Here is a 47,407-nt window from a genome sequence, read left to right on the forward strand (position 1 = left end):
GGCGGCGGCCCACGGATCAATGCCGGAGTTCGGGCATGCCGAGCCTAGGCGAGGCACCGAGTGGAGGGGCAGGAGCCTTTGGTTACTTTGGGCTTTTCAAAGTGACTCGCTGTAAGAGCGAAACCGCCAGCAGCCGCACCCGCAGGAATGGATATGAACTCAAACCCGCCGCTGTAAAAGCGGAACCACCAATTGCACACCCAACTCCAACTACGCACCGCCTCTCTTTCGCAGCCTCTACTCAACCGAAAATGATGAGAAGCAAAACGACAACTTATTATCTTCAAGATCAACCAACTGATAACGCATCCGGTCAAAACCCGAATCCAACTGACTCACGCTCATATGCATCAACTGAGTCAACCCGCCGCCAATATCACGGGACGTAAAATGGCTGATATCAAAATATCTGATACGCACGACATCAGCCCCTGCCTTTTCAGAGACTGAAATCGATAGGGATAAATCATAAGCCCCCCCATCTTCGCTCAACTGAATCTCAATGGCGCGCAAGCAGTTGTGAGCAACAAGCAGCTCATTCAACTGCGACACTGTACTCATAAACTACCCTCGCCCCTTTAACCTTGGCCCCATAGCCAGGCCCCTATTTGCAGCTATGCGAATGTTCCTCGACTGCTCGCTGTCAGGTAGTGCGAGCGCCGACCATTCGAAAACCCATGAGAGAAATCGTTATCTGGACAACCAGAACCAGACACAGCAATACCGCTGCCATTCCCCAGTCACCGTGGTCGGCGATAACCCCCAACGTCGCGATCATTATCGTGGCGCCAATATTGCCGACTAACCAGAAAATTGAGGTCGCCGTCCCAGACCTGGAGAGTCCGGCAGTGTCGGCTATCAGTTGCAGCAGAAGAGGCAGCGGAGATAACAGCGCGGCACCGATCACGATCCCTGCCAGACTCAATATCCAAGGGGAACCCGAGGTGAACAGCAGTACCGTGCCTCCCCCTGCCAACAATGAAACCCCGGACAGAATGCCCCCCACGGTTGCACCGCTACGCACCAGTAAAGGCATGAACGTCATACCCGCGATACCACCGGCCAACATCAGAACAACGATAAACCCTGAAACCTGGGCATCGATCCCCTGACGCAACAGGATCGGCTCCAGCCATGTCGTAATGGCGGAGAAATAGCCGTTGGTTAAAAAAATCATCAGCAAAACAGCCGTGAACGGAGCCGTGCGCAATAAATCGATACCCTCCGCCAGTAAACGGCCGCCGGACTGGGTCGGAGCGGACGTTGTTTGCACAAGAGGGCCATCTCGCGGGACATAAATGAAGGTCAATAGCGCAATCAGCCCCAGGATCGCGACGTCAATCAACAACGAACTGCTGATGTTCCCCTCCTCCGTCAACGGGACAATCATGAACGCGGAGCCTATACCCAGGAAAATCACCGTACTGAACAGCGTCGTGACCCGCACATGTTCATCTTCAGAAAACCAGGTGATCATCAACTTGACGAGCAGCGACATGGTCAAGGGTTGAACAAACCCGAACAACAGTTGGCCGGCAAGCAGGTATTCATAATGGGGTTGTAACACCCGGATCAATGCCGCCAACAACATGGCAATGGCGGTGATACGCAACGCTGTTTGCACCGATATCCGGTCAATCAGGCCACCACTGGGAAGTGCCAGCGGTAATGCAAGTGCCGTCACAGCCAAAGACAATGAACCGACTTCCCCATAAGTAATACCGTACTGGGTGGACACCTGATCCGTGATAGGTGCAAAGCGCATCCATTCATACTGGGTCAACGCCAGCATGCCGGAGTAAATACAAAGAATACGGTAACGTACTGGGATCACTTTAATCTCCCGCAAGAAGACACAAGTGAAGTCCGGGGCGAATGCGCCGGACCTTGAGTTCACACTGTGCAATCAAAACGCCCTCACAGGGCATTGGTTGTCAGCAACCTTAATACTTGATTCCGGTTGCCAGGCTCCAGTCACCGTATTGCGTGCGGGAAACTGTAATATCGCGAAAACCGGCAATCGTCAGCAGCTCCCTTATCTCGGTCTCTGACAATTGCTGACCCTGGGTCCAAAGCAACATGTTCGCGTTATAAGCCGCGACATTATGTGGGCCGGTCTTATCTTTATTAAAAAACATCTCATGAAGAATGATACGGCCGCCGCTGGGCAGTGCATCAAAACTCTTTTTGGCCAGAAACAGACACTTGTCCAGCGGCCAATCATGAAAAATATCACTGTAAAGATGCACATCGGCGGCTGGATACTCAGACGCCCAGATGTCTCCTTTATGGGTTGTGATGCGCCCCGCCATCCGGTATTGCTCGACGTAGGTATCGGCAATGTCGCAGACATAGGGAAGATCAAAGATCACGGCATTCAGTTCAGGCCATTTCTCCAGCGCACAAATAGAGTGAACACCCGAACCACCGCCTACATCCAGAAGACAGGTATACCCGGACAGATCAATCCGACCCGACCAGGCCCGAGCCGGTCCTTTACTTTTACTGTGCATCGCCTTGGTGAAAATTTCGCTGTGTAACTGGTCCTGCGCATTGTTCTCAAACAGATCAGTCTCACCGAACAACCCGGACTCTCCACTGAGCATCGACTCTTTGAAGAATGCATAAGAGAACGCATCTTCTTTGTGGCGTGCGGATTGCAGGACCCCACTGAACGAGGTCTCCGACTTGCGGGTCAGAAACGCTTGCGCCAAAGACGTCAGGCCATAGCACTCCCCACGCTTCTCAAGCAGCCCCTGACTGGTGCACATAGCCACAAGCGCCTGTGCGGCCCGAGGTGCCAGTTCCAATGCCGAGCCGATTTCCCCCAGCTTCAGCGCTTTGCCCTCAAGCAGATCAAACAGTTTTACTTCATCGGCAAAAAACAAGGTGTAGGTATTGATAAACCCGAAGTAGATATCAAATATCTGTTTATCACTGTGATGCTCCGTGTGCACTGTACTGTCCATGTAGATGCCTATCCCATTTCAAAAATGCCGTTGAAGACCATCAACGATGCCATGACAATAGAAACCCTCAACAACACGATCAAACGCCTGCCTGGCCTCATGCGAAGCGTTGCCCACCAGGTAACCATGTGAACAGGCCTTCAACATCTCGATGTCATTGCAACTGTCCCCGAAGGAGATGACCCTGGCGGGGGAAATCTCATGTTTCTTGACGATGAAATCGACCCCCTGCTTCTTTCCGCACCCCGGGTGCATGATGGCGACATCGTAGACATTCTCAGGGTCGCCGGCGGCGGCACTGGCGTAGGTAATTGAGGCCTCAAGGCCCACCTGCAAACAGAGTCTATGAATGTGCTCGATGGCGGTTGCTTCATTGCCATCGGCATTCAAGTAATAACCCCGAATGCGCTTTTGCTGAAAAGCCTCCGACTGCAACGTCAACTCAATACCCTCTCGCTCGAACAGGGTGCTCAGCCTCATGACCCGCTCTGGAAAGGTTCCTGCGCCTTGTAACGGCCAACCCTCATCCTCCAGAACACTGTCCGGGTGATTCCAGTACAACTCGGTTCCCAGACTGGTCAGTGCAAAGTCCCAGGGAAACTCGGGGTATCTCTTCATCTTGTCCAGGACCACCGCTTGACTGTTTCCCGTGGCCCAGCCAAATAACAGGTGGTGCTTGCGTTTGAGTTGATTCAAACAGCTTTCCAGTTTGTCTATCCCGGCATCCGCCTCTCGAGACGACAAGACCGGCATAAACGTCTCGTCAAAATCAGAAACTATCAACCAGGTGTCTTTGCTCGTCATACCTGCTCACTCTCTGATGAGTCCCATGGACTGTGAGGATATTTCAATCCGGGAAAACTCCCCGACCGCTCCCTCGGAAAAGGGCGACTGCACACTAAACCCGACGCGCACTTCATCCGGGCAGTTGCTCACATAGAACGCCCGATGAAAAACCACGGCACCCTCAGAGCCACTCAGATAACACGAGAACACATCCCCACTTCGCGAAATGAACAGCCGCACAGGCTCATCGTTTACCTCGATGCCATTGACTTCATCGCTATAGGGCGATGAATGCACCGATACGATCTTCTTGTTGCTGCCGTACTCTTCAACACCGAACTTCAGCTTGTGCAGCCCGACGTGAAGAAAGAGCCCTGCAGCATCAAACTTGGCCAGGCTGAATAACTTGATGTCAGCGCCAAGGGCAAACTCTCCCGTCACCGACGTGAGCAAAGTGCCCAAGCTGTCCACCGTATGAAGCCCTGGAATATTGAACGAATCGCTACCGGGTTCGCTTCGCAGTTTCAGAACCGGCGCAACATAACGCAGCTGCGCGCAATGCTCGGCACCGAACACACGATCACTGATCCTCAGTACGGTGTTCGGGTCTTCGCGCAAAAGAGGTGTAGTGCCAACGGAGTCATCCATACAGGTTCATTCCGCCATCGACCGACAGGGATTGAGCCGTGATGTCTTCGTTCTCAAGCACCGCCAGACAGAACCGAGCAATGTTTTCCGGGATCTGCGTACGCCCCAGCGGGATCAGGCCCTCCATGCGAGCCCACAAGTCATCCAGCGACTCGTTGGGCTCGATGAGGCGGTTCTCCAGGTACTTCCACATATTGGTTTTGACGATGCCGGGGCAAACGCAGTTGACCCGGATATTGTGAGTGGCCAACTCCAGCGCCAAGGCGCCAGAGAAGCCCTGCAACCCGGCTTTCGCGGCGCAGTAGGAAGATATTCCAGGAAAGGCGACTTTTGCGGCAATGGAGCTGATGTTCAGGATCGCGCCGCCCTTGCCTCTCTGGATCAGTGCGCGGGCAGCCTCACGCGACGTCAAGTAAGGTGCTGTAAGGTTGGTTTGCACGATCGCGTCAAACTCGCTCAGCGATGATTCAACCGTGTTGATCAGATGGCTGCTGCCAATGGCGTTGACCAGGCCGTAAAAGTGCTCTGACTCATGGACAACGCCACCTACGGCTTCTATGACCTGGGCTTCAGACGTTGCGTCGACCGCAATGGCCTTTACCGAAAGCCCTTGCTCCATAAGATCCGCCGCCAGCGTGCGAGCCGCCTGATAACCACTGACCTCCTGAGTTTGATAGTGGTTGATTGCATTGGGTGTCCGGTCGGTATCAAAGATGTAGACATGAATACCTTCTTTGGCCAGTACTTCAACAATCGCGGCGCCGATGCCTCTGGCACCGCCCACAACGATCATGGTTTTACCGGACAACTTGCCTTGCGCTTTATTTCCCTGCGTCATGAACCACTGCTCCTGAATCCATAGAAGGCCTGCCGAACCCTATACAGGGCTCAGAAAACCAATAAATAGTTGAAACGGTATTTAAACGTGTGAAGTCTAATTAACTAATGCGTACGGCGGGTCAGCCAACAATGCACCCAGTACTTGAGGTGCAACTTTTGCCTGGAAAGGCTCGATGGTCGGCCACTCATAGGCATCACTGAAGACCTTGCGAACTCGAATCAGCAAACTGGACTCAATGTATTCAGCCAGGTTGAAGCGACCACTGTTATGTTCTACGATAATAATTTCGGCACATTGGCTCAGCATCTGTTTAACCAGCTCAAGATCCGGCCGAACGGACAGAAACCGGATATGCGTGCATCTTTTTGTCGTGGCGACCTGAAAGGCTTCGTATGCCATCGACTCCGATGACACTATCAATGAACCGGCGGCAAACTCGGGCTGAAAAATATAGATATCTTCAGACAGCTTCCGGTACTTCTCCCTCAGGGCACACACTCTTTCCATGGGCTGGTCGTACATTAAGTACAGGCCGTTTCCACCCTTTGCTTTCTGCCGATGAATACAGGCCAACAGATCGAGAGGGTCTGTCAGTTCGTATACGGTTTCTTCCGTCAGCAAGCTGAATACGGTTGAGGCGTACGTAGCGCCGCCCCACACACCGTTCTTCCGAGCGCCAATGACATGCAAATTACGACAGGCAATCAAAGCAGAGTGCAGTACATCTATTGCGTTGAGGTAATACTTGTCATCGGTCAGGACAAACTTCAGTTCATCATCCGGGCACCCCATCGCGCAGGTCAGCAACGCTGACTCGGCCAGGCCGGTGTTGCAATAACCGGACAATGACTTAAGGCCAAACCGAGCGGCCAGATCCGCGGTGAATACATGGACAGGTGCCCCTGACCGAACTTCTTCGATAATGTCGGCCGTCCGACTGCAACTGGAAGCTTTCCTCAGATCATTCTTCTGCTGATCGTCCGTTGACGTCATCAAACTCTGATGACTGGCACGTTTGAAGGAGTGAACGCCTTTTTCGGTATGACAGATGATCGCGGTCGACCGATGGTCCTTCTCTGCCTGGCGAATGTGTTCACTGATCGCCTGGGTGTCGTGTCCATCCACTTCATAAACATCAGAAAAGTAGGCGGCCAAATACTCCGGCTTCAACTTCCCGGGAAGTGGGTCAATCCCTCTGCCATTGTTGTCCACTATCAACGTCAGGTTCTTGACCTCAAGTTCGCCAACCAAGCGAATCGCCTCGAAAGACACCCCTTCGTTCAACTCACCGTCACCCGCCACACAGATAACACGTGCATCACGGTTGGTATTGGCCCGCCCCAACGCAATGCCCACTCCCTCGCCCAGGCTATGCCGCATGCTGTAGGCAAAACCGTAGTGTTTATTGACAACGGCCGGAACCTTGTCGTGAACCGCAGCTAAAAAAGCCAAAGGCATACCGTTGAGCACGTGACGATGAGCATAAAACAATGGCGCAATATGCCCCCTGCCAATTACCAGATCCTGATTGGCCACCCCTGCCGCATTGCAGAACTCCAATGCAAACAGTGCTTCGGCAATGTTCAGTGACGACAGGCAAGATGCCAGGGTTCCGTAACCGGCAATTTCATGAATCCGCTCCAGGCACACCCTGACGTCTGAGTAGAAAGGCGTAAATTGTCTGGCGATGGCTACCGACAGTTCGTTGATCGTCTGGCACTTCGACGCCTCGGCAATACCGACTTCAACTTCCTCATTGGCACGCACATACTCATCGGCCGTCAGGTACGCCTTGCGTTTATGCACGCTTTGACGAATGCCATGTAACGGCGTCAACAGGCTGGCAACTGGCTCGAGGTCATAACTGACTAATTGATTCATTCAACACCTCGAACACGTCACTTAGCGTTTCCTCTGACATGATGTAGGCGGGCGCCAGGCAAGCCCAATCTTCCTCACCTCGGATAATCAACTTCCTTTCAAAGCACAGCCCAGCCAATTGCTTGCCTGCCTGCTCCCCAAGGCTTGAGTCCAGGGTTATGCCGATCAGCAAGCCGTGGGATTCAATCCGGGCGATACGCTCATTCCCGGCGATTTCCTGACACAACGCCTGGGTCTTTGTAATGAGTTTTTGTAACTGCCCTGCGGCCTCTATCTGTTCCAGCACGCGCATCGACGCATTGATGGCCGCAATCGAAACCGAGTTGCTTGCATAGGTATGCGAATAGGAAAACGGGATCCACGGCTCTGGCTTGTCAAACACCGAGGCGATTTTATGGGATGTCACCATAGCGGATGCCGGGTAATAACCACCGCTGATGCCTTTACCGAGCGCGACGATATCGGCAGAAACCCCAAACTGATGGGTATTCAAGAACTCTCCGGTTCGAGAGGCGCCGGTCACGATTTCATCGGTAATCATCACAATATCGTAACGGTCACACAGTTCACGAATACCGATCAGATACTCGCGGGGAGTTTGCCGCATCCCTTTCAAATGGTTGACCGGCTCGAAAATAATGCAAGCGATCTGCTCCGCACCATAATGAAGAATAATATTCTCCACATCCGCCACGCTGTGCATTTCCAACGCCTGACCTTCGTGAACGACAGGGAATGGCGGGTTGATCCGAATAGTGTCGTAACCGCTGCAACGCAGGTCCTTGAAATCGTTCCTGCCGGTAATACTGTGGGCCCCCAAGGTGGCGCCGTGATAGGAGTGCTTGCGGCAGATCACTTTCTTCTTGAACGTATTGCCTTTGCGCTGGTGATACTCCAAGGCCATGGCAATCGACGACTCGATGGCTTCCGAGCCGCTGTTGACATACAGCACGCCGCCATCTTCCATCTTGGCGCGTTTGAGCAGCTGCTCTGAAGTTTCAAACAGCTCGGACGAATAGAAATGATCCTTGGGGTGGAAAGGCAGATCCGTCAACGTTTTGGAAATATGCTGCTTGATGGGGTCGCACGAATACCCGAACGGTACGTTAAACATGCCCGAAATCGCATCCGTGTAAATGCCACCCTCTGCATGAACACTGACATCTTTAACAGAACCAACAATTTGGTCTTTCACGCGTGACTGATAGACAAACATCCCTTTATGCCTTCTATTAATTAGATCGGATAAACCTGAGAACCAGCGCCCAGCACTTTACTGTGTGGCGGAACCGACTTTGCCACGACAGCACCCGCACCGATAATTGACCCTTTACCCACTGTGACGCCCGGCAAGATTGTTGCGCCGCCGCCAATCCACACATCATCTTCAATGACTACAGGTGCACCCGACTCTATATAACGACGCCGCTGCTCAAGATCCTTGGCATGGTTAGAGGTATAGATACCGACATGAGGCCCGATAAACACACGGTTCCCGATGTTTATTTCAAACGCATCGAGGAACACCCCATTGGCATTAATAAAAACACCATCACCAATGTTTATGTTCGAACCAAACTCACAAAAGAAATTGCCCCACTGTTCAAACCCCTCACCCACTGATCCGAACAGGAGTTTATAAAGCGGCTCCCGACCATCAGGGTTATTGCTGATGGAGGAACACAACGCACGGGCGGTGCGCCTACGGGCAACTAAAGCAGGTTCCGCCGCATCGAATGTCATGAACTCACGCATACGCCACCCTGTACACACGAGCGTAACAGAGAGCACTCATGCCGTGCTGATCGGCAAGTAAACGGGTGCAAACAAGACGATCATTAGTTCCGCGCCCGCCACTACCACCCACAAATAACGCCCACACTTCCCCAATAGCCTGATTCCCTTCAGCCATCATCATCTCCATCTACTATTTATTTTTTAAATATACTTCGGCACTTCTTGAAATTTTTCCACCTTCTACACTCGCCACCAGCGCCTTGCAAGTTTGTTATTACGTCAGTCGTATTGTCATGTCACTGTTTTCAGGGCCTATTGCTTCCGTTCTGGATTGAGTGTGACGACGCCGATGGGCTGCCCATTACGCGTCGCACCTGACCAGCGATGCGCAGGTTGATAAAGGACTTGCTGCTACAGCGCATGACGCTCGGCCAGCACCTCTTGATCCTCGCCGCGATAACGCTGCGCAAGGGGATACGAAGCGGATGCGGCGGTAATGATGTTCCGCTGCCGATACTTTGGACGATCAAAGAGCCGAGGCTTGCGTGGCATAGCCCGCAGTGGGATCACCGGCTGCATTCGATGCCGGTCGCAGTAGTGGGTCACAGATCATGTGAATCTTGGTAGCAAGGCCGCCTCGACTAGGCCCAAAGCATGATCTAGCGGTTCTTCAGTCCCCCTTTTTCCCGATTCCTGAAGAGGCTCGGGTTGCACGTACCGCAGTGGAGTCGATCATCTAGGTGTCCAGATCGATCAGCCCCTCCCGGTTCAATTGGATGTGCAAGCGCTCCAGTATCCGCTCAAACGTACCGTCGTCGCGCCAGGCAGCGCCCGAGCACAGAACCTAGGGAAAGCGGACACTCGATCCAGAGGCTGCTGCCGACATGACCGCGTTACGCACGGGTAAAGGGGCTTGCTCGGGGTGTTGCTGCAAAAAATGCTTGATCGCTTGATCCTGGCGATCCACCACGCATACGTTCACGTTAGGGCTAGGGACGGTGCATTCGCCAAGCGCGAGGGCCCCGCAGTTCAATACGCCGTACACCGCAGCCGGTTGCGCGACGGCCGAGCAACCGTAGACCATCTCGCCAAGGTAATTGAGCTGCCCTTGGGTGACGGTGAAACGCAGCGGTTTGGAGTAAGCCCCCATGGCCCCGCGACGGTGACCCAGGCGGCTCACTTCATAATCACCGGCAGGTAGCCATGCCGAGTAATCATCCTTGGGTCCCCAGCCATAAGTCTTGCCGCTCTTGATATCGCGAAACTCAAGGTAGGTTCCGTAGGGGCCGCCTTCCAGCAGCGCGCCGACCACTAGACCCGCGTTTTGCGCGTTGTAAACGGGTGAATTCAACGCCATTTCAGCTGGCATTGACGAACAACCGGCCAGTAATCCGATCAGGCCAATTGCAAAGATGTTGCGCGAGCCAAACATTCCGCTACCTCGGTGGAAGACAAAGAAAAACCCCAGAAAAATTCAGGGACGACAGGCGCGCTAGACGGCGGCGACTGCCTTCTTTAGCATGATGGCCTTTCGCCCATTCGTGCATCAAGGACGATCTATCAACATGTTCTGTTTTTCACAATGGCACGTGCGTGGCGCTGTAAGCATTGCCGCGCTGTTACTTGGCGGGTGCAGTTTCAACGGCTCCTACCCGGACGCCAGTGCACCCGATGCGGCGAAGCTGCGCTTTATCAGCAGCAGTGACAGCTCGACGCTCGACTTGTTCGATGCCGAACACTGCGGCGGCCAAACCACGGGGCTGCTCAATAACCTGTTCAGCGCCAATACCCGGCGACGGGCCGCCATGAGTGCCGCTGCCCCCGAGGATGCCAAGGCCTATCTGGAAGTGCGGCTGCAACCGAGTCATGAGCTGTTCGCGCGCGCCAATACCTTGAGCACCGGCAGCGTGTGCACCGTGGGGTTCAACTTTACCCCGCAGAGCGGCGGCGAGTATGAAGCGGACTTCCGCCGAGTAGGTCGCACTTGCCAGGTCACCCTTAGCCGTCTGCGCCAGATCGATGGCAAGACTGTGCGCTCGCCGATCGTGCTGACCAACAAAGGCCTGCCCGCCTGCGCCGGCCACAACCCTATTTTCCCCAAGCCCACCGAAGCACAACCGCAGTCAGCGGAGCGTGCAGCGCTGATCGCGCAGATCGTCGACGCGAGTGTCATCGCGAAAATGAAGCCCGACGCCGAGGATGCCCCTTCAGTCCAGAAAACACTGCTCGACAAATCCATAGCGGAGCGCAAAGAGCGCCTCGACTTCAGCCTGCCCGATGTCTATTGGACTGAATATCGGCAGAATCTGGAGCAGTTCGCCAATGAGATGAGGGGCACCAAGGCTCGTTCATTGCAGCTGTACAAGGATGACTACAGCAACCGTCTGGGCCTGCTCGACACCCCTGCGATCAAGGAACTGCTGCCCGACAGCGAAGCGGCCGACCGTAGCAAGGCAATGTCGACCAATAATGCAATGCTGGAGCACTACTACCGAGCCCAGCAAGCACTGCTGAAGGAAACACTGAGCGCACATCAGGCACGCATGGCCGACCTGGATCAGCGCTTTGAGGTGTGCAAGCGTTTCGCGGCCTGCTGGCAACGTTGAATCGGGGTCCGGCTTGAGAATACCGAGCGCCGCACGTACGCCGCCTTAGTACTGACTGGCCGAGGAAGCCCGCTATCTTGAGAATGGCGGGGATTTTCCGAGGGTTTGAAGAACAAAAGCGGAGTAACGGCCATGGAATACGACGATAAACTGATCGAAGACGCAGTGCTTGCCCTGTTGGCAGCCTACAGCTCCGACCAAGGTAATGCGTGGAAAGGGTTCGACTTCCAGATCATGAATCGACTGCATGAACAGGGTTTCATCAGTAATCCAGTTAACACAAACAAATCCATCTGGTTGACCGCGCAAGGACTGGAGCGAGGTCGGCAGCTAGCCGACCGGTTGTTCGGGTCAAGGACGCATGCGGGGCAGGTATCCGACTCGAATACCTGACATCTTCCCGCGTCATAAAATAGCTGAGTTTGTGGATCGCTTACGACACACCCCACTCAAACATCACCTCCAATCCACCGTTACCGGTCCCCACTGCCCGCCGCGGTAGTTCCCCTTCGCAGCAATATCCGCGACGACCTTGGCCGGTCGCATCAGCGTCCACAACACCTTTGCAGTCGCCTTTGCGGTGCCCGTGACAGGCTGTGATGACGGCGCCATTTTCCACCTCGACACCCAAGCCTCCCTGAACGGCCTGCCCAGCCGCCCAAGGCCAAAAGCCATCCGAGCGACATGTCCCGATACATAACTCCAGACACACAATTCAACCTGCGCTATGATGCGCCTGGAGTTATAAAGCACCTCTCACCCCGATAAGGAGATGGAGGTGCAAAGCAGACAGTTGATCAAGGAGCTTGAAGCCGCAGGCTGGGTGCTGGAGCGAGTCACTGGCAGCCATCATCTGTTCAAGCACCCTTACAGGCCCAACACCGTTCCGGTGCCTCACCCGAAGAAGGATCTGCCACGGGGCACGGTCAGGGCCATCAGAAAACTGGCTGAACTGATCTAGCTCCCGCCACCTTCACACCTATTGAGGAGATCCCCGTGCAATATCCCATCTGCATCGAATGGGGCGACGAACACACCGCCACCGGCATCCAGATTCCCGACATCCCCGGTGCTGTTACCGCTGGCGACACCTTCGAAACCGCCTATAGCGCGGCCATCGAGATTGCCCACGTCATGCTCGAAGAGCTGGCCCGAGCCGGGCACGCCATTCCCCTGCCCTCTCCCACCCGCAAACACCGCGCCAACCCCGATTTCGAGGGCATGGGCTGGGGCATGCTGGATATCGATATCGCGCCTTATCTGGGCAAGACCGAGAAGGTCAACGTGACCTTGCCCGGTTATGTGATCCAGCAAATCGACCGCTTCGTCCGCGAGCACAACATCAAGAGCCGGTCGTCTTTTCTGGCCGATGCGGCGTTGGAAAAGCTTGGGCGCTGAAAGCGGCTGCAGGGTGCAGGGTGCAGGGTGCAGGGTGCAGGCCGAGCGGTGTGAGGAAGGAAGAGCCCTAGCTTTCACTAGGGCTGTATAAATTTAAGCTTGAGAAAAATCCAACATTTAGAATCTACACATTCAGAATAAAACCCTTCCAACCAAGCAAAGCTCTTTCAAACTCATCAATATTTATAATTGAACAATAATCCTCATCATATAAGGAATATATTTTTGCCAAACTTTTGCTTAGCTCTACACCCCAACTATCACGACTCCAATCTGCTTTCTCAACAACACCGCTTTTAACCAATCTAATTCTAGACAACCCTTCATCCAACCATGGTATGGAGCTTTCATATTTTTGCCCACCATGATCGGTAAAAAGGCACGCTAAAAAATCCACCCCACTTTCATTAAGAACACTTGATCGGCAATTTGGTACACAAGCACCATCTTCATCATCCCAAAAAAAACAAATTTCCATTCAAGCAAACCTATATTTTCGGATAAACGGTAGCTTTAGGACTAATTCCTCAACTTCAAGTACCAGGAAAAATCAGAACGACTACGTCTGTGAAAATACTATTAAAGCTCTTTTTGATGACTCAACAACATCAACCCATTCAGGCTTCGTCAAGTACTCCGCATCTACAAGACAAGTCCCATACTTATCAAAAACCCTATTAATACTTTTAACGACATCAGAAATTGCCGTTACTTCACATTCCCCTCTCAGCACAATTCCGCCCCAGGAGCGAGCATTGGTTGCCAAGCCAGTATCATCGTATAAAAAATGAACAGCGCAATTAAACTCATCATAACCTATATCAGGGTTCGCTCTAGATACCCAAGCGTTGCATTGATAATCAACACTGGACAACCCCTCCAAGTAAGAGATCAGTTCCTCTCTCATCGCAGGATATTCTAGCTTGGACAGTTCAAACTTTTCCATTTTTCATACTCAATCAATAGAACACAAACCTTCCCTGCACACTGTCTAATAAACCCGATAACAGCGCCTACAATCCAACAACAACGCAACCCACTTACCGACCTAACTGACTTATATGAGCCCCATCCTTATAAATACGAACACTGCACCCTTTGACTTTGGAGCCTTTACATTATTCATTTTTTGGCATCCAAACACCTGCTTTGGAATTATTAGGATTTGGCCCCCATACTTTCTCTATGTATTCCCCTGAGATATCAAGGCTTTTTTTGAGAATAGGCCTTTTCTGCTGCGACCTGCGCCGCCATGTCCAGAGGGCTCATAGTGCCCAGATGCATTGTCGATACACTTAACTTTCCTACTAATAACTTTCACATCTCCAGCAGCAATGACCGGCTTACCATTTGCGAGATCAACATGCCACCACCTACATCATTAAACTTACGACCAATCACTAACTCACCACTATCAAAAGCAACACAGTTATACCTCCCTGCACCTTGAACCAGTTTAGTACCTGAGATGAGTGTTGGTACACCTAGTGCATGATCTGGGAATTAGTTTGAAAAGCTCGGCGCCTGTTGCCCTTTTGACACCTGCTGTTCAAGTACGGTATTCGGCGCCTTGTTCGTTAAAACAGGCCCTTTCGAATTGCTCCCAATGTGCTCCAACGCCGCCTTTTCAGCATTGACTAAAGCCTCCGTTTCTCAAGCTACTCCTTTTTCCGCAAGCTCATCCACAGCTTTGAAGACAGGTAGAACTGTTGGCGTAGCCCTCACCAATCATTAAAGGAAGTTACCAAAACTACGGACCACCAGGATTAAGGTCAGCAAGAGCAGGTTGGTGATTACGGAAAAACGATATATACCCCCGACAGAGCCGGGGACACTTATACAATACAGATTCAACTCAACCAATCAACATCAAAATCAGAAAGCTGATTATCAAGATGTAACTCTAGCGCAAACCAATAATCAAAAACCTGACCATCTTCACTGCTCAAAAACAAGTAATACCCACCTGTCTCCCCCTCACGATCATCATCAATAGATATGTTCCACCCAGAGTACTCTCCAGACACAACAACTCCTTTCCGGATAATGCTCATCAATCTTCCTCAATCAAAATATGGAACATGGTTATTGGCTATATACTTTCCTGTCACTGGGTCTTTAACGCCAAAATGGACATGTGGAACCCCAGGTGGATGGGAACCCGCGATTGAACCTGCATCGATACGAAACTCTCTTATTCCATCTGCGCTATGAAAGACACCAGAACCAGGCTTTCCAATTTCCTTATATCCTGACCCAAGATATTTCTGCCCTGCGGCTAAAGCCTCATCAGTAGACAGCTTAAGATTGCTGGTGAAATTTTTCTTACCTGAAATAGTTTCATTAATTACCTGATCTACTAGACGAGCAGAGTCAGCTTCTAGCTGAATTTGTTTCTCAGCTGCAATAAAACGCTTCCAATTTTCTGTAGAACCTGCGAGTGGAGTGCGCGATGCGGTAGAAGCGGCCTCTCCACTTCCTTTTGCCGCAAGCTCATCCACAGCTTTGACGACAGGTACACCTGTTGGCGTCGCCCTCACCAATCCTTGCAGGAAGTTACCAAAATTACGAACCGCATTGCCAAGACTGATGACCGAAAGCGCCAAAGTCGCCTTATTCTCGACATCAAGCCTACTCCGCTCAGACTCCGTTTCAGTGTACAAAGCGTCACGTAGTTTAGGAGCTCTGCTGAACATAAAGCCGTCAACAAAAGCGATTGCTTCCGGCTTGGCGTTTTCTATCCCCTTTCCATGCTCCCCCTCTACACGCATGGCAAAAACGATGTCGTCGACCGTCAACTTGCTGAAATCGATACCCAGATCGCATAGCTGAGGGTTTTTGCGACAGTGGTCCAGCGCTTCCTGGGCCACCTGTTTCGCCGCAGTTTCATGCAGGTCATGGTTGTATTGAGTGGCGCCTTTGGCGATGGCAACGCCTTTGTCCAGATCGCCGTCGACTGCCGCAGCCGCTACCAAGCCGGTAAGTTGCGATAGAACCAGCCTCAGCTCTTTGTTATCCCGACCCAGGTCGCCCATCGAGCTCACCATGACTTCATTGAGCCCTGCTGCTGCCGCACCGGTCTTGAAGTCACTGCCTGTCAGCTCAGCCAGCAGGCCGCCCATGATCGCGTGAGCAACCACTTTCTGGACGCTTGCATCTGGAAAATGAATGGCGTTGTCACCAATCCAGTTGAAGCCGGAGGCCATGGCCATTTGGCCGGCCTCGCCCATCAAGGCTGCACTGAAGTTGCTGCCGAAACTGCCTCCCCCAATGGCCGAGGACACTCCGCTCGAGATAAGCGCTCGTCCAACGGTACGAGTCGCCGCATCAGAGGCATTGCTCCAACGGAAGATATCTTTGGAAGGGGTGGTGGCGCCTACCGCAGCACCATCCGTGGGTTGAATACCCTGTGTGGCCGAGCCAGCGCCATCGGCTGCCGTGAACCATTTTTCGTCGGCGTAATCAAGAAGCCCAGCTGTAAATCCTGCAATCGCAGCGCTCTTCAGACTCCCCGTACTGAACGTATCTTTCACCGCCAGACCAAGGTTGCCCTTGTTATCAATGGTGCTAGTGACCGCGGTCGTGCTCAGGCTGGCAGCAACTGCCAGGTTTGACCCGCTCAACCCCAAACCAGCGGGGCCGAGGATGAAAGACATCAGAATAGCGATGGCAATCTTGGCGCCAGCACCGAGGCCAGAGGACTCATACTTGAAGCTGTCGTGAATTTCTTTGACTTGGCGCCAATCGATATCACCACGGGCCTGCGCCTGCTTCATCCAGGCCAGGTTGGGGTCCGCTTGCACCATCGCATCGATGGTTTGGCTAACGCTCTGTTGATCGACCTGCTTGATATCGATACGAATGCCTTCGGCAGCTTTGATCACCAGCTTGCCTTGAGCAATCAGGGCGCTTTGCCGCAGGGTCTCATCGGTTTTCCCTTCGCCCTTCATCTTGTACCAAGCCAAATCGCCCTTGCTCTTGGTATGGCTCTCGTCGTGGAAGTCCTTCACGCCCTCGAACACGATGCGGCCACCGCTGTCCAGCGTCAGGTCCTTACCGCTGTCCAGGGTTGCCACTTGGTAACGCTGGTCCCCGCCGCTCTTGAGCGTGAGATCGCCGCCCGTCTTGATTTCGCTGCCGACGTTAGTGTGCTGCGTCACTTCATCACGTTTCGCCGCGTTACTCCCCCAACTCCCTTTTTTGCTCATGTCGTAGAGGGAGTAGTCGCGGTTGAGCTCAGCCATCAAATTCAACTGCTCACCGGCCACCAGATAGGCCTCGTTACCGGCGTTGATTTTGCTGGCAACCATCGTCAGGTCTTGCAGCGCCGCAACGTTTACATCACCACCAGCCTCAATCGTCGTGCCCTGCTGGCGAACATGGTCCTCTTCCTGATTGATCTTCTTGCCGCTGCGCTTATAGCGGTACTCACTTGACTCTTCGTTGGCAGCCGCAAGGAGGTTCACATCCTTGCCCGATAAGTTGACGTCGCCGCCTGCCTTGACATGGCTGGCAACCATCGTCAAATCGTTCGTCGCCACAACATCAAGATCCCCACCGACCTTGATCTCACTGGCATGCTGCACCGTCTGGCTTTGCGCCCAGAAATGCCGTTTGTCCTGGCGCGTCGAGCCGGTTTCTTCGCGAGCCGCCGCAATCACCACGTCGTTACCCGCGCTCAGCTCAGCGTTCTTGCCTGCGGTAATGGCACCGCCGACATTCAGCAAATCCCGCGCTGCATGCATCTTCAGGCTGTTCTCGGCCTCAACCCGCGCGGCGCTATCGACGACTGCAGTCTTGGAGCTGAAGCCCTTCCCACTGTTTTCAATCGTGGTGATGGTCCGGTCATTGCGGATATCCCCAGTCAAGGTGCTCAGGTCAACATCCTTACCCTTGAGGATGCCGCCTTGCATGTTCACCAGGTCCTTGCCCGCCACCAGCTTCAGCTTTTCATCGGCCTGCGCGAGCCGCGTATTGACGAGGTTGTTCCCCGCTGCTGCCGAGAGGTTTTCGCTGGCGCGCAACGTGCCGGAGTTCTTCAAATCCGCACCGGCAATCAAGGTGACGTCCTTGCCCTGGATCAACGCCCCATCCGCCGTCAGGCGGTTGTTCGCCTGGGCCATGTACAGCACGGGCACCAGCACGTGCTGGCCATTGATCACCTGGTCTTCCATCCAGACGATGTCATGGGTCAGTGCGGCGACTTGCTGCGAGGTCAAAGTCACGCCAACGGATAGGTTGAGTTGCTCCTTGCTGGCGATGGCGTTGTTCATCAGGTACTTGAACATGCCTTCGTCGGTGGTCTGGCCGGCGATAAAGCGCTGACCTGTGCGCGCGGTGACGGCTTGTTGAATCAGGCGTTGTTCATAGAGGCCATCACCCAGGCGCTTCCAGCTGGTTTCAGGGTCGTAGCCCAGCTTGCCCAGCAGGTAGTCCGAGCTCATGAACTGCTTGAGATCGGTGAAGGCGGAGTTGGTTTCGACCAGGTATTTGGGGCCGACGAACACACGGCTGGCGTCCGAGCCCTGGATGTTGGCTTGGCTCAGGTCCTGGCTATTTTTGGCAACGGCGGCGCTATCGACCACGTGAAACAACCCGTTCGTCCCACTCGGCAGAGCGAAGCCCGGCATGCTGGTCGGGTTGACTTGTTGCTGTGCCAGGTCCGGTGGCAGTTGCGGGTTCAGCACCACCACGGCGGGCTTGGTCACGGTCGTGGCGCCGCCCTTGTCTGCGACGGGCGTCGGCGGCGTGAACTGGACGATGCTGCTGTTTTCCAGCTGCTGGGTAGCCTGAATGCTGATGTTGCCGCCCGCTTGAATCACCGAGGCAATGGGATCGCCCGGGGTCACGGTGGTGGTGTCGCCCACCAGGTTGAAAGAGTTGAGCGCGCCCACCGGCAATACCTTGGGGTTGGGCTGGGCGTTGTAGGGGTAGATCCAGTTGGCGCGGAAGCGCTCATCCGTGCCGTCGGTAACGCGGCCCGTGTTCCAGGTACGCGTGCGTGTGCTGGTGCCGGTGGTAGCGCCGATGTTGGCGAAGTTGTCGGCGCTGATCAGCAGATCCGCGCCCGAGGCCATGGTGCTGTACTTGTTCAGCACGCTGGATCCATCGACGGTCAGCTTGGCCCCACTTTGGATCGATGCGCTGGCCGAATCTGTCGCCACCACACTTTTGGAGACTTCGTTAGCGATGTAATCGACGTTGTGGTGGTCACCGCTGCAGTCGTAGCACCTCACACTCAGGTTGCCCGACACCAGTTGGTCGACAGTGCTGAACACGTCCTTGCGGTTGATTACGCTGTCGCTGCGCACCAGCACATCGTTGGCGGCTTCGATATGGCTGGAGATGTTTTCCAGTGACGCACTGCGAGCCACACCGTCGCGGGCCATCATGCTCAGGCCGCCGAGGCTGTAGATGTCGGCGTAGTAGTTGGTCAGGTTCTTGAAGCGCAGCGCCATGTCGGCGCCGCTGAAGATCAGGCCGTGATCGTTGCGCACAGCTTCGGCATTCAGATCAACCTTGCCGGCGCCGCCGAGGGTACCGGTGTTGGTGACATTGGCGGCGGTCAGGAAGAACGCTGCGCCGCTGGTGATGCGTCCGGCATTGGTCCAGCTGTCGCCCTTGCCGGTGAAGCTTTGGCTGGCGGCTAGTTTGCCGGTGGCTGCCTGGTTGAGCTGGCCTACGGTGACATTCAGCACATCAGCCTGAACATCCGTGCTGTTGTCCCAGGTGGCAGCGTCGACGGTCAGCGTGCCGGCCGTGGCGATGCTTCCGCCGATGTTGCTGAACTTCGCCAGATCGACCGCAAAAGTACCTGTGCCGACGTGACGGACATTGCCGTCGGTGTTCTTGAAGCTGGCCATGCGCAAGGAGACGTCATGGTTGGCGGCTTCGATCATGCCGCTCTGATTATCCAGCAACTGCGCGCTGGCTACGCTGGCGGTGCCTTGTTGACCGAGGGAGCGCAGTTTGCCGTTCTGGTTATTGATGGACGCGGCGTCGATCAGCAAAGCGCTGGTGCCTTCGACCAGGCCAGATTGATTGTTCAGTTCGCCGGTCAGGCCAAAATCGATGTCATCTGCGGCAGCTCGGCCTTGGCTGTTGTTGAGATGGATGGCGCGTACGTTCAGGGCTTGCTTGGCCAGCAATGCACCGTTCTGGTTGTCGAGGAGCGTGCTGGTGATCTGGGTATCGCCGCTCAGGGCAGCAATCTGGCCGCCGTTGTTCAGTAGCGATTGTTGCGCGCCCAGGTTGATCGACTGGGCCTGGATCAGCCCCGCTTCGTCAGCTGCGGTGAGCGATTTTCCGTTATCCAGCACGGTCGCCGCAGTGGCCTTGAGCTTGCCCGCAACACTGGCCAATACACCGCCACGGTTATCAACGTTGTGGGCTTCGATGGTGAGGTTTTCGGTCTGGGTGATGACGCTGCCATCTTGGTTATTCAGCCCTGCGCCCAAGGTCGCGGTGATGCCGCTCTGGCTGAGCAGGCTGCCCGTGGTGTTGTCCACCGCACCGCCGTTGATTGTCAGGCCATGCTGGGTGCTGATGATGCCTTTACCGGTGTTGATCAGTTGCTGATGGGCAGTAAGGCCCATGGCATTGACGGAGGCGATGTAGCCGTCGAGGCTGTTGTCGATCGTGTCAGCGGTCAGGCTGAGCTGGCCTTGGCTGATCAGTTTGCCGCCTTGCTGGTTGAAGGCTCTGGCGGTAGCGAGGATGTCACCCTGACTGGTGATCTGACCCTTAGCGTTTTCGACGGTGGTGCCCGTCAGGGTCAGTGCGCTTTTAGTGGTGATCTTGCCGCTGCTGTTGTCGAGGCTGGCCACGTCCAGGGCAAGGGTATCCTGGCTACTGATGACCCCGTTGGTGTTCTGCACCGCGGCTGCTTTCAGGGTCTGCTCACCGGCGCTGGCGAGGGTACCGTTGTCGCGGTTATCGAGCCGACCACCGAGGGTAGTGTTGAGCGTGCCCTGACTGGTCAGGGTGCCGCCGCGATTGTCGATGTCCTGGGCGTTGAGGTTCATCCCGGTGTTCGCCGACAGCGTGCCGGCGCGGTTGTCGAGGGTCTCGCTGACGGTTGCCTTGAGGTCGCGACTGGCGATGACGCTCTGGCCACGGTTGTCGATGTTCTTGGCGGTGAGGGTCACATCACCGCTCTGGTTGCGGGTGCTTTGCGGGGTGACACCGGCCTCGATCAAGCCAAGGTTGTTGAGCTGACCATCGCTGGTCAGCTTGACGCTGTCCTGAGCGGCGATGGAATGACGGTTGGTCAGCGTGTCTTGGGTGGTGGCTTCGACACGGGTACCGGCATAGATCGCGCCCTGGGCATCCAGACTCTTGGCATTGATGACAACCGCTTGCGCCGCCGTGGCCTGCGCCAGGCTCAAGTGACCATTGGCATCCAACTGCATATCGCCGCCACTGGCGAGCATCTTGCCGTCAAGCTTTACGCCGACACCGGCTTCACTGCTGACCAGCTTGATCACTCCAGCATACATACCGCCCAGGGCCGAGGAGTCGATGGCCAGTTGAGGGGCGGTCGCCGGGTCGGCGGCGCGCGCAGTGGCGTTCAGGGTCTTGGCCTCAACATCATTGGCGCCGGCAATGATCGTCAGGTTCTTGGCCTGAATTTCAGCATTGAGCTTGGCTGAGCGGGTGATGATTTCGAAGCGGTCGATGTTGTTGGCATTGAGCCCGGCCCCTTCAATAGCAACGCTGCCCTGGTCCACCTGATACCGTTGAAGCTGGCCGTTTTCGAGCACAGGCTTGCCGGTGGTCAAGGTGGCTTGCGGGGTGTTGATGAAGCCGCAGCCGTTGCAGGTAATGCCATACGGGTTGGCCACGATCACATGGGCCGACTGCCCCGCCACTTCGGTAAAACCGCGCAGTTGGCTGGGGCTACCGCCGTTGACCTCGTTGAGGATCACCCTGGCGGCCGTACCATTGAGGTTCTGGTTGCCGAGGATGATCCCGCCCAACTGCGTGGACTGAGTGCGGCTGGTGGCGTTGTTGAGGATCACTCCCTGTTGGCCAACGTTGTAATCGCTGAACTGGTTGTGCGACAGCCCGCTGCCATTGGGTGCACTGATGTTGACGATAGGCACGCCATTCGCCGCCTGGCCCAGGCTGGTGCCCGGTGCGCTGACTACAATGCCATCCGCCTGCACCAGCAACGGTTGCCAGAACATGACGTTCGCCAAAACAAACGCCAACCCGCGTTTGGGCAAGCCCATAAAGTGGGAGCGGCTTTTCAGGGATGCAGAAGGTTGGCGCGCAAGGAAGGCGAACTGTTGAACGTCCATGTCATGTCTCGATGCCCAAGGGCGGTAAAAATTTAGAGAAAGAAATCCAGGCGGAAATAGATCGGCGCTTCACGCTCAGTGATCGGCGCCGGTCGTTCCAAAGAGTGGGCAAAGGTCACGGTAGCGGCGACGTTCTGGCCGCGTGCAAACAGCTCCACCGAGTTGCTGGTCATGCGCCCGTGCTGTTCGACGTTATAGCGGTCGCGGCGGATCACGCCCTAGTCATAACCCAGGCTGGTGCCGTACTCGCTGAACACCGGCTGCATCCAGGCCCAGGTCACCGGACGGCTCCAGCGCAAGTCGTTGCGCCAGTAACCGCCGCTGTCACCAGCCAGGCTTTGATCCTTGTAGCCGCGAATCGACGACTGCCCACCCAGGCTCATGCGCTGAGGGCTGAACAGCACATCTTCGCTGCGCTGGCCGGTCATCAGGCTGCTGAAACTGAACGACTCGCCCCACAGCTTGAACGGGTACAGGTAGCTCAGGGTCGCGGTGTATTTGCGATAGCGCGCATCGGCCTGGCCGGGGCGCGGGTTGTGGTTGGCCTGGGCGTCGAACGCACCGATGCCATCCTGCATGCCCAGGTCGATGTTGAGGAATGAGCCTCCAATGCGGCGGCCATGGTTAATGCCGAACTGGGCTTCGCTGAGGCGGTTGCTGCTCAACGCGAGCTTGCTGTCCTCGATGAAGTTGTTGGTGCGCAGGTACGCCGCGCCGGTGCTGAGGGATGTTTTGCTCAGGGCATCGCGATGGATCACGCGCTCCAGCCGCAACTGATGATTTTGGCTGTCACCCGATTGCTTGAAATTGAAACCGCTGGCCTGGGCCAAGGAGCGATATTCGGTTTCGCTGTAGGTGTAATTAAGGTTCCACCAGCCGAACGGCAGGCTGTAGTTGAGCATCGAGTTGCGCGAGGTTTTTTGGTGATCGCTTAGCGCATCGTGACCGCCACGCAGCGAGAGTTGATCGGCCAGGCCGAGAGGGTTATCCCAATCCAGATTGACGCCCCACTGCTGCTCCCCCGTGCTGCGCTGGCCGCCGTTGTGGCGCGACAGGCCAACGCGCCAAGGCTTTTGTGGGGTGTTTTTGACCAGCACTTCGCTGCCGCCAACGGCTTTGCCCGGTGCCAACTCCATCTGCGCCTGGTTGGAAGGCAAGCGGTTTAGCTGGTCAACCATCTGCTCAACTTCCCGCAGGTTGAGCAGATCGCCCGTTTTGCCGGGGAAGCTCATGAACAGCTGGCGGTCGGTGATACCACTGTTTTCCGCGCCCTTCATTCCTTCCAGCCGGCCCTCAACCACCTGCACCTTCAAGTTGCCGCTGGAAAGGTCTTGCTGTGGCAAGTACGCGCGGCTGGTGACCAACCCTTTGGTCATGTACTGGTCGGTGATGACCTTGAGCAATTCATTGAGCTGGGGCACGCCGAGGCATTGGCCGATGTAAGGCTTGAGCAAGTTGCTGCGCTCGCGCTCGGACAAGGCATCGGCACCACTGAGGTCGACGGTTTTGATGGCGAAGCAACGGGTGTCGGTGGGCGCTGCCGGCTTGCTAGGCGCTACGACTTTGCCGGGCAGGTCCTTGAGTTCTTCAAGGCGACGTTGTTGCTCTTCGAGCAAGCGATCCTGGCGGTCTCGGATCAGGTCGGTGACGCCTGGAGCGTTCTGTAGGGGCGCGGACTCGGCCATCCCTGCTATGCCCAGGCAAAAAAAAGCGGACAGCAGGCTGAACCTGGTCCGACGTACCAAACGCCACATTTCTAGATCCCTCTACATGGCTTTGTGCAATTAAACGGCGGCGATCTTAGGTTGGCGCTTTAATGACGTCAATTAAAGTACTGATTTGTTTGAATCTTGGTACATCCAACCATCAGTTTTGCGCTCTACGAAAGTGAGCCTCCGTCAGGGCGGAACCGCCAGTGGCCACACCCGCTGCAACGGATATGTCCACCACCCGCTCCCTCGCACACGCGATATAAAGGTGCCTGCACGTCATCGTTGGCGAACTTTGCTGGCAAGCCCGCTCCTTGCAGAGGATGGTATTGAGCCGCAGGCAATTGACGTTGTGACCGACGCCCGCAAATCGGCTACCCATTGGGTTCAGTTTGGGAAAACGCTTCGCGTATGACTCCAGAGTGGCGGAGGGAATCTGCGAATCGAAGGGCGTCTTTGATCTTGTGACTCATCAGGGGGGAACACCAATGAGCGAGTCGGCCGCGAACTAAAGGTTATTTGAATTCAAAGTACTCTTTCATCATCTCAATGGGCTTCATCGGCTCCACTTTCAAGAAACCCAACACCTCAAGAAACCACGACAGGTTATCGCCCATAACAGAGACATCGTCCTCATCATTCGACAGTAAGCAAATGGCCAGCCGTGCCATCAATATCTCCCGATCATGAAACGGTCGTATTGCTTCTTTTTCATCTATTTTTGCCCACCACCCCGCAACCTGCGCCTTGCATTGTTCAATAGGGATTTTTCCGGCGACATACGCTCTCGCCAGACGCAAAGGATCATCCTCACAGTCAGAGAACTTAAAACCCAACTCATCCAAAACCTTGATCAAGAATCCGATCTGGTGTTTAAGCGCAGTGCAATTGTCAGCTGCCCGAACAATTGAACCAATATTGTATTTCTTGAAATCATTTGGATTCATACATCGACCTTAAGCGGTGTAAGCATCACTGCGGATGAGCAGCGTGCTTTATGGGCACGATCATCCGGGATGCAGACATCCCATGACCGGAAGCAGGGATTGAGCCGTGGTTAAGCCGGCAAGTCAGCCATGTCCATCACCAATCCACAAGTCATCGATATCTGGGCCATCCCCAAATCCGCGCCCGACAGTCTGCTGTTGATCATGGTCGACCCCCTCGAATGGGCTGACGAAGCGGCACGCAGCGAACACCTGCTCCTGCTGCAAGAGAAAATCAACAGCTACATCGCCTTCATCGAAGGTGGCCAGATCTACACCGAGATTCCCGGCGCCTATGGCAAGTACCCGATCATCCAGGTCGTAGGCTTGTATGAACTGCCCGAGCAGGCCGAGTACTTCATGGCCCGGGTTACCGAAACCCTGAATGACGTGGGCATTGGCTTTAAGTTCGAACTCAGGGCCGACGAGAGGATTCGCAACATGTAGCCGGGCCGGGCACGGCGCTGCCTCAGGCAGGCTTGATCAGCGCCCGGTTGAGGGCAATCACATCCACATGATCCTGGTGCGAGAAGTGCTCGATCACATCTTGCAGGTGCACATGCTCCAAGCCATTGGCCGCCATGTCAGCTGAAGCCTTGATCAGGAACTCACCCAGCGCCCTGAGCGTGTCCGGCTCGGCGAGAACGGTCAGCAGCCTCCCTCAGCCCTCTTTCTGCAACCGCGCAATCAAGGTGTCGATAAAGAACGCCAGGCTTTCCGGCAACACCCGCTTGGGCATGGTCAGCACCTGAATGTCCCGATCGCCCAAGCGCGGGTTGGACAGCGGCACCGACACCAGCTCATCCATGCCCTGCCCTGCCCCTCACCACTGATGGCGCTGGCAAAGGCCACCGTATCGGACTGGCGCACAAACTCATGCAGCGCCTGGACCGACGCCTTGGCTGGCAAGCCAGCTCCTACACGGGGCGCGGTACACACCGCCCCATCTTCAGGCCGGCCGGCAGGCCGCCGTCGCGCTCTTGATCTTGATCTTGATCTGAACGCCCCGTTAACCACGATGGCCGAACGCAGGCATTGAGCCGAGGGTAACCCGGCAGGGATGCCGGGTTAGCCGCCCCAGGCCATGGATGGCCTGTGGCGGCGGCCCACGGATCAATGCCTTCGTTCGGGCATGCCGAGCCTAGGCGAGGCACCGAGTGGAGGGGCAAGAGCCTTTGGTTACTTTGGGCTCTTTCCAAAGTGACTCGCCGTAAGGGCGAAACCATAAGCGGCCGCCCCCGCAGCAACGGATATGTCCACCAATCAGACCGCACCCTCAGGCTCCACAACCGCCAAGCTCCCTCGCCACAAGACGAGTGCTCTGCCCCCCCTACTACTGCACCGGCAAAAAATTCATCAACAACAAACTCTGCGCATAATTGAACCCCACCCGCCGATAGCGCTCATCGAGAATCTGCGTCAGCAAATCCAACCGCGCCACAATCTTCCCAAACTCCACAGCAAAACTCAGATTGCTGCCCTCCTCGGAAATCTCGTTGGAGAACAGCAACAGCACCCCATTGGCATCCTGACGCTGGCTCAACAGCCAAGTGGCTTTTTCAATATTGCGCGCCGCATTACTGATGAACTGCGGATCAATGGTATCGGTCATGTAGAACTCGGTCCGCCCGCCATGGGCCGTCACCAACATGCTGCCAATGGCATAGATAAAGGCCCCGACCCGATCCCCCTGAAACTCCGGGCTCAAGGAATAACTCAAGGCCGCCAGATCACGACGATCCCCCAGGGCCGGCAATGGCTGGCGCTTTTCGATGGCATTGCGAATCTCGCGCTGGGCCGTGGTGCCATCGGGGAACCCCGACTTGCGCCACTGGCTGGGATTACGCAGATAGAGCTTGCCCATCAGCAGGTACAGGCTCTGCAGGTTGTCGCGCATGCCAATGGTGGCCATGCGATCGACGCTGGTCTGGAAGAATTCGTCAGGCTTGCCTTCACGAAACTGTTTGGCGATATCGCGCCCTTGCTGCTGGGTGCAGGCCGTGGCGCCAAGCATCAGCAGCACCACCAGGAACAGGCGCTGAAAGCGGGTTTGCATCATGCAAGAAGAGGGAGCGTAGGCCATCGGCACCGGGTCGAAATTCACGGGCTGCGGCGGGGATCGGCGCGGCCAGGCCTGGTGATAGAACGCAAAACTGTAAAAAAGTGCGATGGCCGCTGCCGACCATCGCCAAATCGCTCGCTTACGAGCGTCGCAACTGACCGGGGGAAACGATGATCTTGACGTTGTGTTCCTTGTTGTTGACCAGCTCCTCGAAGCCCTGGCCAACGATCTCTTCCAGCTGGATGCGCCCGGTCACCAGCGGCGCGATGTCCAGCCGGCCATCAGCGATAAAGGCGATCACATCGGCGAATTCACCGTTGTAGGCCAGGGCCCCCAGCACCGTTTTCTCGGTGGCCACCAGTTCGAAGAAGTTGAACTCGCTGGGCTCTTCGAAGATCCCCACCAGCACGCATTTGCCGGCCTTGCGGATCAGGTCGATGGCCAGCTTGGCGGTGTGCTTGTTGCCGATGCACTCAAAACTGACATCGGCGCCCAATCCGCCGGTCAGGCGCTTGACCTCGGCCAGGGCGTCGCATTCCTTGGGATCGAGCACGTGGGTGGCGCCCACTTCCCGAGCCTTGGCCTTGCGCGCGCCGGACATTTCCAGGGCAATCACCTGGGCCGCACCTGCGGCCTTGGCGCACATGATGGTGCACAGGCCGATGGTGCCGGCGCCGACCACCACCACGTTCTGCCCCAGCAGGCTGCCGGCTTTTTTCACCGCGTGCATGCCCACCGCCAGCGGCTCGATCAGCGCTCCGGCCTCGGCGGGAAAGTTGGCCGGCAAGGCGTACAGCAGGTTGGCCGGCACGTTGACCAATTCAGCGAAGGCACCGTTGTTCATCAGCCCGGTAAAGGCCAGGTTTTCGCAGATGTTGTACAGGCCGTGGGTGCAGTAGTAGCAGGTGCCACAGTGCTGGCAGGCGTCGGCGGCCACCGGCTGACCGAGGCTGAAACCCTGGACCCCTTCGCCCAGGGCAACGATCTCGCCGCAGAACTCGTGGCCGAGGATGCACTGGCCTTTGATCCCGGTCAGCGGGTGCGGCGCGTCCACCGGAATGAACACCGGCCCGGCCACGTATTCGTGCAGGTCGGAACCGCAGATGCCGCACCAGTCGACGCGAATCTGCACCCAGCCGGCGGGCGGCGCGTCGGGCAGCGGTACATCTTCGACGCGGATATCGTGGCGGCCGTGCCAGACCGCGGCGCGCATGCTCGGAACGGATTTGAGGGAAACACTCATCTTGGCTTCTCCATATTCTTGTAGAGCTGCGACGGCCCCCTGGCCGCCGCAGCACACCTCAGTGCTGGCGGATAAAGTCGAGGATCAGGCGGTTGACCTGCTCCGCCGCTTCCATCTGCAGCATGTGCCCCTGCCCCGGCAGCACCTCGATCTGCGCCTTGAGATCGGCGCTGTGGCTCGCCGGAATGATCCGGTCGTCGCTGCCCCAGATCACCAGCACCGGCTGTGCGCCGTCCTGCACCACCGGGCGCAGGTCGGCCTGCTGGCGGCCATCGGCGAACAGCTTGCCGGCCAGTTGCCCGAGGGCCGCTTGCACCCCTTCCAGGCGCTTGTACTTGAGCATGTCGTCGAGCATCTGCCGGTTCACCAGCTCGGCATTGGAGAACAGCTGCACCAGTTGCGGCTTGAGGGCATTGCGGTTGCTGGCCTCGACAAAGCCATGCAAGTAGTCGCCGTTGATCTCAGCGCCCAGCCCGGCGCTGCCGATCAGGGTCAGGGTGCGCACGCGGTCCGGCGCCAGCCGCGCGGTGTTGAGGGACACCGCGCCGCCCATGGAATGGCCTACCAGATGGGCCACGGGAATCTCCAGGTGATCCAGTAATGCCAGCAGCACTTCGCTCAATTCATCCAGGTCGCCGCGTTGCAGGGCCTTGGTCGATTCGCCGTGGCCCGGCAGGTCGAGGGCAATCACCCGGCGCCCGGCGGCCAGGGCTTCGTGGTTGAACAGCCAGTTGTTGAGGTCGCCGCCAAAGCCGTGCACCAGCACCAGCGGCATGCCGCCTTCGCCCCTTTCGAAATAACGGATCAAGCGGCCGCCAAGCTCGACCTTCTGCGGCGCCGGGCCACTGTCTTCGTCGGCGCTGTCGCCGGGCACGAAGCTGGCCTGGAACTGCTCGATCACCGCGTCGATCTCGGCGTCGCTGGCCTCGCCTTCAACCACGATGCCCAGCAGCGCGCCCACCGCCAGGGTCTCGTCCTGGCGGGCGATCTGCCGACGCAGGATGCCGGAGAACGGCGCCTCGACGCTGCTGGAGATCTTGTCGGTCTCCACGTCCAGCACTTCATCGCCCTTGCTGATGCTCTGGCCTTCTTCCTTGAGCCAGGCATCGACCCGGCCCTCGGTCATCGACAGGCCCCACTTGGGCATGGTCAGGGTATGGATCTGGCTCATCAGCGGCTCCACTCGATCACAGTGAGCACGGCTTTTTCGATCTTCGCCGCGTCGGGGATGTACAGGTCTTCCAGGGCGTCGGAGAACGGCACTGGGGTGTGGGGCGCGGTGACCATTTCGATCGGCGCCTTGAGCGACGCGAAGGCTTTTTGCGCCACCAGGGCCGAGATGTCGGTGGCCATGGAGCAGCGCGGGTTGGCTTCGTCGATCACCACCAGGCGCCCGGTCTTCTCCACGCTTTCCAGGATGCTGTCTTCATCCAGCGGGCTGGTGGTGCGCAGGTCGATCACCTCGCAATCGATGCCGCGCCCGGCCAGGCTGCGCGCCGCGTCCAGGGCGGTGTTCACCGTGCGCCCGTAGGACACCAGGGTCACGTCCTTGCCGTCGCGCAGGAAGTTGGCCTCGCCGAAGGGAATCGCGTAGGACTCTTCCGGCACGTCGCCCTGCAGGCTGTAGAGCATTTTGTGCTCGCAGAAGATCACTGGGTCGTTGTCGCGGATGGCCTGGATCAACAGGCCCTTGGCGTCGTAAGGCGACGACGGGCAGACCACTTTCAGTCCGGGGATGTGGGTCCACAGCGAGGTGAGCATTTGCGAGTGCTGGGCCGCGGCGCGCAGGCCGGCGCCGACCATGGTGCGGATCACCAGCGGGGTCTGGGCCTTGCCGCCGAACATGTAGCGAAACTTCGCTGCCTGATTGAGGATCTGGTCCAGGCAGCAGCCGGCGAAGTCGACGAACATCAGCTCGCACACCGGGCGCACGCCACGGGTGGCGGCGCCGACTGCGGCACCGACGTAGCCGATCTCCGACAGCGGTGTGTCCAGCACCCGCCCGGGGAATTGATGGTAGAGGCCCTTGGTCACCCCGAGCACACCGCCCCAGGCGTCGTTGTCGCCGGGGGCGCCGGCGCCGCCCGCCACGTCTTCACCCATGATGAACACGCTGGGGTCGCGCCGCATTTCCTGGGCCAGGGCTTCGTTGATGGCCTGCTGGTAACTGATTTTTCTCGCCATGATGGTGGTCTCTTGTTGTTCTGTGGGGCGTTATGGATAAGCGACGTACACGTCGCTGAGCAGGTCGGCGGGGCTCGGTTTGGGGTCGGACTTGGCCTTGCGCACCGCGTCTTCGATCAGCGCTTCCACCTCGGCATCGATCTGGTCCAGCTGGCTGGCCTGCACCAGCCCCGAACGGGTGGTGCGTTCGCGGAACTGCATCAGGCAGTCGTTGTGCTCGCGGTAATGCTTGACCTCATCCGGCGCGCGGTAGGTCTGGGCGTCGCCCTCGAAGTGGCCGTAGTAGCGGGTCAGCTTGACCTCGATCAGCGACGGCCCCTCCCCGGCCCGGGCCCGCTCCACGGCGGCGCCGGCGGCTTCGTGCACGGCAAAGAAATCAAAGCCGTCCACCGTCACCCCGGGCATGCCGAAACCGGCGGCGCGGTCGGCGATGTGGTCGCAGGCCACCGACCAGTTGGACGCCGTGGCCTCGGCGTAGCCATTGTTCTCGGCAATGAACAGGCACGGCAGGTTCCACACCGAGGCCATGTTCATGGCCTCGAACACCGCGCCCTCGTTGGAGCCGCCATCACCGAAGAACACCACCGACACACCGTCGGTGCCTTGCAGCCTGGCGGCCAGGGCCGCGCCCACCACCAGCGGCGCCCCGGCACCGACGATGCCGTTGGCGCCGAGCATGCCCTTCTCGAAATCGGCGATGTGCATGGAGCCGCCCTTGCCCTGGCAGACCCCGGTCTTCTTGCCGTAGATCTCCGCCATCATCCCGAACACGTCCACGCCCTTGGCGATGCAATGGCCGTGGCCGCGGTGGTTGGAGGCGATGCAGTCGTCGTCGCGCAGGTGGGCCATGACCCCGGCGGCCGAGGCTTCTTCCCCGGCGTAGAGGTGGACGAAACCGGGGATCTCGCCGGTGGCAAATTCCACGTGCAGGCGTTCTTCGAATGCGCGGATGGTGCGCATCACCCGGTAGGCGTGGAGCAACTGGTCAGTGGTCAGGGGTGTCGACATTTTTATTCTCCAGGGTGTCTTCGGACTGAAGGTTCACGGGGTGTTGCCGGTGATCGCGGTCGATGGCCAGCAGGCGCTGGCGCGCCGCGTGTGCCAGGACCGCGTTGACGTCGATGCTCAGCGGGCCGCCGGCATCCAGGGTGACCGTGGGCCGGTCGTGGGGGTTGAATTCGATCTCGCGCTCGCCATCCAGGGCCAGGGTGCCGGCGCTCAGGCACAGCGGCTGGGGCTCGTTGGGTTGCAGGTAACCGGACTCCAGCACGCCGCAGCCCTGCAGCAGGCCGGGGGCCAGGGGCACCAGCAGCGCTTCGGGGGACTGCGGGTCCAGGCGCATCCAGGCGCCGTGGGGTTCCTGGCGAGTCACTGGCAGCCACAGCCCGCAAAGGGCGGAAATGCCGATGGACTGGGGCTCGGCGAAGGTCACGAAGACCTCGGCCAGATCACTGGCGCGGCTGATGGCCCGGGCACCGACAAAGGCCAGGGGCGACACCGCCACATCCACCAGGGCCACTTCGCACAGGCCCCGGGACGGCTCGCGCACCAGCAGGCGCTTGTTGCGCCGCAGGGCGATCTCGGCGGGCACCCGGCCGTTGGCGTAGAGCCCACCGGCCAGCCCCGCGCTGGTGGCTTCGCGCAGTTCCGGAAAGGCGTTGTTGGTGCCGGTGGACAGGGTCAGCAGCGGAATATCGCCGACCTCGGCAGCCACCGCCTTGTGGGTGCCATCGCCCCCGAGCACGGCGATCAGCGACACCCCGCGCTCGGCCATCCAGCGTGCGGCTTGGCGGGTGTCCTCGACGCTCTGGCGCAGGGTCAGGTCGAGAAACTCCAGGGCCGGCCAGTGCTGCTCCCGGGCCTGGCGGCTGCGGCTGTTTTTCTGCACCGCGGCGGCGATGCCGGTCATGTCAGTGGGCATCAGCACCTGGGTGATGCCGGTGGCGCCAAAGGCCGCCAGCAGGCGCTGGATCACCGAGACCTTGTCGGTGCTGGAGAACAGCCCGGCATTGGCGGTGAGGCGACGCACATCACGGCCCGAGGCCGGGTTGGCGATGATGCCGACGGTCAGGGGGCCGCGGTTCATGAGCTCACCGCGGGCGGAGCACAGGCAGGAGAAAACATCGGGCACCTCGTTCTTATTCTTCGATGGGCCAGTCGACGCTGGTTGAACAGAGCCAGAGCAAGGCCGGTGCCAGTTGTCGGAAAACCTCTGCAAAAGGCCGTTCCAGAGCGGCTGACAGGCTTGCTGCGACGCGTTGAAGCCAACTGCCCGTGAGACGTCGCATGTCAGGCTGCACGGGGCCTTGGCGAGACCTTGAGACGTTGCGTCTCACTGCCGTCCCGGCGGCGTTCGGTGCTTGTCGAGGGCGGCGGATCGGCGCTTAATGCGCCGACAACGATAAGAAGCTGCAACCGGAGGCCTTCATGCTTTCCGCACATTCAAAAGCCCACGTGGACTGCGTCAGCCGAGTGCTGAAAAACGCCGCGCACCTGCCCCAGGCGCCCGTGCCGAGCCTGATCCTCGATTCATGGCGGCGCTCCATGGAGCAGCACCAACTGGACCCCGGTTCGCTGCAGGGGCCGCGCATCCTTTCCGAGAACGTGCTTAAGGAATGCCGTGAGCGCTCCGAGCTGTTCCTGCGCATTGCCAGCGAAGAAGTGGCGCGCCTGCATGGCCGGGTGCGCGACGCCGACTACTGCGTGCTGCTCACCGACGCCCAGGGCCAGACCATCGACTACCGGGTGGAATCCACCTTGCGCAACGACTGCCGCAAGGCCGGGCTGTACCTGGGCACCTGCTGGTCGGAGGGTGAAGAAGGCACCTGCGGCGTGGCGGCGGTGCTCACCGCGCGCACGCCGATCACCGTGCACAAGCGCGACCACTTTCGCGCCGCGTTTATCGGCCTGACCTGCTCCGCCGCGCCGGTGTTCGATCCCCAGGGCGAGCTGCTGGGGGTGCTGGACGTGTCGGCGGTGCGCTCCCCAGATGACCGCCGTTCCCAGCACCTGATCCGGCAGATGGTGGTGCAGAGCGCGCGGGAGATCGAACAGGCGTTCTTCATGAACAGCGCCCAGGGCTACTGGGTGCTGCGGGCCCATGCCAGCCCGGGCTATGTCGACAGCCAGCCCGATTACCTGCTGGCCTGGGACGATGACGGTTGCCTGCGGGCCCTGAACCCGGCGGCGCGCCATTACCTGCTACGCCGCTATGGCCGCTTGCCGCAGCACATCACCCAGGTGTTCGACCCGCAGCTGTTGCAGCGCGCCCGGGACGAAGCCCTGTGCCCGCTGTCCGCCGAGCTGCATGGCCGCTTGCAGGCGCCGCGCCGGCCCCAGAGTCGCCCGCGCCTGAGCCTGGCCGGCGAACCGCTGGACCCGCGAGTGGAACAGAGCCTGCGCCTGGCGGTGCGGGTCAAGGACCGGCATTTGCCGGTGCTGATCCAGGGCGAGACCGGCTCCGGCAAGGAAGTCTTCGCCCGCCAGTTGCACCAGGCCAGCCAACGTCGGGACCGGCCCTTTGTCGCGGTGAACTGCGCGGCGATTCCCGAGAACCTGATCGAGAGCGAGCTGTTCGGCTATGTCGCCGGAGCCTTTACCGGGGCGTCGAGCAAGGGCATGCAGGGGCTGCTGCAACAGGCCGATGGCGGCACCCTGTTCCTCGATGAAATCGGCGACATGCCCCTGGCCTTGCAGACCCGCCTGCTGCGGGTGCTGGCCGAGGGTGAAGTGGCGCCGCTGGGGGCCGCGCAGCGCAAGGCGGTGGATATCCAAGTGATCTGCGCCACCCACCGCGACCTGGAAGCGCTGGTGGCCGAAGGCAGCTTTCGCGAAGACCTGTATTTCCGCCTCGGTGGCGCGCGCTTTCAGCTGCCGCCGCTGCGCGAACGCAGCGACCGGCTGGCACTGATCACACAGATTGTCGAAGAAGAATCCAAGCGCTGCGGCGCGCCGGTGCAACTGGGCAATGCGGCGTTGGAATGCCTGCTGGGCTACCGCTGGCCGGGCAACGTGCGGCAATTGCGCCACGTGCTGCGCTACGCCTGCGCCGTGTGCGAAGGGCCGCTGATCCAACTGCATGACTTGCCCGAACAACTGCGCGGCACAGCCGCCGAAGGCGCCCTGCCCGCCCTGGAAACCGCCACCAGCCCCGAGCGCCAGGCCCTGCTCGACGCCCTGGTGCGCCACCGCTGGAAACCCGTCGCAGCTGCCAAGGCCCTGGGCATCTCCCGCGCCACCCTGTACCGCCGCGTGCAACAGCACGGCATCCAGATGCCCGGCCGCAGCCCGGTCTAACCCCAATGAAAACCTGTAGCCGCTGCTGAGCCTGCGAAGCTGCGCAAAGGCCCGCAGGGCCTTGCTTGGCGATCTCCCGCCGAATCTACAGCGCCTTCAAAATCCCCGCGTCTCCTGCGGAGCCGTGCGCAGCCTGCGGCAGCGGCTACAGGGTTGGGTTGAGGCGGGCGCGGTAGCGACCGGGGCTTTCGCCGGTCCATTTCTTGAACGCGCGGTGGAAGGCGCTGGGCTCCTGGAAGCCGGTCAGTTCGGCAATCTCGCTGATGCTGACGCTGGTGCGGCGTAGCAGTTCGACGGCCACGCCGCGGCGTACTTCGTCCTTGATCTCTTGATAGGAGCCGCCCTCGCGCTCCAGGCGCCGGCGCAGGGTGCTGGCGCTCATCTGCACTTCGCGGGCGAAGGCTTCCAGGGTCGGCCACTGGCTGTAGTGGCAGCTGCGCAGGCGTTGGTGCACCTGGCGGGTCAGGCCGTGCTGGTTGCGAAAGCGGATCACCAGCCATTGCGGGGCGCTGCGCAGGAACACCTTGAGCGAGGCCAAATCCTGGACCACCGGCAGGCGCAAAAAGCGACTGGCAAATTCGATCTCGGTGCGCCCGGCGTTCCAGGTCAGGTTGCTGCCCCACAGCAGCGGGTCGTCGCTGAGACTCAGGCGTGAATGACGAAAATCAGCGCGGTCGATGGGAATCCGCCGCCCGCCGAGCCAGCACAACAGGCTGATGATCAGCACCAGCAGGGTTTCCTCCGCGTAATGGCTACGCAGCGGATCGTCGCAGCGGCTGTCCAGGCTGATCACCGCGCGCTTGCCCCGCAGGCTGAGGCTGGCGCCGACGTCCCGTAAAAACAGGCCAAAGTTGTTCAGGCACTGGCGCAAGGCCTTTTCCAGGTTGGGCTCCTGGATCAGCCCGCGGCAGATCAGGGCGAAAGCCCCCGGCGGCATGCCCCGAGAGTCGAGCTGGAAGAATTCGTCCTGCAACTCGCGGATCTGGATCAGCCACAGCGCGGCAAAGGCACTGCCGGGCACCCGCGCCCGGGGCTGGTCGAGCAGCGCCGGGTCGATGCCGGCCTCCCTCAGTACCGCCGCCAGCCGCGCCGGCTGCTGGCGCAGGGCGTGGGTCATCACCCGGACAAAATAGACCGCGACCGAATCCGTTTCACGCATGTAGAGGCTGTGCTCCCGTAGCTGGACCTATGGCAAAAAACGCCAACACCCTTGACCGCTTTTGGCATAGGCCGGCCACCGTGTGCGGCTCTAGACTCGCGCTGGATAACCCGCAGGGCAAGGCAACCGCGCCATGCTCCGCGAAGGCCATGAACAAAGGAAGAGCTGAAGATGAATCTTGCAAATATCGGGGTGATCGGCGCCGGCACCATGGGCAACGGCATCGCCCAGGTCTGCGCCCAGGCGGGCTTCGACGTAACCCTGCTGGACATCGCCCAGGGCGCCCTGGAAAAAGCCCTGGCCACCATCGGCAAGAACCTCGACCGTCAGGTGAGCAAAGGCACCTTGAGCGAAGACGACAAGCGCGCCGCCCTGGACAAGATCCGCATCAGCACCGATTACAGCGTGCTCAAGGACGCGCAACTGGTGATCGAAGCCGCCACCGAGAACCTCGACCTCAAGCTCAAGGTGCTGCAGCAGATCGCCGCCCAGGTCAGCGCCGAGTGCGTGATCGCCTCCAACACCTCGTCGCTGTCGATCACCCAACTGGCGGCCAGCGTAAGCGCCCCCGAGCGCTTTATCGGCCTGCATTTTTTCAACCCGGTGCCGGTGATGGGCCTGATCGAGGTGATCCGCGGCCTGCAGACCAGCGATGCGACCCACGCCCTGGCCATGGACATGGCCGAGCGCCTGGGCAAGACCGCGATCACCGCCGGCAACCGCCCGGGGTTTGTGGTCAACCGCATCCTGGTGCCGATGATCAACGAGGCGATCCTGGTGTTCCAGGAAGGCCTGGCCAGCGCCGAGGACATCGACGCCGGCATGCGCCTGGGCTGCAACCAGCCCATCGGCCCGCTGGCCCTGGCCGACCTGATCGGCCTGGACACCCTGCTGGCGATCCTTGAAGCCTTCTATGATGGTTTCAACGACAGCAAGTACCGCCCCGCGCCGCTGCTCAAGGAAATGGTTGCCGCCGGCTACCTGGGGCGCAAGACCGGTCGGGGTTTCCATACCTATGGCTGAGCGCTGCTCACGCTTTGCCGACAGCCGCGACAAGGCCCTGGAGCTGTTCGCCAGCAAGGGCTTCGGCCAGGTCGGCATGCGTGAGCTGGCAAGCCATCTGGGGCTGACCCCGGGCTCGCTGTACCACCATTACCCGAGCAAGCAGCACCTGCTGCTGGACCTGATCGAAGAGTTCTTCGATGAGCTGCACAGCACCCTCAAGCGCCTGCAACGGCGCAAGTTGCAGGGCGACTGCCTGCCGGCGCTGATCCGCGCCCACTTGAAGCTGCACCGGGAATTGCCGCGGCATTTTCGTCTGGTGGAGCGCGACAGCGGCTGCCTCAATCCCGACCAGCAACTGCGGGTCGGGCAATTGCGCGAGCGTTACGAGCAACAGCTGCTGCAACTGCTGGGCACCCCGCCCGGCCTAGGTCCGCAGGCCCAGCGCGCCGCCGCCCACGCCCTGGCCAACCTGCTGAACAGCGCCCCCAGCTGGCTCAGCGAGCAACCGCTGGCCGAGCGTGAACGCGAAGCCCTGCTGGAAAACCTGCTCAGCGGCGCCATCGAGCGCCTGCTGGGGGGCGCGCCGCTGCACAGCGCGGTGGCCTGAGCCTCAGCGCAGTTGCAGCGGGTCCACCAGCCCGGCGGCAATCGCCATGCCCACCAGCTGCGGCAGGTGCTCGGCCTGCATGCGCTTCATCACCCGTGAGCGGTACAGGTCGATGGTCTTGACGCTGACCCCCAGTTGCTCGGCGATCTCGCGGTTGCTATAGCCCTGCACCAGCGGCAGCAACACGTCCTTCTCCCGTGGCGTCAGGCTCTCCAGCAAACCTTGCACCCGGGCCTGACCGGCGCTCTGGTGCTGATGGCGGTCGGCGCGGCTCAGGGCCTGCTGCACGCTGTCCAGCAGCAGCTGTTCGTTGTAGGGCTTCTCGATGAAATCCACCGCCCCGGCCTTGAAGGCGCGGACCACGATGGGCACGTCGGCGTGGCCGCTGACAAAGATCAGCGGCAGGTGGATATCGCGCTGGCGCAACTCTTCCTGGACGTTCAGGCCGCCCATGCCGGGCATGCGCACATCCAGCAGCACGCAGGCATTGAGGCTGGGGTCGCAGTGTTCGAGAAACTCGCGGCCGCTGGTGAACGGCAGCGCCTTGAGGCCCACCGACTCCAGGAGCCAGACGGTGGAGTCGAGCATGCCCGGGTCGTCGTCGACCACGTACACCAGCTGCTGCGCCTCACTTGTCATTGCCTTGCTCCTGTTGTCGGGTGGGAAGTTGCATCGGGATCGGCCGGGGCCGTGGCCGGCAGGTGGCAGCACATCGTCAAGCCACGCTCCTGGAGCTGAGCCTGCAAGTCGCCACCAAAGCCTTCGACGATGCTGCGGCTCATGGACAGTCCGAGCCCCAGGCCGTTGGCCTTGCTGGTGTAGAACGGGGTGAACAGCTGGGGCAACTGCTCGGCAGACACCCCGGGGCCCTGGTCGCTGACGCTGATCCGCACCCCGCCTTCGGCCGCCGCTTCGGCGCCCAGCACAATGTGCGAGCCTTGCTGCGGGTGCACTTCGCGATTGGCTTCGATGGCGTTGCGCAGCAGGTTCAGCAGCACCTGTTCCAGCAGCACCCGGTCGGCGTACACCGGCGGCAGATTATCCGCCAGTTGCAAGTCGATCGTCACTTGGCTGGCCTGGGCTTCCCAGGCGCACAGGCGCACGGTTTCCCGGGCCACTTCGGCGAGGTCCAGGGCCTGCACCCGGCGCCCGCCCTTGCGCAGAAAGGCCCGCAGGCGCTTGATCACTTCGGCGGCGTGGGTCGCCTGTTCGGCGATCCGCTCCAGGCCCTGGGCGACCTTGCGGGCCGCCTCGGGCTGAGTGTCCAGGGCCTGCAGATAGCGTTGGCTGGCGTTGGCGTAATTGACCACCGCCGCCAGGGGCTGGTTGATCTCGTGGGCGATGCCCGAGGCCAGTTCACCCAGGGTCACCAGACGCGCCGTGTGGGCCAGTTCGTCCTGGTGATGGCGCTGCTGGGCCTCGCGCAGTTCGCGCTCGCTCTGGTCGTGGGCCACCAGGGAGTAGAAACGCTCGCCGCTGGCGGCGCGATGGGCCAGGAGCATCAGTGAAACCGGCACCGAACTGCCGCCCGCCGGGGGTTGCAGGCGCGTCTCGACACTCCAACGGCCGCTGCGCTCGGCACAGCTCCAGCCTTCCTGTTGCAGGCTCTGCAGCACTTCCTGGCTGAGGATCGCCGCCAGCTCCGGCATCGCCTGCCCGGCGGCAAGCCCCAGGGTGCGCCGCGCGGCCGGGTTGAGGTAGGTCACCGCGCCCCCGGGCTGGATGAACAGCACCGGGTCGGGGTTGGCTTCCACCACTTCGGCCAGGCGCCGCTTGTTCTCTTCGGCCTGGACCCGGGCGGTGATGTCCCGGGACACCGCCACCACTTCAACCACGGTGCCGGTGTAGGTGTCGCGGATGCCGCGGCAGGCGGTTTCGAACCACAGGTAATGACCGTCGCGATGGCGGATGCGGTAGGTCATGGTGTGGTAGCCGTCCTGCTCCAGGGCGTCCTGAGTGCGCTGCATCAGCCCGGCCAGGTCCTGGCTATGGAACAGGCTGCGGGCCAGCAGGCCGCGCAGTTGTTCGGGCCAGTAGCCAAGCAGGGTCCAGGAAGCCGGCGAGGCGTCGAGGAAGGTGCCGTCCGGGGTGTGCCGGGAAATCAGGTCGGTGGTGTTCTCGGTGATCAGCCGGTACAGGCGCCGGGCCTTGGCCGACTCGCGCTCGGCCTGGACCTGGGCGGTGGCATCCTGACAGCGGGCCAGCACCCGCTGGCGATGCGGATCGGGGATAAAGCTCCAGAGCAGGATGCGTTCGCCCCACTGGGCTTCCACCTGTTCGATGGCGCGCTGTTGCTCCAGACAGGCCCGTACCAGGGCCGGGTGGTTGATCGGCAGCAGCGCCGCGAGATCACCAGTGGCCGCATCGTCCAGCCATTGGCGCAATGCCGGGTTGAGGTCCAGCGGCTGCGCCCGGGCGTCCAGCAGCAGGCTCGGTTGCGGGTCGTGGCCCAGCCAGGGCGAGTCCGGCAAGCGGCCTTCGCGCTGGAGCTGCCGCCAGCGGCTCAGGTGGGTGGAGGTGGGCATGGTCGATCAACCTGTGGGTGGCAACAGCGAAGATTCAATATAGTATAACTACTATACAACTCAGGTAGTACTTCCATATCAATCGACAAGCAGTATATAAAAGACCCCGGATAAGTCACCGAGCGCCTGCAAAAAGCCTCGGCCAATAGAGCTAATAATCAGCCACCGGGTACCCGAACCATGTCCATCTACGAGCAAGGCCTGGCGCCGTCTGCCGTCAACCATATCGCCCTCTCCCCCTTGAGCTTCATCGAACGCACCGCGGCGGTTTACCCCGATTATCCGGCGGTGATCCACGGTTCGATCCGCCGCACCTGGGCCCAGACCTACAGCCGCTGCCGGCGTCTGGCCTCGGCCCTGGCCGGACGCGGTATCGGCAAGAACGACACGGTGGCGGTGATGCTGCCGAATATCCCGGCGATGCTTGAAGCGCATTTTGGCGTGCCGATGATCGGCGCCGTGCTCAATGCCCTCAACGTGCGCCTGGACGCCGAGGCCATCGCTTTCATGCTGGCCCACGGCGAAGCCAAGGTGCTGATCGCCGACCGCGAGTTCCATGAGGTGATCCACGCCGCCGTGGCCATGCTCGAGCACCCGCCGCTGGTGATCGACCTTGACGACCCCGAGTACGGCGAAGGCCAGCCGGTCAGCGATCTGGACTACGAGGCCTTTCTCGCCGAGGGCGATCCGGAGTTTGCCTGGCAGTGGCCGGACGACGAGTGGCAGGCCATCGCCCTGAACTACACCTCAGGCACCACCGGCAACCCCAAGGGCGTGGTCTATCACCACCGCGGCGCCTACCTCAATGCCCTGGGCAACCAGATGACCTGGGCCATGGGCAACCACCCGGTGTACCTGTGGACCCTGCCGATGTTCCACTGCAATGGCTGGTGCTACCCCTGGACCGTCACCGCCCTGGCCGGGGTGCATGTGTTTTTGCGCCGGGTCGACCCGCAGAAGATCCTCAACCTGATCCGCGAGCATCAGGTCACTCACCTGTGCGGCGCGCCCATCGTGCTCAATGCCCTGGTGAACATGCCGGACTCGGCCAAGGCGGCCATCGACCACCCGGTCAACGCCATGGTGGCCGGGGCCGCGCCACCGGCCAAGGTGATCGGCGCCGTGGAGGAGATGGGCATCAAGGTGACCCACGTCTACGGCCTGACCGAGGTCTACGGCCCGGTGACCCTGTGCGCCTGGCACGCGGCCTGGGACGAGCTGCCGCTGGAGCAGCGGGCGCAGATCAAGTCGCGCCAGGGCGTGCGCTACCCGACCCTGGAAGGGGTGATGGTGGCCGATCCGAAGACCCTCGAACCCATGCCCCGGGACGGCCAGACCATCGGCGAGATCTTCATGCGCGGCAATACCGTGATGAAGGGCTACCTGAAGAACCCCACGGCCACCGCCGAAGCCTTCGAGGGCGGCTGGTTCCACACCGGCGACCTGGGGGTGACCCACCCCGACGGCTACATCGAAATTCGCGACCGACTCAAGGACATCATCATTTCCGGCGGCGAGAACATCTCCACCATCGAGCTGGAAGGCGTGCTCTATCGCCACCCGGCGGTGCTGGAAGCAGCGGTGGTGGCCCGGCCCGACGAAAAATGGGGCGAAACCCCCTGCGCCTTCATCACCCTCAAGGCCGATCATCAGGACGTGAGCGAAGCCGAGATCATCGCCTTCTGCCGCGAACACCTGGCGGGCTTCAAGGTGCCGCGCACCGTGGTCTTCAGCACATTGCCCAAGACCTCCACCGGCAAGATCCAGAAGTTCGTCCTGCGCGACATGGCGAAAAACCTCTAGCCTGAATACACCGACCCAGCCCCTGTAGGAGCTGGCCGGGCGGCGCTCCGCTTGCCGGCGAAGGCGTCGGCCAGGTCGATACATGGCTCGCGGGCCTCTTCGCCGGCAAGCCGGCTCCTACAAGGGGGCGGGCTTGGCGTTTTCGATTCATGCGGCTACGGCCGTTCAACCTCCCCTTTTGCCCGAGGTTCCTGCAATGCCCGAATTCAATGCTCCGCTGCGCGATATGCGCTTTGTCCTGCATGAAGTGTTCAACGCGCCCAAGCTCTGGGCCCGTCTGCCGGCCCTGGCCGATACCGTGGACGGTGACACCGCCGACGCCATTCTCGAAGAAGCGGCCAAGGTCACCGGCAATCTGATCGCCCCGCTCAACCGCAGCGGCGACGAGGAAGGCGCCAGCTGGCACGCCGGGCAGGTACGCACCCCGGCCGGTTTCAAGGAGGCCTACAGCACCTATATCCAGGGCGGCTGGGTCGGCCTGAGCGGCAACCCGGCCTACGGCGGGATGGGCATGCCGAAGATGCTCGCGGTGCAGTTCGAAGAGATGCTCTACGCCGCCAACTCCAGCTTCGCCCTGTACTCGGCCCTGAGTTCCGGGGCCTGCCTGGCCATCGACGCCCACGCCAGCGAAGCGCTCAAGCAGCTGTACCTGCCGCCGATGTACGAAGGCCGCTGGGCCGGCTCCATGTGCCTGACCGAGGCTCACGCCGGCACCGACCTGGGGATCATCCGCACCCGCGCCGAACCCCAGGCCGACGGCAGCTACCGCATCAGCGGCAGCAAGATCTTCATCACCGGCGGCGAGCAGGACCTGACCGAGAACATCATCCACCTGGTGCTGGCCAAGCTGCCGGACGCCCCGGCCGGGCCCAAGGGCATCTCGCTGTTCCTGGTGCCGAAGATCCATGTGGACGCCAACGGCAACCTCGGCGCGGCCAACGCGGTGAGCTGCGGCTCCATCGAACACAAGATGGGCATCAAGGCCTCGGCCACCTGCGTGCTGAACTTCGACGGCGCCAGCGGCTGGCTGATCGGCGAGGCCAACAAGGGCCTGGCGGCAATGTTCACCATGATGAACTACGAGCGCCTGTCCATCGGCATCCAGGGCATCGGCTGCGCCGAGAACTCCTACCAGAACGCCCGCACCTACGCCCGCGAACGTATCCAGAGCCGCTCCCCGGCCGGCCCGGTGGCCAAGGACAAGATCGCCGACCCGATCATCGTCCACCCCGATGTGCGGCGCATGCTGCTGAGCATGAAGGCCATGACCGAAGGCGGCCGGGCCTTTGCCAGCTACGTCGGCCAGCAGTTGGACCTGGCCAAGTTCGCCGACCAGCCCGTTGAGCGCCAAAACGCCGAGGCCCTGGTGGCGCTGCTGACCCCGGTGGCCAAGGCGTTCTTCACCGACACCGGGCTGGACAGCTGCGTGCTCGGCCAGCAGGTCTTCGGCGGCCACGGCTACATCCGCGAGTGGGGCCAGGAGCAATTGGTGCGTGATGTGCGCATCGCCCAGATCTACGAAGGCACCAATGGCATCCAGGCCCTGGACCTGTTGGGGCGCAAGGTGGTGGGCAATGGCGGTGTGGCCCTGCGCCTGTTCACCGGCGAGATCCGCGACTACGCCTACCTGCCCGGCGCCGCCTACGCCGCCGAGCTGCTGGACGCGGTGCAGCGCCTGGAAGACCTCAGCGACTGGCTGCGCGAACAGGCGGCGCACAACCCCCACGCGGTGGGCAGCGCCTGCGTCGAGTACCTGCAACTGTTCGGCTACGTGGCCTATGCCTATCTGTGGGCGCGCATGGCCCAGGTGGCCGAGCACAAGCGCTCCGAGGACGACGGTTTCTACGGCGCCAAGCTGGCCACCGCGCGCTTCTACTTCAGCCGCCTGCTGCCGCGCATCCTCAGCCTGGAGCAGAGCATCCGCGCCGGCAGTGACTCGCTGTTCGGCCTCGACGCCGAGCACTTCTGAGGGCCTGGGCAGGGCGCCCGCCGCCCTGCCCCGTGCCGGTAAAAAAGCCGCGCCCGCAGGTGCAAAACCTCGGGCGCCGCTGCATACTCCGCGCACCCGAGCACCGCCCAAGGAAGAAACGTGTTGGCCCCTGCCCTGATCATCGCCAGCTCAGCCATCGTGCTGCTGCTCGGCACCTTGCACCTGATCTACACCTTCGCCAGCGACAAATTCCAGCCCCGTGATCCGGCCCTGGCCGAACGCATGCGCCAGGTGTCGCCGATGATCACCCGTCAGACCAGCCTGTGGCGGGCCTGGGTCGGCTTCAACGCCAGCCACAGCCTGGGCGCCATGCTGTTCGGCCTGGTCTATGGCTACCTGGCCTGGCTGCACCCGGTCCTGCTGCTGGAGGCCCGTGGCTTGTTGCTGATCGGCCTGGGGTTTCTTGCCAGCCTGTGGGTGCTGGCGATCCGTTACTGGTTCCGCATTCCCCTGGTGGGCATCAGCCTTGCCCTGGTGCTGTTCGCGGCTGCCTGCGGTTTGCTGTTGGTTTGAACCTGAGCCGCCCTCCCTCATCGTCCCTGTTACTCTCGAGTTCCTTCATGTCCCGCCTGTACACCCTCTGGTCCCGGCTCTACTACCCGCTGTGCTGGATCGCCGTCGCCGCGCCCCTGGCCAGCATGATCCATTGCAACCTGAACCTGATCGTGCCCCGGGAGGTCGGCGGCACCCTGTTCGGCGGCTCCATGGGCTTTGTGATGTACCTGGGCGGCTGGGCCCTCAGCGTCCTGGGCCTGGTGCTGGCGCTGCTGACCCGGGTGCCCGGCGCGCGCCTGGCCTTGATCGTCGCCGGGCTGGTGCAAGGGCTGCTGGGCCTGTGGTGGCGGATCAACTACCCGGATGATTTCGACGGCAACCTGCTCTTCAGCATCCAGCCCCGGGAGCTGGACTATGTGATGGTCTTCGGCTTTGCCCTGGTCTACAGCGGCGTCTACTTGTTGCGTCAGCAGCGGCTCAAGCCGCGTCCGCCCGCCACTGGCAATCTGTTGGTGCTGCGCACCCTGTGGGCCCTGATGCTGGCGGCGACCTTCATGCTCCCACCGCTGCTGGCCATCACCCGCAAACCCCTGCCCTATTGCGCCTTCGACCGAGCCGGCAATCAGTTGAGCCTGTGCCTGGGTCCGGACACCCGAGTGATTGTCGACTGAGCGTCACCCCGGCTTCTTTCTACCTGTTCTCTACCTTGATGAGTGTGACCATGTCTCGCCTGTTTACCCTGTGGTTGTGGCTGTACCGCCCCCTGTGCTGGATCGTCGTCGCCATCCCGCTGTCGGTGATGCTGCTGTGCGACGTGCAAATGATGCAACCGCGGGATGTCAGCGGCACGCTGTTCGGCGGCGCCATGGGTTTTCAGCTGTACCTGTTTGCCTGGGTGCTGTGCCTGATTGGCCTGGTTCTGGCCCTGCTGACCCGGATGCCCGGCGCGCGCATGGCCTGGCTGATGTCCGGGCTGGTGCCGTTGCTGCTGGGGGTGTGGTGGCGGCTCACCTACCCGGATGATGAGGATGGCAGCCGCGCGTTCAGCCCGCAGGCCTGGGAGCTGGACTACATGATGGGCGTCGTCGGCGTACTCTTCATCAGCGGCCTGTACCTGTACTGGCGCCGCCGCCTCGTCTCACGGCCCGCCGCCCACAGCGCCGATGTGCTGTTTCTGCAGACCCTGTGGGCGCTGGTGCTGGCGGCAGTGTTCATCCTGCCGCCGCTGAGCTTCATCAAGCAGCAATCCCTGCCCCGCTGCGCGTTCAACAAGGCCGGGGAGCAATTGACCGTGTGCCTGAGCGATGATCCGAACGAGCCGGTGATTGTCGACTGACCCGGCGCTTGCAGCAGCCCGGACACAAAAAAGCCCCGAACCGATCGGGGCTTTTTTCTGCCGGGTGCTATCGAAGCTTGGTGGCCGGTGCTTCCCTGCGCAGCGGCAAGGTGGCAGCAAAGGCCAGGGCTTCTTCCCGGGTGCCAAAAGTGGCGAGCCGGTCACCCGGGGTGCAGACCTTCCAGGGGCCGTGGTTGACGCTCAATACCTGATAACCGTTGATCTGCAACTTGTTCAACAGTGGCGTACTCATGGACACCTCCTTTTTGTCAGCGTGCCTGGGGCTTGGCCGTTTTACCTTACACCCGCAGAACGATCCGGCGACGGCCGCATGTCGGCGCCCGGTCATTTCCTCAGGTTGGCCAGAGGGTCGTAGGCGCGCGAACGCTTGCGCTGATGCTCGGGTTCGGGCTGATCCAGGGGCGCCCTGGCCGGGCCCACCGGATCGACCTGGGGGTCGGCGAGGTCCGGCGAATCGGGGTCGAAACCCGGGTCATGGGGATTCGAGGCGTGCTCGGACGAGCGCGGCCCCGTGGGGTTCTTGGCAGCCATGGTCAGCTCCTGTGCTAGCCCGCAACAGGGCGGGTACAGCCTTTGGATTGCGATCTGCTCCGAGGGTGCCGGCAAACGGACCAATGGCCACCGGCAAATTGCATTGCGCTGCGCAGCGTCGCAGGATGACGCCCTGGCCCACAACCGCTCAAAAGGAAGTGTTGATGACGATTCGTGCCGTGGTTTTCGATTTTGGTGGCGTGCTGTTCGACTGGAGCCCGCACCACCTGTACCGCCAGCTGATCCCTGACGACACCCGTCGCCAGTGGTTCCTCGACACCGTCTGCACCCAGGCCTGGAACACCCGGCAAGACGCCGGCCGGCCCCTGGCCGAAGCGACCCGCAGCCTGGTGGCCGAGCATCCCGAGCATGCGCCGCTGATCGAAGCCTATTACGGGCGCTGGCCGGAGATGCTCAAGGGACCGCTGGAAGACGGCGTGGCCCTGCTGGAGGACCTGCACCAGGCGCAGATGCCGCTGTTCGGGTTGACCAACTGGTCCCAGGAAACCTTTCCCTATGCCTGGGAGAATTACCCGTTTTTGCAGAGGTTTCGCGACATTGTGGTGTCGGGGCAGGAGCGGCAGATCAAGCCGGATGCCGAGATCTATCACACGGCCTTGGGGCGCATTCGTGCGCATTTGCCGGGGGTGGCGCCTGAGGAGTTGGTGTTCATTGATGATCATGCGCCGAACATCGTCGCGGCCAGAGCGTTGGGGTGGCGGGCGATTCATCATGTGGCCGCGGGGGAGACGCGGCGGCAGTTGGGGGAGTTGGGGGTGGTTTGAGTCCTGGGGCTTTTTTTTTGGGGGGGGGGGACATATCCGGTGCTGCGGGTGTGGCTACTGGCGGTTCCGCTCTTACAGCCATCCCTTTCAAGGTCTTTGGAAAAAGCCTAAAAGAATGATCATTTTTTGACCAAAAGAGATACTGACTGAGCCAAATTCAACTCGTTTTTTTCTGAATTTCATCCTGGAATTGGCGTAGGACGCGATTTAGGCAAAGACCTTGAAAGGGATGGCTCTTACAGCGGGTTTGGGTGCATATCCGTTCTTGCGGGTGCGGCCGCTGGCGGTTTCGCTTTTGCAGCGGGTTTGGGTACATATCCGTTCCTGCGGGTGCGGCCGCTGGCGGTTCCGCTCTTACAGCGGCTCACTTTTGAAGAGCGCAAAAGTAAGCAAAACGCTTCTGCCCCTCCACTCGGTGCCTCGCTTAGGCTCGGCATGCCCTCACTCCGGCATTGATCCGTGGGCCGCCGCCACCGGCCATCCATGGCCGGGTGGCGGCTAA

At 60.0% G+C, this 47,407-nt stretch carries 41 protein-coding genes and 4 pseudogenes; 14 read left to right on the forward strand and 31 right to left on the reverse strand.

All coding sequences use genetic code 11. The features are described 5' to 3' along the window. Positions 1-237 precede the first annotated feature (237 nt). The 12 genes and pseudogenes from PQT43_RS30370 to PQT43_RS30425 all read right to left on the reverse strand — a co-directional run bounded on the left by PQT43_RS30370 (position 238) and on the right by PQT43_RS30425 (position 10,294). A complete protein-coding gene (locus PQT43_RS30370) occupies positions 238-561 on the reverse strand; it encodes a hypothetical protein (RefSeq protein ID WP_249735844.1) in 324 nt (107 codons plus the stop codon). Between the two features lie 82 nt (positions 562-643). Continuing rightward, a complete protein-coding gene (locus PQT43_RS30375) occupies positions 644-1,834 on the reverse strand; it encodes an MFS transporter (protein WP_272755483.1) in 1,191 nt (396 codons plus the stop codon). A gap of 109 nt (positions 1,835-1,943) precedes the next feature. Beyond that, entirely contained in the window at positions 1,944-2,969 is a 1,026-nt protein-coding gene (locus tag PQT43_RS30380) for a methyltransferase (RefSeq protein WP_272755485.1), read from the reverse strand. Between the two features lie 18 nt (positions 2,970-2,987). Further along, on the reverse strand, positions 2,988-3,773 hold the full coding sequence (locus PQT43_RS30385; protein WP_253086016.1) for an HAD-IIB family hydrolase: 786 nt from the start codon (positions 3,771-3,773) through the stop codon (positions 2,988-2,990). A 6-nt stretch (positions 3,774-3,779) separates the two neighbouring features. Next, the gene (locus PQT43_RS30390; protein WP_272755488.1) at positions 3,780-4,403 is read right to left on the reverse strand and encodes a DUF1349 domain-containing protein; all 624 of its coding nucleotides are present in this window, start codon (positions 4,401-4,403) and stop codon (positions 3,780-3,782) included. Beyond that, positions 4,396-5,241 carry an SDR family NAD(P)-dependent oxidoreductase gene (locus PQT43_RS30395; protein WP_253086014.1) on the reverse strand — a complete coding sequence of 282 codons (846 nt, stop codon included), beginning with the start codon at positions 5,239-5,241 and terminating at the stop codon, positions 4,396-4,398. Before PQT43_RS30395 ends, PQT43_RS30390 begins: the two co-directional genes overlap by 8 nt. Positions 5,242-5,337: 96 nt before the next feature. After that, on the reverse strand, positions 5,338-7,125 hold the full coding sequence (locus tag PQT43_RS30400) for a 1-deoxy-D-xylulose-5-phosphate synthase N-terminal domain-containing protein (protein WP_272755490.1): 1,788 nt from the start codon (positions 7,123-7,125) through the stop codon (positions 5,338-5,340). Further along, on the reverse strand, positions 7,103-8,341 hold the full coding sequence (locus tag PQT43_RS30405; RefSeq protein WP_272755492.1) for an aminotransferase class III-fold pyridoxal phosphate-dependent enzyme: 1,239 nt from the start codon (positions 8,339-8,341) through the stop codon (positions 7,103-7,105). The genes PQT43_RS30400 and PQT43_RS30405 overlap by 23 nt, the downstream gene beginning before the upstream one ends. Positions 8,342-8,361: 20 nt before the next feature. Then, a complete protein-coding gene (locus PQT43_RS30410) occupies positions 8,362-8,880 on the reverse strand; it encodes a sugar O-acetyltransferase (protein ID WP_080966932.1) in 519 nt (172 codons plus the stop codon). 294 nt (positions 8,881-9,174) lie between these two features. Beyond that, positions 9,175-9,352: pseudogene (locus PQT43_RS30415) on the reverse strand (IS3 family transposase); the annotation flags it as partial. 5 nt (positions 9,353-9,357) lie between these two features. Next, positions 9,358-9,706, reverse strand: a pseudogene (locus tag PQT43_RS30420) (IS5/IS1182 family transposase); the annotation flags it as partial. Continuing rightward, positions 9,707-10,294, reverse strand: a complete 588-nt coding sequence (locus PQT43_RS30425; protein ID WP_102880288.1) for a hypothetical protein — start codon at positions 10,292-10,294, stop codon at positions 9,707-9,709. A gap of 88 nt (positions 10,295-10,382) precedes the next feature. On the opposite strand from PQT43_RS30425, the gene PQT43_RS30430 reads away from it, so the two are divergent. The 4 genes from PQT43_RS30430 to PQT43_RS30445 all read left to right on the forward strand — a co-directional run bounded on the left by PQT43_RS30430 (position 10,383) and on the right by PQT43_RS30445 (position 12,866). Continuing rightward, positions 10,383-11,468, forward strand: a complete 1,086-nt coding sequence (locus PQT43_RS30430; protein ID WP_272755495.1) for a hypothetical protein — start codon at positions 10,383-10,385, stop codon at positions 11,466-11,468. Between the two features lie 132 nt (positions 11,469-11,600). Then, positions 11,601-11,861, forward strand: coding sequence for a DUF6429 family protein (locus PQT43_RS30435; RefSeq protein WP_267269728.1), 261 nt, complete (start codon positions 11,601-11,603; stop codon positions 11,859-11,861). Between the two features lie 385 nt (positions 11,862-12,246). Further along, positions 12,247-12,429, forward strand: coding sequence for a type II toxin-antitoxin system HicA family toxin (locus PQT43_RS30440; protein WP_041120604.1), 183 nt, complete (start codon positions 12,247-12,249; stop codon positions 12,427-12,429). Positions 12,430-12,464: 35 nt separating this feature from the next. After that, positions 12,465-12,866 carry a type II toxin-antitoxin system HicB family antitoxin gene (locus PQT43_RS30445; protein ID WP_236204227.1) on the forward strand — a complete coding sequence of 134 codons (402 nt, stop codon included), beginning with the start codon at positions 12,465-12,467 and terminating at the stop codon, positions 12,864-12,866. Between the two features lie 124 nt (positions 12,867-12,990). Here the strand turns inward: PQT43_RS30445 and PQT43_RS30450 are convergent, their stop codons facing one another. From PQT43_RS30450 to PQT43_RS30475, 6 genes and pseudogenes are all read right to left on the reverse strand, one after another. Continuing rightward, on the reverse strand, positions 12,991-13,344 hold the full coding sequence (locus PQT43_RS30450) for a hypothetical protein (protein ID WP_272755500.1): 354 nt from the start codon (positions 13,342-13,344) through the stop codon (positions 12,991-12,993). A gap of 81 nt (positions 13,345-13,425) precedes the next feature. Then, on the reverse strand, positions 13,426-13,812 hold the full coding sequence (locus tag PQT43_RS30455; RefSeq protein ID WP_267269726.1) for an SCO4402 family protein: 387 nt from the start codon (positions 13,810-13,812) through the stop codon (positions 13,426-13,428). Positions 13,813-14,716: 904 nt separating this feature from the next. After that, entirely contained in the window at positions 14,717-14,920 is a 204-nt protein-coding gene (locus PQT43_RS30460; RefSeq protein ID WP_267269725.1) for a hypothetical protein, read from the reverse strand. Between the two features lie 9 nt (positions 14,921-14,929). Continuing rightward, on the reverse strand, positions 14,930-22,168 hold the full coding sequence (locus tag PQT43_RS30465) for a two-partner secretion domain-containing protein (protein WP_272755502.1): 7,239 nt from the start codon (positions 22,166-22,168) through the stop codon (positions 14,930-14,932). A 32-nt stretch (positions 22,169-22,200) separates the two neighbouring features. Beyond that, positions 22,201-23,922 (reverse strand): annotated as a pseudogene (locus tag PQT43_RS30470) (ShlB/FhaC/HecB family hemolysin secretion/activation protein). A 470-nt stretch (positions 23,923-24,392) separates the two neighbouring features. Continuing rightward, complete coding sequence (locus PQT43_RS30475; RefSeq protein ID WP_272755503.1) at positions 24,393-24,824, reverse strand: hypothetical protein; 432 nt, start codon at positions 24,822-24,824, stop codon at positions 24,393-24,395. Between the two features lie 129 nt (positions 24,825-24,953). On the opposite strand from PQT43_RS30475, the gene PQT43_RS30480 reads away from it, so the two are divergent. Beyond that, positions 24,954-25,310: a DUF6572 domain-containing protein gene (locus tag PQT43_RS30480; protein WP_267269722.1), complete on the forward strand. Its 357-nt coding sequence runs from the start codon at positions 24,954-24,956 to the stop codon at positions 25,308-25,310. A gap of 22 nt (positions 25,311-25,332) precedes the next feature. Here the strand turns inward: PQT43_RS30480 and PQT43_RS31590 are convergent, their stop codons facing one another. From PQT43_RS31590 to PQT43_RS30515, 8 genes and pseudogenes are all read right to left on the reverse strand, one after another. Then, a complete protein-coding gene (locus PQT43_RS31590) occupies positions 25,333-25,518 on the reverse strand; it encodes an Imm32 family immunity protein (RefSeq protein ID WP_442962482.1) in 186 nt (61 codons plus the stop codon). Positions 25,519-25,524: 6 nt separating this feature from the next. Next, positions 25,525-25,671, reverse strand: a complete 147-nt coding sequence (locus PQT43_RS30485) for a hypothetical protein (protein ID WP_253086050.1) — start codon at positions 25,669-25,671, stop codon at positions 25,525-25,527. Between the two features lie 525 nt (positions 25,672-26,196). Then, complete coding sequence (locus PQT43_RS30490) at positions 26,197-26,922, reverse strand: hypothetical protein (RefSeq protein WP_170004158.1); 726 nt, start codon at positions 26,920-26,922, stop codon at positions 26,197-26,199. A 142-nt stretch (positions 26,923-27,064) separates the two neighbouring features. After that, positions 27,065-28,138 carry a 2,3-butanediol dehydrogenase gene (locus PQT43_RS30495; RefSeq protein WP_272755523.1) on the reverse strand — a complete coding sequence of 358 codons (1,074 nt, stop codon included), beginning with the start codon at positions 28,136-28,138 and terminating at the stop codon, positions 27,065-27,067. Between the two features lie 88 nt (positions 28,139-28,226). Beyond that, a complete protein-coding gene (locus PQT43_RS30500) occupies positions 28,227-29,339 on the reverse strand; it encodes an acetoin dehydrogenase dihydrolipoyllysine-residue acetyltransferase subunit (protein ID WP_272755505.1) in 1,113 nt (370 codons plus the stop codon). Continuing rightward, the gene (locus PQT43_RS30505; protein ID WP_102880274.1) at positions 29,339-30,352 is read right to left on the reverse strand and encodes an alpha-ketoacid dehydrogenase subunit beta; all 1,014 of its coding nucleotides are present in this window, start codon (positions 30,350-30,352) and stop codon (positions 29,339-29,341) included. Before PQT43_RS30505 ends, PQT43_RS30500 begins: the two co-directional genes overlap by 1 nt. A 30-nt stretch (positions 30,353-30,382) precedes the next feature. Beyond that, positions 30,383-31,360 (reverse strand): thiamine pyrophosphate-dependent dehydrogenase E1 component subunit alpha, encoded by a 978-nt coding sequence (locus tag PQT43_RS30510; protein WP_272755506.1) that lies wholly within the window; start codon positions 31,358-31,360, stop codon positions 30,383-30,385. Between the two features lie 2 nt (positions 31,361-31,362). Continuing rightward, positions 31,363-32,438 (reverse strand): annotated as a pseudogene (locus PQT43_RS30515) (ATP-NAD kinase family protein). 341 nt (positions 32,439-32,779) lie between these two features. Here PQT43_RS30515 and PQT43_RS30520 point away from each other — a divergent pair. Then, the gene (locus tag PQT43_RS30520; protein WP_110653731.1) at positions 32,780-34,648 is read left to right on the forward strand and encodes a sigma-54-dependent Fis family transcriptional regulator; all 1,869 of its coding nucleotides are present in this window, start codon (positions 32,780-32,782) and stop codon (positions 34,646-34,648) included. 145 nt (positions 34,649-34,793) lie between these two features. On the opposite strand, the gene PQT43_RS30525 is transcribed toward PQT43_RS30520, so the two are convergent. Further along, entirely contained in the window at positions 34,794-35,807 is a 1,014-nt protein-coding gene (locus PQT43_RS30525) for an AraC family transcriptional regulator (protein WP_253086024.1), read from the reverse strand. A gap of 171 nt (positions 35,808-35,978) precedes the next feature. Here PQT43_RS30525 and PQT43_RS30530 point away from each other — a divergent pair, with 171 nt between their 5' ends. Continuing rightward, positions 35,979-36,830 (forward strand): 3-hydroxybutyryl-CoA dehydrogenase, encoded by an 852-nt coding sequence (locus PQT43_RS30530; protein WP_272755508.1) that lies wholly within the window; start codon positions 35,979-35,981, stop codon positions 36,828-36,830. After that, complete coding sequence (locus PQT43_RS30535) at positions 36,823-37,419, forward strand: TetR/AcrR family transcriptional regulator (protein WP_272755510.1); 597 nt, start codon at positions 36,823-36,825, stop codon at positions 37,417-37,419. Before PQT43_RS30530 ends, PQT43_RS30535 begins: the two co-directional genes overlap by 8 nt. A 3-nt stretch (positions 37,420-37,422) precedes the next feature. Here PQT43_RS30535 and PQT43_RS30540 read toward each other — a convergent pair whose 3' ends face one another. Both PQT43_RS30540 and PQT43_RS30545 read right to left on the reverse strand, forming a co-directional pair. Beyond that, entirely contained in the window at positions 37,423-38,058 is a 636-nt protein-coding gene (locus PQT43_RS30540; RefSeq protein WP_268563019.1) for a response regulator transcription factor, read from the reverse strand. After that, positions 38,055-39,944, reverse strand: coding sequence for a PAS domain-containing sensor histidine kinase (locus PQT43_RS30545; protein WP_272755511.1), 1,890 nt, complete (start codon positions 39,942-39,944; stop codon positions 38,055-38,057). Before PQT43_RS30545 ends, PQT43_RS30540 begins: the two co-directional genes overlap by 4 nt. A gap of 180 nt (positions 39,945-40,124) precedes the next feature. Between PQT43_RS30545 and PQT43_RS30550 the strand changes: the two genes are divergently transcribed. From PQT43_RS30550 to PQT43_RS30570, 5 genes are all read left to right on the forward strand, one after another. After that, positions 40,125-41,747 carry an acyl-CoA synthetase gene (locus PQT43_RS30550; RefSeq protein ID WP_272755513.1) on the forward strand — a complete coding sequence of 541 codons (1,623 nt, stop codon included), beginning with the start codon at positions 40,125-40,127 and terminating at the stop codon, positions 41,745-41,747. Between the two features lie 196 nt (positions 41,748-41,943). Next, positions 41,944-43,716 (forward strand): acyl-CoA dehydrogenase C-terminal domain-containing protein, encoded by a 1,773-nt coding sequence (locus PQT43_RS30555; RefSeq protein WP_102880264.1) that lies wholly within the window; start codon positions 41,944-41,946, stop codon positions 43,714-43,716. A gap of 120 nt (positions 43,717-43,836) precedes the next feature. Continuing rightward, positions 43,837-44,250 (forward strand): LIC_13387 family protein, encoded by a 414-nt coding sequence (locus PQT43_RS30560; protein WP_102880263.1) that lies wholly within the window; start codon positions 43,837-43,839, stop codon positions 44,248-44,250. Between the two features lie 47 nt (positions 44,251-44,297). Next, the gene (locus PQT43_RS30565) at positions 44,298-44,903 is read left to right on the forward strand and encodes a hypothetical protein (RefSeq protein ID WP_272755515.1); all 606 of its coding nucleotides are present in this window, start codon (positions 44,298-44,300) and stop codon (positions 44,901-44,903) included. Positions 44,904-44,953: 50 nt separating this feature from the next. Beyond that, positions 44,954-45,568: a hypothetical protein gene (locus PQT43_RS30570; RefSeq protein ID WP_272755516.1), complete on the forward strand. Its 615-nt coding sequence runs from the start codon at positions 44,954-44,956 to the stop codon at positions 45,566-45,568. 67 nt (positions 45,569-45,635) lie between these two features. On the opposite strand, the gene PQT43_RS30575 is transcribed toward PQT43_RS30570, so the two are convergent. After that, the gene (locus tag PQT43_RS30575) at positions 45,636-45,821 is read right to left on the reverse strand and encodes a DUF2188 domain-containing protein (protein WP_102880260.1); all 186 of its coding nucleotides are present in this window, start codon (positions 45,819-45,821) and stop codon (positions 45,636-45,638) included. Between the two features lie 92 nt (positions 45,822-45,913). Then, complete coding sequence (locus PQT43_RS30580) at positions 45,914-46,120, reverse strand: DUF6021 family protein (RefSeq protein WP_102880259.1); 207 nt, start codon at positions 46,118-46,120, stop codon at positions 45,914-45,916. A gap of 164 nt (positions 46,121-46,284) precedes the next feature. On the opposite strand from PQT43_RS30580, the gene PQT43_RS30585 reads away from it, so the two are divergent. Then, entirely contained in the window at positions 46,285-46,905 is a 621-nt protein-coding gene (locus PQT43_RS30585) for an HAD family hydrolase (RefSeq protein WP_272755519.1), read from the forward strand. Positions 46,906-47,407: the final 502 nt, after the last annotated feature.

The organism is Pseudomonas sp. BLCC-B112 (assembly GCF_028550695.1).
Lineage (GTDB): Bacteria > Pseudomonadota > Gammaproteobacteria > Pseudomonadales > Pseudomonadaceae > Aquipseudomonas > Aquipseudomonas danubii.

Bases quoted from the DNA above. Each gene is read 5' to 3' on its own strand.
- PQT43_RS30555 (WP_102880264.1), top strand. From the start codon at position 41,944: ATGCCCGAATTCAATGCTCCGCTGCGCGATATGCGCTTTGTCCTGCAT.
- PQT43_RS30405 (WP_272755492.1), bottom strand. From the start codon at position 8,341: ATGTTTGTCTATCAGTCACGCGTGAAAGACCAAATTGTTGGTTCTGTT.
- PQT43_RS30410 (WP_080966932.1), bottom strand. From the start codon at position 8,880: ATGCGTGAGTTCATGACATTCGATGCGGCGGAACCTGCTTTAGTTGCC.
- PQT43_RS30460 (WP_267269725.1), bottom strand. From the start codon at position 14,920: ATGAGCATTATCCGGAAAGGAGTTGTTGTGTCTGGAGAGTACTCTGGG.
- PQT43_RS30475 (WP_272755503.1), bottom strand. From the start codon at position 24,824: ATGAATCCAAATGATTTCAAGAAATACAATATTGGTTCAATTGTTCGG.
- PQT43_RS30480 (WP_267269722.1), top strand. From the start codon at position 24,954: ATGTCCATCACCAATCCACAAGTCATCGATATCTGGGCCATCCCCAAA.
- PQT43_RS30535 (WP_272755510.1), top strand. From the start codon at position 36,823: ATGGCTGAGCGCTGCTCACGCTTTGCCGACAGCCGCGACAAGGCCCTG.
- PQT43_RS30385 (WP_253086016.1), bottom strand. From the start codon at position 3,773: ATGACGAGCAAAGACACCTGGTTGATAGTTTCTGATTTTGACGAGACG.
- PQT43_RS30455 (WP_267269726.1), bottom strand. From the start codon at position 13,812: ATGGAAAAGTTTGAACTGTCCAAGCTAGAATATCCTGCGATGAGAGAG.
- PQT43_RS30395 (WP_253086014.1), bottom strand. From the start codon at position 5,241: ATGACGCAGGGAAATAAAGCGCAAGGCAAGTTGTCCGGTAAAACCATG.
- PQT43_RS30585 (WP_272755519.1), top strand. From the start codon at position 46,285: ATGACGATTCGTGCCGTGGTTTTCGATTTTGGTGGCGTGCTGTTCGAC.
- PQT43_RS30485 (WP_253086050.1), bottom strand. From the start codon at position 25,671: ATGGATGAGCTGGTGTCGGTGCCGCTGTCCAACCCGCGCTTGGGCGAT.
- PQT43_RS30580 (WP_102880259.1), bottom strand. From the start codon at position 46,120: ATGGCTGCCAAGAACCCCACGGGGCCGCGCTCGTCCGAGCACGCCTCG.
- PQT43_RS30510 (WP_272755506.1), bottom strand. From the start codon at position 31,360: ATGTCGACACCCCTGACCACTGACCAGTTGCTCCACGCCTACCGGGTG.
- PQT43_RS30530 (WP_272755508.1), top strand. From the start codon at position 35,979: ATGAATCTTGCAAATATCGGGGTGATCGGCGCCGGCACCATGGGCAAC.
- PQT43_RS30450 (WP_272755500.1), bottom strand. From the start codon at position 13,344: ATGGAAATTTGTTTTTTTTGGGATGATGAAGATGGTGCTTGTGTACCA.
- PQT43_RS30370 (WP_249735844.1), bottom strand. From the start codon at position 561: ATGAGTACAGTGTCGCAGTTGAATGAGCTGCTTGTTGCTCACAACTGC.
- PQT43_RS30390 (WP_272755488.1), bottom strand. From the start codon at position 4,403: ATGGATGACTCCGTTGGCACTACACCTCTTTTGCGCGAAGACCCGAAC.
- PQT43_RS30435 (WP_267269728.1), top strand. From the start codon at position 11,601: ATGGAATACGACGATAAACTGATCGAAGACGCAGTGCTTGCCCTGTTG.
- PQT43_RS30495 (WP_272755523.1), bottom strand. From the start codon at position 28,138: ATGCGCGCCGCGGTCTGGCACGGCCGCCACGATATCCGCGTCGAAGAT.
- PQT43_RS30540 (WP_268563019.1), bottom strand. From the start codon at position 38,058: ATGACAAGTGAGGCGCAGCAGCTGGTGTACGTGGTCGACGACGACCCG.
- PQT43_RS30550 (WP_272755513.1), top strand. From the start codon at position 40,125: ATGTCCATCTACGAGCAAGGCCTGGCGCCGTCTGCCGTCAACCATATC.
- PQT43_RS30500 (WP_272755505.1), bottom strand. From the start codon at position 29,339: ATGAGCCAGATCCATACCCTGACCATGCCCAAGTGGGGCCTGTCGATG.
- PQT43_RS30565 (WP_272755515.1), top strand. From the start codon at position 44,298: ATGTCCCGCCTGTACACCCTCTGGTCCCGGCTCTACTACCCGCTGTGC.
- PQT43_RS30465 (WP_272755502.1), bottom strand. From the start codon at position 22,168: ATGGACGTTCAACAGTTCGCCTTCCTTGCGCGCCAACCTTCTGCATCC.
- PQT43_RS30430 (WP_272755495.1), top strand. From the start codon at position 10,383: ATGATGGCCTTTCGCCCATTCGTGCATCAAGGACGATCTATCAACATG.
- PQT43_RS30400 (WP_272755490.1), bottom strand. From the start codon at position 7,125: ATGAATCAATTAGTCAGTTATGACCTCGAGCCAGTTGCCAGCCTGTTG.
- PQT43_RS30575 (WP_102880260.1), bottom strand. From the start codon at position 45,821: ATGAGTACGCCACTGTTGAACAAGTTGCAGATCAACGGTTATCAGGTA.
- PQT43_RS30520 (WP_110653731.1), top strand. From the start codon at position 32,780: ATGCTTTCCGCACATTCAAAAGCCCACGTGGACTGCGTCAGCCGAGTG.
- PQT43_RS30425 (WP_102880288.1), bottom strand. From the start codon at position 10,294: ATGTTTGGCTCGCGCAACATCTTTGCAATTGGCCTGATCGGATTACTG.
- PQT43_RS30525 (WP_253086024.1), bottom strand. From the start codon at position 35,807: ATGCGTGAAACGGATTCGGTCGCGGTCTATTTTGTCCGGGTGATGACC.
- PQT43_RS30505 (WP_102880274.1), bottom strand. From the start codon at position 30,352: ATGGCGAGAAAAATCAGTTACCAGCAGGCCATCAACGAAGCCCTGGCC.
- PQT43_RS30545 (WP_272755511.1), bottom strand. From the start codon at position 39,944: ATGCCCACCTCCACCCACCTGAGCCGCTGGCGGCAGCTCCAGCGCGAA.
- PQT43_RS30380 (WP_272755485.1), bottom strand. From the start codon at position 2,969: ATGGACAGTACAGTGCACACGGAGCATCACAGTGATAAACAGATATTT.
- PQT43_RS30490 (WP_170004158.1), bottom strand. From the start codon at position 26,922: ATGATGCAAACCCGCTTTCAGCGCCTGTTCCTGGTGGTGCTGCTGATG.
- PQT43_RS30570 (WP_272755516.1), top strand. From the start codon at position 44,954: ATGTCTCGCCTGTTTACCCTGTGGTTGTGGCTGTACCGCCCCCTGTGC.